We start from the raw sequence: 53,489 nt of genomic DNA, 5'->3' as shown, positions 1-53,489 counted from the left end.
TCTCCACCACGGCGGGCACGCCGCAGCCCGTAAAGGATAGGATATACCAGGGCATAGTGCAGGCGCTGGCCACGCAGGGCATGAAGGACGTGCTGGCCGGCATGTCGGCCGAGCCCGGCGGCATGCCGCCCGCGGAGTTCGACCGCTTCGTGCACGCCGAAGTCAAACGCTGGACCGATCTCATCAAGAACGGCGCCACCATCAAGGAATGAACCATGGGCCTTCGCTTGCCCGAAGGCCCTTTCTGCTCACCATGCTTACCTCCGACCTCTCCAGCTTTCTCTGCCCCACCCGGATTCACCTCGGTATCGGCTCCCACACGCAACTGGCGAACGTGCTCAAGTCGTTCCAGAGCGACCGTGTCTTCATCACCGTGGACCGTGCCCTGCTGGCCAGCGATTTCTATCGCCGCATCGAAGCCATCCTGGCCGCACAGAACATCCAGACCGCCTCGTTCAGCGACATCGAGGCCGACCCCAGCGACACCACCGTCGAGCGCGCCTTCGCCACTTGCCTGCAGCACCAGGCCACGGCCATCCTGGCCGTGGGGGGCGGCAGCACCATGGATGTGGCCAAGGCCGTGGGCATTCTGGCGACCAATGGAGGGCGCATCCACGACTACGAAGGCATAGAGAAATTCAAGCACCGCCCGCTGCCGCGCATCGCCATACCGACCACGGCGGGCACCGGCTCCGAGGTCTCGGGCTCCTGCGTGATCTCGGACACCACGCGGCAGCTGAAGATGTCCATCCGGCACGCATCGATGAACCCCGCCGACGTGGCCATCCTCGATCCGCTCGCCCTCACCACCATGCCGGCGCACGTGGCCGCGCATTCGGGCATGGATGCGTTCGTTCACGCCTTCGAGTCCTACATCTCGCGCCAGTCCAACCTGATGACCGACGCACTGAACCTGCATGCCATGGAACTCATCGCGGGCAATATCCGCAGCTTCGTGGCGGACCGCTCGCGTCTGGACGCCGGGCTGAAGATGCTGTGCGGCTCCGCGCTCGCAGGCATGGCATTCGGGCAGACCGGCCTTGGCAATGTGCACTGCATGGCGCGTTTCGTTGGGGCCTTCTTTCACCTGTCGCACGGCTTGTCCAATGCGCTGTGCCTGCCGCATGTTGCGGCCTTCAACATGAATGCCGCACTCGAGAAATATGGCCGCGTCGCTCGCGCCATGGAGTACCGGGTGGACGGGCTCTCGCGTCTGGATGCGGCACGCACTGCCGTCACGGCCATCTCGGAGCTGTGCGCCGATCTGGCCATTCCACCGCGGCTGCGCGATGCCGGTGTCACCGAAGATCGCTTCGAAGAGATGGCTGGGCTGTGCGCCGAGGCCAACTACAATCGCTGGAACCCTCGCCACACCACCTCGGCGGATTTCCTGGAACTGTTCCGGAAGGCCCACTAGGCCCTGGTCGGCAATGGAGCCGACGGTGGACTGTCATCCGCAACCCGTCGCGCTCCATGGACAACACGCCGCCAACCACTCCCCATCAACGCATCACCGTACATGACGTGGCGCGTGTTGCCGGGGTGTCGATCGGCACCGTCTCCCGTGTCGTCAACGGTGCCGCCACCGTCAAGCCGGCCGCGCGCGAGCGGGTGAACCAGGCCATTGCGGAGCTGGGCTGGGCACCCAGCGTGGCCGCGCAGGCCATGCGGGGGGCGTCCTCGCACATGGTCGGCTTCATCTTCTCCGACATTCGCAATCCGCTGTACTCGGCCATGGTGAAAGGCGCGGAGGATGTGCTCACACAGCATGGCTATCTGCTCATGATCGCCAGCAGCGACGGACTGGCGGAACGCGAGATCGCGCTGATCGATCTGTTCGCACGGCGCAAGGCCGACGGGCTGCTGTTCACCATCGAAGAAGAAAGCGACACGGCGGTGCGGCAGTCCCTGTCATCGGCACGCATCCCCACGGTCATGCTCGAGCGCGAACTCTCGCCCGCCGTGCCCACGGTCGGTGCCGACCACTATGGCGGCACACGGCAGGCCGCCGAATATCTGCTGAGCCTGGGCCACAGGCGCATCGCCCTCATCAGTGGCGGACGGTCCAACCGCGTGGGACGCGATCGTCTGCGCGGCTTCACGGACGCGCATGCCGCAGCCGGCGTGGAGCAGGATGAGCAGCTGATGCGTCTCGACGGATTTTCCGCAGACTACGCCTTTCGCCAGACGCAACTGCTGCTGGGGCTGGAGCGCCCGCCGACAGCCCTGATTGCGGCCGGCATGCACCTGCTCAACGGAATTCTTCCGGCGATCCGCATGAAGGGCCTGCGCATTCCGCACGACATTTCCCTCATCGCATCCAACGACAGCCCCCTGGCTCAATTGGCCACGCCCGCCATCAGCGTCATCCGTTACGACGGCTATGCCCTGGGCCGCGAAGCGGCGTTGTTGCTGCTCCAGCAACTGAAGGGCGATACACCCCCGCAGCCCGATGCGCGGGTGGAGCTTCCGACCGAGTTTGTCATGCGCGAATCCTGCGCCGCGCCCAAAGCAGGGACGTTGTAGACATCGCTCCCGGCGTCGCGGCAGGGCGTGCACAGGAAGACAGGGCCGCGCAGCGGGTCCTCAGGGTTGTCACCATTGTTGATATGTCAACACTGTTGAATCATGCGGCCATCGCAATCGCCGCTTCCCCGTTTTCCGCCCCATGCCCCGACCACGCAAACTCCCCGCACCGGACACGCAGGTCCATAGCCAGACGCTGGCGCTGGAGGACTTTCTGACCTTTCGCCTGGGTGCACTGTCCAATGCGCTGCAGACCCAGGTGACGCGCCACTACATCGCGCCGGCCTCGCCCGTGGGGCTGACCGAATGGCGACTCATGGGCCAGATCCAGCGCCATGGCGAGCTGCACGCCAGCGCGCTGTCGCGCCTGAGCCTGATGGACAAGGCCCAGATCAGCCGCGCGCTGCAGCCGCTGATCGACCGGGGCTGGGTGCTGCGCCGCGCCGACCCGCAACACGCGCGGCGCCACCTGCTGCAGCTGAGCGAAGCAGGGCAGGCGCTCTTCGACGAGGTGCTTTCCCGCGCACGCCCCTACCAGGCGGCCCTGCTCAATGCCCTGACGGCCGATGAACGCGCCATGCTGGACCGCATCCTGGACAAGCTCGGCCGTGCCTCCCAGGCGCTGGACCAGGGTCTGGATTCCTGATTTCCCCACGAGCCGCAACACGGCCCCCCCGACCCACCCCCCGACTCGCCCCCCGACCCACCCCACGAGCCACACCATGAATTGCTCCATGCACCCTGATGAGCGGGCCGCCCGCATCGAACTGGCCGCCTGCTACCGCGTCTTCGCCATGCTGGGCTGGGACGAACTGATCTACAACCACATCACGGTGCGCCTGCCTGACAGCGTGACGGGTGGTGAAAAGCAGTTCCTGATCAACCCCTTCGGCCTGCACTACGAAGAGGTCACGGCCAGCAACCTGGTGCGCATCAATGTGCGCGGCGAGGTGCTGGATGGTTCGCGGCATCCGGTGAATCCGGCCGGCTTCGTGGTGCATGCGGCCATCCACGACGGACTGCCGGGCGCGCACTGCGTGATGCACACGCACACCACCTCGGGCATGGGCGTGGCCTGCCTGGAGCAGGGCCTGTCGCAAAGCAACTTCTACAGCGCCCAGCTGCACGGCATGGTGGCCTACCACGACTTCGAGGGCATCACCATCCATGCCGACGAAGGGCCGCGCCTGCTGGCCAGCATAGGCAACCGCAAGGCCGTCATCCTGCGCAACCACGGCCTGCTGAGCTGGGGCAGCGACCTGCCCCAGGCCTTCGTGGTGCTGTGGACGCTGCAGCGCGCCTGCGACGTGCAGATGGCCACCCTGTCCATGGGGGCGCCGCGCATGGTCTCCGACGCCATGGCCCGGCGCTGCAACGAGGACTCGCTGACCTTCAACGACAGCCACGGCGGTGCCCGCGATGTGTTCGACCACCTGGTGCGCCGCGTCAACCGGCGCGACAGCAGCTATCTCGATCTTTGAACCCGGAGCTTCCCGCGCATGACCATGGAACAGACAAGCATTTCATTCGACAAGGCCTGCATCTTCGGCGCCGGTGCCATCGGCGGCTGGATGGGCGCGGCCCTGGCCCGCGCCGGCTGCCAGCTCAGCGCCGTGGCGCGCGGCGCCGCGCTGCAGGCGCTGCGCACCCAGGGCCTGACCCTCGTGCACGGCGAGCAGCGCGAGCACTTCGCGCTGCGTGCCGAGCAGGACCCTGCCGCCCTGGGCGTGCAAGACCTGGTCATCATCTCCGTCAAGGCGCCGGGCATGCCCGATGTGGCCGAGCGCATCGCCCCGCTGATCGGTCCGCAGACCGTGGTCCTCACGGCCATGAACGGCGTGCCCTGGTGGTTTCTGCAAGGCGGTGTCGATGCCAGCGTGCGCGGCCGCCAGCTGAAGACGGTGGATCCCGAAGGCCGCATTGCGCGCGCCATACCGCTGGATCAGGTGCTGGGCTCCGTGGTCCATGCCAGCTGCTCCAACGATGCGCCCGGCGTGGTGCGCCGCCACTTCGGCAACAGCCTGATCCTGGGCGAGCCCCTGGCGACCGGCCCCGGCCAGTCGCCCACGCCGCGCCTGGCGGCACTGGCCCAGCTGCTGCAGCGCGGCGGCATCGAGGCCAGGCTGTCCGACAACATCCAGCGCGACGCCTGGTACAAGCTCTGGGGCAACATGACCGTCAATCCCGTCAGCGCGCTGACGGGCGCTACCTCGGACCGCATCCTGGGCGACGAACTGGTGCGCGGCCTGATCACGCGCGTGATGCTGGAGGCCAAGGAAATCGGCGCGCGCATCGGCCTGCCCATCAACGAATCGCCCGAAGACCGCCATGCGGTTACGCTCAAGCTGGGCGCCTTCAAGACCTCCATGCTGCAGGACGTGGAAGCCGGCAAGCCCGTGGAACTCGACGCCCTGGTGGGCGCGGTGCGCGAGATGGGCCAGCTGTGCGGAGTGGACACGCCGTTCACCGATGCGCTGCTGGGCCTGGCGCGGCTGCAGGCGCGGCAGAAGGGGTTGATGGACTGAGGCCGCGGCCATCTGGCTTGTGTCGTGCCAATGCGTAAAATGAGAATAGTTCTCACTCATTGGCCTGGATGACGCTTCGGGCCGCCTCCCATGCCCGGCGCCGAATCCGCACTGCACCCGTCCATCCATCGGCTCTACAGCGACCACCATGGTTGGCTGCAGGGCTGGCTACAGCGCAAGCTGGGCAATGCCTTCGATGCCGCCGACCTGGCCCAGGACACCTTTGTTCGCGTGCTGACGGCGCCCGATGACCTGCCTGAAAAGCAGGCCGGCTGGAACCTGCGCGAGCCGCGCGCCTATCTGACCGTGATCGCCAGGCGGCTCATGGCCAACCTGCACCGCCGCCGTTCACTGGAGCAGGCCTATGCCGAGGCGCTGGCGCTGCTGCCCGAGCCGCACATGCCTTCGGCCGAGCAGCAGGCCATCATTCTGGAAACGCTGCAGGAAATCGACGCCATGCTCGACATCCTGCCCGCCGCCGTGCGCCGGGCCTTTTTGCTGGCCCAGCTCGATGGCCTGACCTATGCCGAGATCGCGCAGCAGATGGCGCTCAGCGAGCGCACGGTCAAGCGCTACATGGCTCAGGCCATGGCACGCTGCATTCTGCTCACGCCATGAGCGCCCGCGACCCGAGGCCTGCGCCGCTCAGCGAGGCCGTGGCACTGCAGGCGGCCCAGTGGTTTTTTCTGCTCCAGGGCGGTGATGCCAGCGAGCGCGATCACGCCCGCTGGAGGCAGTGGCACGAGGCCGACCCGCTGCATGCCCAGGCCTGGCAGCGTGCCCAGCGCGTGGGGCAGAAGTTCGCCATCGTGCCCAGGGACCTGGCCGGCCCTGCGCTGCAGCGTCCAGGCCGGGGCGAGCGCCGCCGCGCGGTCAAGGCGCTGGCCCTGCTGCTGATGGCCGCGCCTGCCGGCTGGCTGGTCTGGCAGCAGACGCCCGCACGCGACTGGCTGGCCGATGCGCGCACGGCCCGTGGCGAGCGCCGCAGCCTGGTACTGGCCGATGGCAGCCGCGTGGACCTGGATACGGCCAGTGCCATCGACCTGCGCTTCGATGGTGAGCAGCGGCTGCTGCAGCTGCGCGCAGGCGCCATCCATGTGCGCACGGCCGCCGATCCGCAGCCACGCCACCGTCCCTTCATCGTTGCCACGGCCGAAGGCCGGATGCAGGCGCTGGGCACGCGCTTCACGGTGCGCCAGGGGCCGGGCCACACGCAGGTGGCCGTGTTCGAGGGCGCCGTGCGCGTGCAGCCCGCTCAGGCTGCACGCGATGGCTCTGGCGCCCTCGTGCTGCAGGCCGGCCAGCAGGCCGTGTTCTCGCCAACGGAGGTCCAGGCCGTGCAGCCCCTTGCAGCCCATGCGGATGCCTGGGTGAACGGCGTGCTGCAGGTGCGCGAGATGCGCCTGCAGGACTTTGCCCAGGCGCTGGGCCGCTATCGCACCGGCCTGCTGCGCTGCGACCCCGCCGTGGCCGATCTGCGCATCTCGGGTGCCTTCCAGCTCGATGACACCGATGCCGTACTGCAAAGTCTGCCCCAGGCCCTGCCCGTGCAGGTGCTGTGGCGCACGCGCTATTGGGTCACGCTGCAGGCGGCGCAGCACTGAACCGACGCAGCGCCCGGCACGTATTTTTTCGCGGGGCGCGGTCCCCTGCTGTCACCTTTTCCGTTCTCGCGTGTGAAGTCTGGAGAAACAGCCATTTCACACATCCGAGGAGGAAGCTTTCCATGACCCATCCACCGTCATCCCATCTAGCTGCGGCCCTGTTGCTGGGCATGGCCTGCGCAGGCGGCGCGGCCACCGCGAACGCCGCGCCAGCAGTGTCGGAAGGGATTGCGCCGGCCGCCGCTGCAGCCTCCGAGCGCAGCTACCAGGTGCCCGCCGGCCCGCTGGACGAGGCGCTGGCCGGCTTTGCCGCCCAGGCCGGCGTGAGCGTGGTGATGGCGCCTGATCTGGTGCGCGGCCTGCGCTCTGCGGGCCTGCAGGGCCGGCACGGCGTGGCCGAAGGCTTTGCGCGGCTGCTGGCAGGCTCCAGCCTGCAGGCCGTGGCCAGTGGCGCGGGCAGCTATGTGCTGGGCCAGGTTCCCGAACTGCGCCCGGCCGCAGCCCCCGGTACGGCCATGCTGGGCGAGGTGCGCGTGACGGCCAGCGCCGAGACCGAGCAGGCCCTGGGCCCGGCCGGCGGCCATGTGGCGCGCCGCAGTTCCACCGGCAGCAAGACCGATGCGCTGCTGGTCGAGCTGCCGCAGTCCGTGTCGGTGATCACGCGCGAGCGCATGGATGACCTGGGCGTGCAGCACATGGGCGAAAGCATGCGCTACCTGGCCAATGTGCGGCCCGACAGCGGCGGCGCGCAGAACGCGGCCACCAATGTCTATATCCGCGGCTTCCAGTCGGCGGACTTCTATGTGGATGGCCTGCGCTACCGGCCGCTGGGATTTTTCGGAATGATGGCCGAGGAGCCTTATGGCTTCGAGCGCGTGGAAGTTTTCAAGGGGCCGGTGTCCGGCCTGTACGGGCAGTCCAACCCGGGCGGCATCGTGAACATGGTCTCCAAGCGGCCCACCGAGGTGGCGCGCGGCGATGTCGAATTCTCCACGGGGACGGGCGGGCGTGCCCAGGTGGCGGCCGATGTCAGCGGCCCTGTGAATGCCGACAAGACCCTGCTTTACCGCTTTGTGGCGCTGGGCCGCCAGGCCGATGCCTACATGGACCATCAGCAGGACGACCGTGTCTACCTCGCTCCCAGCCTGAGCTGGAAGCCCGACGCGCGCACGCGCCTGGACCTGCGTGCCGTCTACCAGAAGAACTGGGCGCTGGCGACCACCAATGTGCCCTGGGCGGCCGTCAACGGCAGCAGCCCGCACGGACGCATGCCCATGGATCGCTTTCTGGGCGAGCCGGGTTTCGACAGGGAATTCCAGGAACAGAAGTCGCTCGCCTATGACTTCTCGCACGACTTCGGTTCGGGCTGGAGCGTGCGGCAGAACCTGCGCTATGCCGACTTCAACAACCGGGAAAACTACCTGGCGCGTGCCAGCGGCCTGGTCAACGGCACGCAACTGATGCGCAACTACCAGCTGCGCCATGCCCACGGCAGCGTGCTGTCGCTGGACACCCATCTGCTGGGCCAGGTACGCACCGGCGCGCTGCGCCATGAGGTGCTGGCCGGCATCGACTACAACCGCAACCGCACGGTACGCGACGAGAAATGGGGCGTGGGACCGGTGCTGGGCAATGTCTTCGATCCGCGCTATGGGCAAAGCGTGGATACCTCGGTCCACACATCATGGGTCAACGACGGCAACGGCACGCGGCAGCTGGGCACCTATGTGCAGGATCGCATCCACTGGGACCGCTGGGTGTTCACGGCCGGCCTGCGCCATGACAGGGTCAGCACCGAGGTCACTGACCTCTGGACCGGCACGGTCAGCTCGGACCGCGACTGGTCGGCCACCACCGGCCGGGCGGGCGTCAACTATGTGTTCGACAACGGCCTGGCGCCCTATGCGGGCTATGCGCAGTCGTTCACGCCGGTCTCCGGGGCGACCTCGCCCGCGCGCGGCAGCAGGCCTTTCGAGCCCGAGACCGGGCGCCAGTTCGAGGTGGGCGTGAAGTACCAGCCTGAAGGCCGGCAGAGCTTTGTCTCGTTGGCATTGTTCGATCTGCGCCGCCAGAACGTGGCCACCACCGACCCCCAGGATGATCGCTACAGCGTGCAGACCGGCGAGACGCGCTCGCGCGGGCTGGAACTGGAAGCTTCGCTGCAGCTGCAGCGCAACCTGCGCCTGATTGGCGCCTACAGCTACAACGACATCCAGGTCACTCGAGACAACGCCAGCACCGATGGCTACACCGTGCTCGGCAAGGGCGTGTTCAAGGCGCCTGCGCACATGGCCTCGCTGTGGCTGGACCAGGCGTTCACGCAGGGCGCGCTGCAGGGCCTGAACGTGGGCATGGGCGTGCGCTACACGGGCTCGGCCTGGGGCGATGCGCTCAACACCTTCAAGGTGCCGGGCTACACGCTGCTGGACCTGGCGCTGCGCTATGACCTGGCCCAGGCATCGCCCGCCTGGCGCGGCTGGAGCGCCAGCCTGCATGTGCGCAATCTGACGGACCGCTACTACGTGGCCTCGTGCTTCTTCGCGCTGGCCTGCAACATGGGCGAGGGGCGCACGGCCGTGGCCAAGCTCAACTACCAGTGGTGAGTCGCCAAGGCTGAGGGGGGCGAGGCGCGCAACCGTAGACTACGCCCCCATGACATCCGCCAAGAACCCCGTGTCGTCCTGGTCCACGCTGTGCGTGGTGGCCACCACTGTCCCCAGTGCAGAGGAGGCAGGCCATCTGGCCCGCAGCCTGGTGCAGCAGCAGGCCGCGGCCTGCGTGCAGGTGGAGGCCATCATCTCGCACTATGTGTGGCAGGGCGAACTGCACGCCACGCCCGAATGGCGCCTGGTCTGCAAGACCCTGCCCGACGTGCTGGAGCGCCTGACCCGTCTGCTGCGCGCCGGCCACAGCTACAGCGTGCCGCAGATCACCATGCGCACCGAGCGCTGCATGGCCGACTATGCGCAGTGGCTGCGCTCCCAGGTCTCGACCAGGGACGTGGCTGACGCTGCAGAAAAGGCCGCCGCGCCGCGCGTCACTGCGGCGTGACGTTGGCGGCCTTGATCACGGGCACCCAGGTCGCTGTTTCCTTGCGGATCAGCTCGCCAAAGGCGTTGCCCGTGACCACCCAGGGCTCGATCCCCTGCAGGTCCAGCTGCTTGACCACGGCCGGCGTGCTGAAGATCTCCTGAATATCCTTTTCCAGCTGCCTGAGCACGGCCGGCGGCGTCTTGCTGGGCGCCATCACGCCGTACCAGGACGAGATGGCAATGCCCGGCACGCCAGCCTGTGCCAGCGTGGGCACGTCTGGCAGGTACTTGCTGCGCGCCGGATCGGTCACGGCCAGCGCGCGCAGCTTGCCCGACTGCACATGCGGCAGCAGGGCGGGCACATTGCCCACGATCATGGGCACGGTGCCGCCCAGCACATCGTTGAGGCCGGGCGCCGTTCCCTTGTAGGCCACATGCAGGATATCGGCACCGGTCTGCTGCTTGAACAGCTCGCCGGCCAGGTGCAGGCTGGAGCCCACGCCGGGCGAGGCATAGCTGATGGTGGCAGGCCTGGCCTTGGACAGGGCCACCAGCTCCTGAACCGTCTTTGCGGGCACGCCGGAGTGCACGGCAATCACATTGGCTGCCTTGGCCAGCGAGGCCACGGGCGCGAAGTCCGCCTCCACGCTGTAGCCGGGCCTGGCCAGCAGCGTGGGATTGATGGTCAGGTTGCCCTGGGGCACGACCAGCAGCGTATGGCCGTCAGCCGCGGCGCGTTTCACCATGTCGATGCCGATATTGCCGTTGGCCCCGGGCTTGTTCTCCACCACCGAGGTCTGCCTGTAGCGCTCGGCCAGGCCCGTGGACAGCAGGCGGGCCAGGGCATCGACCGGGCCGCCTGGAGGGAAGGGCGCGACGATGGTGAAGGGCTTGGCGGCCAGCTGCTGCTGCGCGGCGGCGTCCTGGGCCAGGGCAGTCTGGCATGCGGCTGCGGCCAGCAGGGCGGCGGTGCCGAGCAAGGAGGGGGCTTTCATGGGGTAACTCCGGGAACGAAGGCAAGGCAGGTACAAGCAAGAGAGATGCCTGTTGGCTATAGATTGTTTCTTTGATGAAACAATGTTCTTCTTATAAATCGACGCGAAGCATAAAACCTGCAGCTTGATCCGGATCAAGGGAAAACCCTTGGCTTGAGCCCCAGGGCCTGCCTGCGCCCTGCCGCCCATGAAAAAAGGAGCGCAGTGCGCTCCTTCGTGTGCTTTGCTCGCGGTGCTCAGGACAGCAGCGCCTGAGCGAACTCCCTGGCATTGAAGGTTTCCAGGTCCTCGACCTTTTCGCCCACGCCGATGAAATACACGGGAATCGGGCGTTCCTGCGCAATGGCAGCCAGCACGCCGCCCTTGGCCGTGCCGTCGAGCTTGGTGACGATCAGGCCCGTGAGCTGCAGCGCATCGTCGAAGGCGCGCACCTGGGCCAGCGCGTTCTGGCCGGTGTTGCCGTCGATGACCAGCAGCACCTCGTGCGGTGCCGTGGCGTCGGCCTTGGTGACCACGCGGCGGATCTTGCGCAGCTCCTCCATCAGGTGCAGCTGGGTGGGCAGGCGGCCTGCCGTGTCCACCAGCACCACATCCTTCTTGCGCGCGCGGCCGGCGGTGACGGCGTCAAAGCTCACCGCCGCAGGATCGCCGCCTTCCTGGCTGACGATCTCCACCGTGTTGCGGTTGGCCCAGACGCCGAGCTGCTCGCGCGCGGCGGCGCGGAAGGTGTCGGCCGCGGCCAGCAGCACGCTCTGGCCTTCGTCGGCCAGATGCTTGGTCAGCTTGCCGATCGATGTGGTCTTGCCTGCGCCGTTGACGCCGGCGACCATGACCACGGTGGGCTGGTGCTCGCCGATGATCAGCGGCTTTTCCAGCGGGCGCAGCAGGTCGGCCAGTGCATCGGCCAGCAGGGCCTTGACGGCGGCCGGGTCGGTGGCCTTGGCTTCCTTGACGCGGCGGCGCAGGTCGGCGAGCAGATGCTCGGTGGCCTTGACGCCGGTGTCGGCCATCAGCAGGGCATCTTCCAGCTCCTCGTACAGCGCGTCGTTGATCTGCGTGCCGGTGAAGACCGTGGCGATGCTGCTGCCGGTCTTGCGCAGTCCCGCCTTGAGGCGCTGCATCCAGTTCTGGCGGCTGGCGCCTTCGGCTTCGGGCTTGGCCGTGGGCTCGGGTGCGGCAATGAAGTCGGCAGGCGCGGTCGTGGAGGCGGGTGCAACGGGTGCAGTGGCTGCCGCGGGCGGGGCGGCATCGCCCTTGCCGCCGCCGAAGGGCTTGCGCCACCAGGCGCTGCCCGCGTCGGCTGCGGCCGGGAGGTCAGGTGTGCCGGGGGGCAGGGCTGGGGCGCTGTCCTGCGGCGGGGTTGCGGGAATGCCGGCCTCTTCGGGCGCGACGCTGCGGTCCGCCGGGGAAATCTCGGCGGAGGAGGGGGTGGGCTTTTTCTTGAAAAAACTGAACATCGGCAGGTTCTTAGAATCACAGCATTCTATGAAACATGCACTCACCCTCCTGGGCTTAATGGCCTGCATGGGCACCGGGGCTGCTTTGGCAGCCCCGGATGCATCCTCTTCCATCCCTTCGTCGCTGCTGCAGACGGTTGCCAGCCAGGCCGCAGGCGGCACGCGCACCGGCACTTCGGCGCAGCAATTCACCCTGAAGAACGGCATGCAGCTCATCGTGCAGCCGGACCGGCGCGCGCCCACGGCCGTGCACATGGTCTGGGTGCGGGTGGGCTCCGTGGACGAGGTCGATGGCACCTCGGGCGTGGCCCACGCGCTCGAACACATGATGTTCAAGGGCTCGCGCAAGGTGGCTCCCGGCGAGTTCTCGCGCCGCGTGGCTGCCTTGGGCGGCCAGGAAAACGCCTTCACCAGCCGCGACTACACGGGCTACTACCAGCAGATTCCGTCCAGCCGACTGGAGGATGTGATGAAGCTGGAGTCCGATCGCTTTGCCAACAACCACTGGCCCGACAGCGAGTTCAAGAAAGAGATCGAGGTCATCAAGGAAGAGCGCCGCATGCGCACCGAGGATCAGCCGCGCGCCGTGCTCATGGAGCAACTGATGGCGGCGACCTTCATGGCCTCGCCCTACCACCGCCCCGTGATCGGCTGGATGAGCGACCTGGACGCGCTGACGCCTGGCGACGTGCGCGACTTCCATGGCCGCTGGTACGTGCCCGGCAACGCCACCGTGGTCATTGCCGGTGACGTGGACGTGGCCAAGGTCCGCGCCTGGGCAGAGAAGTACTACGGCAGCATTCCCGCACGCGCCCTGCCGGTGCGCAAGCCGCGCACCGAGCCTGCGCAGATCGGCATCCGCCGTATCGAGGTCAAGCAGCCGGCCGAACAGGCCCTGGTGGCCCTGGCCTTCCGGGCGCCCTCGCTGACCCGGGTCAGCGACCTGCAGTCCGACGACCGCGATGCGCTGGCGCTGCTGGTTCTGTCGGCCGTGCTGGACGGCTATGACGGCGCCCGCCTGGAGCGCGCCCTGGTCCAGGGCGAAGGCCGCGTGGCCGACGGCGCGGGCAGCTCCATGTCGCTCATGGGCCGTGGCCCCGGCCTGTTCATGCTGACGGGCGTGCCTGCCACGGGCAAGACTGCGGCCGAGGTCGAGGCCGCGCTGCGTGCCGAAGTGGCCAAGGTCGCCAAGGACGGCGTGGAGCCCGCCGAGCTGGAGCGCGTGAAGACGCAGTGGATGGCCTCCAATGTCTACGAGCGCGATTCGGTCATGGGCCAGGCCCAGAGCCTGGGCAATTACTGGATACAGGGCATGCCGCTGGATGCGGAAGACCAGCTGCTGGCCCAGCTGCGCACCATCACGCCCGATGACGTCAAGCGTGTGGCTGCCAGGTACTTTGGCGATGACCAGCTCACGGTGGGCACCCTGGTGCCGCAACCCCTGCCCGAAGGTGGCAAGCCCCGTCGTCCCGATGCGGGTGCCGGCATCGGCGGACCCCTGCATTGATGGCCCCGAAGCACGCTGGAGTGAAGATGAAGAACATGAAGAAAATGGTGGCCAGCACGGTGCTGGCAGGCGTGGGCATGGGCTTTGGTGCCACGTCCGCATGGGCCCTGCTGCCCATCCAGCACTGGACCCAGCCCAGCGGGGCGCAGGTCTGGCTGGTGGACAGCCCGGGCATTCCCATGGTCGATGTGCAGATGGACTTCGATGCCGGCAGCCGGCGCGATCCCGCCAACCAGGTCGGCCTGGCCAGCGCCGTGGCGCTGATGGCCTCCAAGGGCGTGACCGCCCAGGGCGATGCGCCTGCGCTGGACGAGAACGGCCTGGGCCAGGCCTGGGCCGATCTGGGTGCCAGCTTTGGCGCGCAGGCGGGCCGCGACAGCTTCAGCTACGGGCTGCGCTCCCTGACCGAGCCTGCGCTGCTGCAGCGCGCCGTGGCGCTGGCGGCGCGCCAGATCGCCAACCCCAGCTGGCCGCAGGACGTGTGGCTGCGCGAGCGTGAGCGCTGGACTGCGGCCATCAAGGAATCGGACACGCGCCCCGGCACGGTGGCCGGCAAGGCCCTGAGCCAGGGCGTGTTCGGCACCCATCCCTACGGAGCGCGAGCCACGGGCGAGAGCCTCTCGCACATCGACCTGTCCGACATGCAGTCCTTCCACCGCCGCCTCATCGCGGCCTGCCGCGCCAAGGTCAGCATCGTCGGCGCCGTCAGCCGCGAGCAGGCCGACCAGCTGGTGCAGCAACTGCTGGCCCCGCTGCAGGCGGCGCAGGGCCAGGACGCCAGTGCCTGCGCGCCCCTGCCCGACGTGCCCAAGGTGCAGGCGCTCAAGGCGCCGGTCAAAGAGAACATCCCCTTCGCCTCGGCCCAGGCGCAGGTGCTGATCGCCCAGCCCGGCATTGCGCGCAACAGCCCGGACTTCATGGCCGTGCTCGTGGGCAACCACATCCTGGGTGGCGGAGGCTTCACCTCGCGGCTGACCGAGGAAGTGCGCGAAAAGCGCGGCCTGAGCTACAGCGTCTACAGCGACTTCTCGCCGGGCCTGGACGCGGGCGCCTTCACCATTGCCCTGCAGACGCGCCCCGACCAGGCGGCCGAGGCCCTGAAGGTCTCGCAGGACACGCTGCGCCGCTTCGTGGCCGAAGGCCCGACCGAGAAGGAGCTCAAGGCCGCCAAGGACAATCTGATCGGCGGCTTTGCGCTGCGCATCGACAGCAACCGCAAGCTGCTGGGCAATGTGTCCAACATCGCCTGGAACGGCTTGCCGCTGGACTACCTGGAGCACTGGACCGAGCGCGTGCAGGCGCTGACCGTGCGTGATGTGCGCGAGGCCATGCAGCGCATGCTGCAGCCCGAGCGCATGGTGACCGTCGTCGTGGGAGGCCAACAATGAGCCGCAACAGCATCAAAATCCATACCCCTGCCGGCAAGCGCTGGCTTGAAAAGGCCACGGCCGAAGCCGCCGCGCCCAAGGCGACCGCCGCAGCACCGGCCACAAAGGTAAAGGCGGGCAAGCCGGCACCCTCGGGTGCGGGCGAGGTCCGCATCATCGGTGGCCAGTGGCGCCGCACGCGCCTGCCCGTGGCGCAGCACCCCGGCCTGCGGCCCACGCCTGATCGCGTGCGCGAGACCCTGTTCAACTGGCTGGGCCAGGACCTGACGGGCTGGCACTGCCTGGATGCCTTCGCTGGCACGGGCGCGCTGGGCTTCGAGGCCGCATCGCGCGGCGCGACCAATGTACTGATGAACGAGCAGGACGCCACCCTGGTCCTGCAGTTGCAGCGCCTGCGCGAGCGCCTGGACGCCCAGTCCGTGCGCGTGCTGCGCGGCGATGGCATCGGCTGCCTGCGCCAGGTGGCGCCGGGCACGCTGGACCTGGTGCTGATCGATCCGCCCTTCGACCATGCCGATCTGTTCGAGCCGGCTCTGAAGGCTGCCGCGCAGGCGGTGTCCGCCACGGGCTATGTCTATCTGGAGGCGCCCCAGGCCTGGACCGAGGAGCAATTGGCCGAGGCCGGTGGCCTGCAGCTGTTCCGCCATCTGAAGGCGGGCGCCGTCCATGCCCACCTGCTGCGCAAGGCACCGCAGGACGAGTAAAGGGCGCTGCGGCGGCCGCGTTCCCTGGCAGGAGCGCGGCTGTCGCACAGCCGACCGGCCATGCTGCAGCGCAATGCATAATGCGCCATCCGTGCCGGACCAGGGCACGCGCAGCCAAGGAAAGTGAACGCCATGAGCCACGACGTGATTGCCGTCTACCCCGGAACCTTCGATCCGATCACGCTGGGCCACGAAGACGTGGTGCGTCGTGCGACCCAGCTGTTCAGCCACGTCATCGTGGCGGTGGCGGCGGGCCACCACAAGAAGACCATGTTCAATCTCGAGGAACGCATGGAGATGGTGCGCGAGGCCGTGTCCATCTACCCCCATGTCCAGGTCGAGAGCTTTCATGGCCTGCTGCGCGACTTCGTGGTCGAGCGCGGCGGCAAGGCCATGGTGCGCGGCCTGCGTGCGGTCACCGACTTCGACTACGAGTTCCAGCTCGCCGGCATGAATCGCACGCTGATGCCCGAGGTGGAGACGGTGTTCCTCACGCCCAGCGACCGCTACCAGTTCATCAGCAGCACCTTCGTGCGCGAGATCGCCACGCTGGACGGCGAGATCGACAAGTTCGTCTCTCCCAGCGTGCGTACCCGTCTTCTGCAGAAGGTGCAGGCCAATCGCGCTCCCTGATCGCGCTCCCCTATCGCGCGCCCCGAACGCGCTCCCCGAACGCGCGCCCAGATGCCCTGACCGCCTGGCTGTCTTGAGGCCCGCCAAGGGCCAGGCTCCTCTGGCGATTCCTTCCTAGAAGGAAGCCTGCCGCGCAGCGCTCGCATTCACGGCGGCGTGCACGAACTCCAGCTTGCGCCTGGCCCCGGCCGAAAGGGCGAACGGATAGGCATCGCCATGGCCCAGGCTGCGGTTGAGGCTGTTGGTCAGCAGCGTCAGCGGCACCCACTGGTCGAGCATGGTGCCGAAGTCCGGCCGTGCATGGACCGCGAAAGGGTCCTGCACGCACAGCGCGGGCTGCGTGACCGAGCCTGTACTTGTCCCTGAGCCTCCAGGCATGGTGATGCAGGTGCCATAGCTGGCCGCAGTCTCCAGCAGATCCACCATGTGCAGGTAATGGGCCCAGCTTTCGGCCCAGTCTTCCCACGGGTGGGAGGTAGCATAGGCGCTGACGAAGTTGTCGCGCCACTGCCCGTCCATCGGGTCGCGCGCATAGTAGTTCTGCAGTGCCTGGCCATAATCCTGGCGCTCGTCGCCGAACAGGCGGCGGAATTCCTCGATACGGCCCGCTCCCACCACCAGCCTGTCCCAGAAGAAATGGCCGGATTCATGGCGCAGATGGCCCACCAGCGTCCGGTAGGGCTCGTGCAGGGCCTGGCGGCGCCTGGCGCGCTCGGCATCATCGGCCTCCACCACGTTCAGCGTGATGGTGCCGTTGGCATGGCCGGTCATCACGGGCGCCTGCCCGGGCAGGTCGGCCAGCAGCTCGAAGCGCGGCCCGTCCTCTCCAGGCCGGGGACCCAGGCCCAGGCGGGCCAGCGTGTAGAACAACTGGCGCTTGGCGGCCTCGATCCGGGTCCAGCGCAGCGCATTGGCCGGGTCTGACAGATCGGGCAGCCAGCGTGTCTGGCGGCAGGACTCGCACAGCGCATGGGGATCGTCTGCGGGCAGGGCGAAGTTGCACTGTCCCACGGGACCCCGGTGGCTGCACATCTTGTAGAGACGGCCTGGCGGCTTGCCGCTCGTCAGCGAGGACAGGCTCTCCCACAGCACGCTGTCCCGCGCGCCGGAAACCGGGCGCAGGCAGGCCACATGCAGTCGTTCGGGCAGGAAGGCCAGGGTGGCGCCGCAGTGCACGCATTGAACGCTGTCGAAGAAGACCGGGTGGCCACAGGCATCGCAGTTGAAGACTCGCATGTCGGTCACTTTACGCCGTATGTCCGGCGCCCGGTGGAAAGGGGTCGCGTCTGCCTTAGCCTGCAACGGCCGGCCGGCCGTCCTTGCGCCGGGCCCTGCGGCAGTGGATCCCTGGATGAAAAAAGGCCGGAAGTCTCCGGCCTTGTACTTGGCTCAGCCCCCGCAGGGGCCTGCATCAGGGACGAACCACGATGCTGTTGCGCACCTCGCGCACGTTCTTGGTGGTGCGGGCGATCTCGGCGGCGCGGGCCTTTTCCGATTCGGACTTGGCAAAGCCCGACAGCTGCACCGTGCCGTTCAGGGTCTCGACGCTGATGGAGGTGGCCGAGACACTCTTGTCCTCTGCCATCTTGGCCTTCACAGCAGTGGTGATGCCGGCGTCATCCACATACGAACCCACGGTCTGCTGGTCGCGGGCGACGGAGCAGGCGGTGGTGCCGAGCACGGTGGCGCCGGCGACGAGAGCGAAAGCGATGGCACGGGTGTACTTTTGCATGATCAATTCTTTCTCGGGTAAGAAAAGTGGGGTAACTGGACTGATGGCACTCGGGGACTCAAGGAACTTGGCGACCGCTCACTTGCGCGAGCGTGAGCTCATGAAGAACGCGGTGGCAAGGGCTGCGCCCGTGGCCGCGGCCAGCAGGATGGAGCGGCCCGGTTGCTCGATGACGTAGCGCGTGGTGGCCTCGGTGGCAGATTGCAGCTGGCGGCGGGCGCGGTCGGAGCTGTCGGCACAGAAGTTGATGCCGCGCGTGGCCAGTTCCTGGGCACGTGCTGCGAGGTCATCGATGACGGGGTTCAGCTCACGCTCGATGGACTGGACGCCCTCCTCGGCCTTGTCCAGCGCATTCGCTGCGGTGCGGCGCGTGGTGTTGACGGCTTCCTTGGCGGCATCCGCGACATCCTGTGCAACGTCCTTGGCGGTATCGGCGGCTTTGTTCACGGCTTTCTCGGCTTGGCTCATTGGTTCTATCTCCTCAAAACTGGCATGAATGCGAAAGGCGGTCGGGCTGCCGGGCTGGCTGCCCGCGGGAGGCGGGCTTGGGCTGGCAGGGGGCTGAAGGCGGCGCCGCCGCTACTTCTTGATCAGGCTCATCACAAAGGTGACGACGGCCATGATCACGAAAATATAGAACAGGATCTTGGCGATGCCTACAGCACCTGCCGCAATACCGCCAAAACCGAATATGGCGGCTACCAGGGCGATGACGAAGAACACGATGGCGTAGTGCAGCATGTAAAACTCCTTGGGTTGTTCGTTTCCAAGAAACGGCACGGGGCGGATGGGCCAAGTGCTGTTTGCATGGGTTCGACTGTACTGAGCCGTCCGAGGTGTATCTGACGGTGGCCGGCGTGGCATGGCGTCAGGGTTAGGCGGGGGGGTGGTGTAGGAATGCTCTGGCTGCACAGGGCTGGCAAGCGCCGCCGGCTGCAGCCAGCCTGGTGCGGGCATGAAAAAAAGCCCCTGGCGCGTGGGCGCGCAGGGACTTTTGCATGGTGGATGCTGGCGCTTCAGGCGGCGGCGACCGTACCTGCGTTTTTGTCCGTGGAAATGGGCGCCAGCGGGATGACGGCGGAGATTGCCGTGCCCTTGCCCAGCTCGGACGACACGGTCAGGCGCCCGCCTGCGGCCTCCACGCGGTGGCGCATGCCGGCCAGCCCGTGGGAGTTGGGGCGCATGGCCGAGGTCTCGAAGCCTTCGCCGTCGTCCTGGATCTGCACCGTCACATAGGTCGGATAGTTGTGCACGGAGACCAGGACATGGCTGGCCTTGGCATATTTGCCGATGTTGGTCAGCGATTCCTGGACGATGCGGTAGACCGTGAGCTGGGTGGATTCAGGCAGTTCCACCTGCTCCAGGTTGGCCGTGACTTCGATGCCGCTGCGCTCGCCGAACTCGCGCGCCAGGATTTCCAGCGCCGTCGTCAGGCCCAGGTTGGACAGGGAGGAGGGGCGCAGGTCCTCGATGATGCGGCGCTTGAGGGCGATGCCGCTGTTGAGCGTCTCCACCAGATGGCTGACGCGTTCGCCCACGTCCGGCGCGCTGAGGTCGATCTTGGATTTGAGGCGCGCCACGTCGAGCTTGGCCGCCGTCAGCAGCGAGCCCAGCTCGTCGTGCAGTTCGCGCGCCAGGTGTCCGCGCTCGTCCTCGCGCACCTGCTGCAAGTGGTTGGCCAGCTCCGTCAGCGTGGCCGTGCGCTCGCGCACCAGGGCTTCGAGGCGGTTGCGCTCGTCGCGCTGGATCTCCTGCTCGCGATGGTGGGCCTGCTGCAGCGCGTGGGCCTGGCGCAGGTACATGAAAAAGCCCAGCACGCCCAGGGCCGTGACCGTGGCGATGCCTATGCGCGACAGCGAAAGCGTGTGCTCGATGTCCTGCAGGTTCTTGGCCGAGCGCTGGTCTATGCCCGACAGCAGCTTGCCCGTGTAGTCGCGGATGGCGTCCATGTTCTCCATGCCCACGTCGGTGAACATGACGAAACGCCAGGCTTCCTCGTTGCCCTGGCGGTACAGGCGCAGGCTGAGTTCCATCTCGCTCATCTTGCGTTCGACCTGGCGCGCCAGCGGCGTGAAGATCGCCAGCTCCTGCGGGTCGTAGATGAAGATCTGGCGCAGCTCGTCCATGTTGTAGTTGATGGCCGTGATCGCCTTGCTGTAGGGCTCCAGGTAGCGCTCCTCGCCCGTCAGCAGGTAGCCGCGCAGGCCCGTCTCCGCATCCAGCATCAGCCGCAGCAGCTGGCTGATCTCCGAGCGGGTGGCCTGGGTCTGGGTCATGGCCTCCAGCGCCTTGGTGGAGCGCTTGTAGCTGGCCTCGTTAATGCTGACCAGCAGCACGGCCGCGACGATGGCAAATGCCAGGCTGATCGCAATTCTTCGGAAATTTATCCAACGCATAAGCATCCTCTCACCTACAAGATCTTCGCCGATATTCTGCATAATTCGTGTTATCGGCTGCCGGGGCAGTTCCTGCGCCGGCCGTTACCATATATTGTTTGCACGACCAGCGATCCCGCTGGTCCCCCGAAAAAGAGGTATTCATGATCAGAATTGGCATTGTGGACGACCATGCAATTGTGCGCTCGGGCCTGCGTCAGTTTCTCTCGGAACACGTGGACCTGCGTGTAGTCGGTGAGGCCGCCAATGGCCGCGAGGCCATCGATCTGGTGCGCGCCCACGAGATCGACGTGCTGTTGATGGATCTGTCCATGCCGGGGCAAAGCGGTATCGACGCGCTGGCCATGCTGCGCGCCAAGGCGCCGGACATGGGCATCCTGATCCTGAGCGGCTATCCCGAGGAGCACTATGCGATCAACCTGATCCGCCAGGGCGCCAGCGGCTACCTGAACAAGGAGTGTGATCCCCAGGAGATTGCCGAGGCCATCCGCACCGTGGCCCTGGGCCGCCGCTATCTGACGCCCGCCGTGGCCGACTTGCTGGCCCAGCAGCTCAACCGCAAGGATGATGCGCCAGCCCATGAACAGCTGTCGGAGCGCGAGTTCCAGGTCTTTCTCAAGCTCGCGCGTGGGGAAACCGCGGGTGATATTGCAAAGTCGCTTTCGCTGAGCGTAAAGACGGTCAGCACCTATCGCACGCGTCTCATGGAGAAAATGGGGTTGTCGTCCAACAGCGACCTGACGTATTACGCACTGAAGAACAGGCTGATCGATTGATTTTCAGTCAATAGAAAATACGGGCTGCACGATTATCAAGTCGTGCAGCCTTTTTTGATGAAAAATCAAATGCAGTGCTTTGGGTTCAGGCTGTTTTAAGTTGGTTGAGTGACGCCGCATCGATATTCATGCAATAGTCCATGAGCGCGTCGATTTCATTGGACTTGTCGAAGACGGCATCCACGCCGAGCTGGGCGCAGCGGCTGCGGATGTCGGGGGTGGCGTAGTTGCTGAGCACCACGATCTTCTGGTGCGGCTGGCGCTCGCGGCAGGCAGTGAGCACACCCAGGCCGCTGCCCTGGCGCAGGAACAGGTCGACGATGGCGAGATCCCATGCGTCGGGGTTCTGCTGAAGCCAGTCCGTCCCCGCGCTTTCCGTCTCGGCGATGCCCACGGCCTCGACATCGGCCAGTTCTTCGAGCGTGGCGATCAGGTTCTCGCGGATCGTAGGGTTGTCTTCAACAAGATAGGTGCGCAATTTCACGGCTGTATCCAATAGGGACGCGGATGGCAATCGGAGTCCGGCGGAACCCGGCCTCCATTGTCCTGCGCGACAGCGGGCGATTGTGCCAGTGGGGGATCGGCGTGGAAGTCAGTCGATTCCTACGCCTTGTTACCGCAAACGGGGCAGTCCGGCACACGGGTAGTTTGCATGCTACTCCAATCGAGGCTGCGGCTGTCGAACATGGTCAGGCGGTTTGTTGCAGGCGTGCCAAATCCCGCGACCAGCTTGAGGGCTTCCGCCGCCTGCAGCGTGCCCATGACGCCCACCACCGGCGCGAAGACGCCCATGATCGAGCACTGCACTTCCTCGAACTGTGCCTCCGGCGGGAACACGCAGGCATAGCAGGCGCAGTTCTCGTCGCGCGGGTCCATGACCATGAGCTGGCCGTCCAGGCGGATGGCCGCCCCCGCCACCAGGGGTACCTTGTGGCGCACGCAGGCCGCGTTGATCATGTGGCGCGTGCGGTAGTTGTCCGTGCAGTCCAGCACCAGGCTGGCCTGGGGCACGAGCTCGTCGAGCAGGGCATCGTCGGCGCGCTGCTGGCGGCAGTCGATGCGGATGCCGGGGTTGATGGCATGCACGGCCGTGCGTATGGATTCCACCTTGGGCTGGCCCACGCGGTCCGTGGTGTGGGCGATCTGGCGCTGCAGGTTGGTCATGTCCACCGCATCGTCGTCCACCAGGGTGATGCGGCCTATGCCGGCCGAGCCCAGGTACAGCGCAGCGGGCGCGCCCAGGCCGCCTGCGCCGACGATGAGCACATGCGCTGCCAGGATGCGCTCCTGGCCTTCGATGCCGATTTCGTCGAGAAGGATGTGGCGCGAGTAGCGCAGCAGTTGATCGTCGTTCATTCGCGTCTCCAGACGTGAAAAAGCCGGGCGCGCGGCCCGGCTTGGTTGGGCGCGGACCCTGCCCGCGCCGCGCTGTCAGTTTTCCTTCTTCTCAGGCTCGCGCTCGGTCAGGGTCTTGCTGACCATGACGGGCTGGCCCTTGAGACGGTTGAGCGCCTGCTGCAGCTGGAAGTCCTTTTCGGTGCCGAACTCGGGCAGGCGGCGCTCGGCCGGCGGCTTCTTTGCTTCCTCTTCCAGGCGCTTGCGGGCTTCCTCGCGGGCCTTCTCGCGCACCTCGTCCTTGACCTCGGCGCCCTGTCCGCTGGACAGGTGCTTTTCCAGGTCGGCCTCGCGCATGCGCAGGGCGGCGAACAGGTCGCCTTCGGGTGTCTCGTCCACCATCACGTCGGGCACGATGCCCTTGGCCTGGATGGACTTGCCGCTGGGCGTGTAGTAGCGCGCCGTGGTCAGCTTCAGGCCCGTATCGGGGCCCAGGGGGCGCACGGTCTGCACCGAGCCCTTGCCGAAGGTCTGGCTGCCCATGATGATGGCGCGCTTGTGGTCCTGCAGTGCGCCGGCCACGATCTCGCTGGCCGAGGCCGAGCCTTCGTTGACCAGCACCACCAGCGGCAGCTTCTTGAGCGAGGCCGGCAGGCGCTGCAGCGGGTCGCCCATGCCGCGGCGGGCATAGAAGCTGGGCGATGCCTTGTAGGTTTCCTTGCTCTCGGCCAGTTGGCCATTGGTGGAGACCACGGTCACATCCGGCGGCAGGAAGGCGGCCGAGATGGCGACGGCAGCGTCCAGCAGGCCGCCCGGGTCGTTGCGCAGGTCCAGCACCAGGCCCTTCATGTTGGGGTCCTGCTTGTACAGCTCCTCGACCTTGCGCACGAAGTCGTCCACCGTGCGTTCCTGGAACTGGCTCAGGCGGATCCAGCCGTAGCCGGGCTCGATCACCTTGCCCTTGACGGACTGCGTCTTGATTTCCTCGCGCGTGATGGTCACGGGGAAGCTGCGGCTTTCATCCTTGCGCAGGATGGTCAGCTGCACCTTGGTGTTGGGCTCGCCGCGCATGCGCTTGACGGCGTCGTTGAGCGACAGGCCCTTGACGGCCGTGTCGTCGATCTTGGTGATCAGGTCGCCGGTCTTGAGGCCGGCGCGGAACGCGGGGGAGCCTTCGATGGGCGAGACGACCTTGATCAGGCCGTCTTCCTGCGTGATCTCGATGCCCACGCCGACGAAGCGGCCCGAGGTGCCCTCGCGGAATTCCTTGTAGGACTTCTTGTCGAAGTACTGCGAATGCGGATCGAGGCTGGACACCATGCCGGAGATGGCATCGGTGATCAGCTTCTTGTCATCGACCGACTCGACATAGTCGGTCTTGATCAGGCCGAAGACGGCGGACAGCTGCTGGATTTCCTCCAGCGGCAGCGGGGTCATGGCACCGCGGGCCACGGTCTGCAAGGAAACCGTGGTCAGTGCTCCGGCGATTACGCCTACGGAAACCCAGCCGGCAATTTTGATTTTCTGGCCCATATCACCCCTTTAACCGCGTCAATATACACCCGCTTGGAAAGGCAGGCGCCCGCGTGGTTCCCTAAAAACGGCGCAGCAAGCGCAATTTCCGCAGCAGGCGCTCACCTCAAGCGGGTCCGGCTCAGGCCTTGCCCTGCGCGGCCACGGCGGCTGCAGCCTTGGCCGCAGCTTCTGCATCGCCCAGGTAATAGTGGCGAATGGGCTTGAGATCGGCATCCAGCTCATAGACCAGAGGAATGCCATTGGGCACGTTGACGCCGACGATGGCGTCATCCGAGATGCCGTCCAGGTATTTGATCAGCGCGCGGATGGAGTTGCCGTGGGCCGCGACCACGACGCGCTTGCCCGACAGGATGGCGGGCGCGATGGACTCGTTCCAGAACGGCAGAACGCGGGCCACCGTGTCCTTCAGGCATTCGGTCAGCGGCACCTGGCTGGGGTCCAGCTGGGCGTAGCGCACGTCGCTGCGCTCGCTGCGCGGGTCTTGCGGCTCCAGGGCCGGCGGGGGCGTGTCGTAGCTGCGGCGCCACACCAGCACCTGGGCGTCGCCGTATTGCTTGGCCATGTCCGCCTTGTTCAGGCCCTGCAGGCCGCCGTAGTGGCGCTCGTTCAGGCGCCAGCTGTGCTGAACGGGCAGCCAGGTGCGGTCCATTTCGTCCAGCGTGTGCCACAGCGTGCGCGTGGCGCGCTTGAGCACGCTGGTGTAGGCCAGGTCGAAGTCATAGCCTTCGGCCTTGAGCAGGCGGCCTGCGTTCTTGGCCTGTTCGACGCCGGTGGCGGTCAGGTCCACATCGGTCCAGCCGGTGAAGCGGTTTTCGAGGTTCCAGGTGGATTCACCGTGGCGGATCAGCACGAGCTTGTACATGGCGGCTTTCTAAGTCTCTCGATGCGACAAAGCTGGGCTGTCGCGGGGGCAAAAGCCAGCATTCTAGAATTGACAGGTTTGCCAACCCAAGGAATGACGTGAAATTCATCATCGATAACTGGTATTTGATCCTGATCGCGCTGGCTTCCGGCGTGATGCTGCTGCTGCCCCTGGTGCGCGGCGCAGGCGGCGGCTCGCTGACGGCGGCGCAGGCCGTGCAACTGATCAACCGCCAAAAGGCCGTGGTCATCGATGTCTGCGAGCCCGAAGAGTACGCGGCCGCCCATGCCAACGGCGCCAAGAATGTGCCGCTGAGCCAGTTCGAGGAAAAGCTGCCCACCACCGTGAAGAACAAGGCCCTGCCGCTGGTGCTGATCTGCACCAAGGGCAATCGCGCTTCGCGGGCCGAAGGCATTGCGAAGAAGCTGGGCTACGAAAAGGCCCAGGCCCTGGCCGGCGGCCTGAAGGCCTGGCGCGATGCCGGCATGCCGGTTGAAAAGGCCTGAGACGCCCCCATCTGACGGCGATGGAAGCCGCTGCTCCGCGCCCCGGGCGCCAGCCGGCGGAACGCCGCAAACTCGAAGAAAGTCGCACATGCAAGCCGTGAAGATGTACACCACCGCTGTCTGCCCCTATTGCATCCGGGCCAAGCAGATCCTCAAGTCCAAGGGCGTGGAGCAGATCGAAGAGATCCGCATCGACACCGATCCGGCCGCGCGCGACGTGATGATGCAGAGCACGGGCCGCCGCACGGTGCCCCAGATCTTCATCGGCGAGCGCCATGTGGGCGGCTGCGACGACCTGATGGCGCTGGACGCCGACGGCGGCCTGGTACCCCTGCTGCAAAGCTGAAACACGGGCACTGCATAATGCTGGCCCAGGTGCCCGCTGCGCAAGCTCTTGGCAGCGGGCATTTTGTTGGTGATTTTTTTGATGCCCTGGTCACCGCACCAGGGTTTTTTGCCCAGAAAGACTGATTCCATGGCCGAACAGGACACTCCCGTCTTCCAGATCCAGCGCGTCTACCTCAAGGACCTGTCGCTGGAGCAGCCCAATTCGCCCGCCATCCTGCTGGAGCAGGAGCAGCCCAGCGTGGACATCCAGCTTGGCGTCGAGGCGACTCCCGTGGCCGAAGGCATCTACGAAGTGGCCGTGACCGCCACCGTGCAGACCAAGATCCAGGACAAGACCGTGTTCCTGGTCGAGGCCAAGCAGGCGGGCATCTTCGAGATCCGCAACGTGCCCGAAGACCAGATGGGTGGCGTGATCGGCATTGCCTGCCCCCAGATCATCTATCCCTACCTGCGCGGCAACGTGGCCGACGTGGTCACGCGCGCCGGCTTCCCGCCCGTGCACCTGGCCGAGATCAACTTCCAGGCCATGTACGAGCAGCAGCAGGCAGCCGCCCAGGCGGACGGCAACTCGCTGCCGCAGTAAGCCGGTCCATTCCCGGCCGATGTGATTTGCGCCCAGGCGCGTCGCATCGCTGTGGTACAAGAAAAGAGGCCCGAGGGCCTCTTTTTTTCATCAACGTCGCTTCTTCAACGTCGAGCAGATATGAACATTGTGGTGATTGGCGCAGGCGCCTGGGGCACGGCGCTGGCGATGAGCGCGGCCTCGCGCGGTGACGGGCATGTCGTGACCCTTTGGGCGCGTGACGCAGCCCAGGCGCAGGCCATGCGGGACAGCGGCGAGAACGCACGCTACCTGCCGGGCGTGGCGCTGCCTGCCGCGCTGCAGGTGGTGCATGGCGAGATCGACGGCCATCTGGCGGCCGCCGACCTGATCGTGATCGGCACGCCCATGGCTGCCCTGCGCGAATGGCTGGGCCGGCTGCAGCATGTGCCCGCACCCGTGGCCTGGCTGTGCAAGGGCTTCGAGGCCGTGCCCGCAGGCGCTTCGGCCGCCGCCCATGGACTGATGGCGCACGAGGTCTGCGCCGAGGTGGCGCCCGATCTGCTGTGCGGCGTGCTCAGCGGCCCCAGCTTCGCGGCCGAGGTGGCACGCCACCAGCCCACGGCCCTGGTGGCGGCCAGCCGCCATGCCCAGGTCAATGACGCCCTGGTGGCCGCCTTCCACGGCGGCGCCATGCGCGTCTATGCCAATGCCGACATCGTGGGCGTGGAAGTGGGCGGCGCCGTGAAGAACGTGCTGGCCATTGCCACCGGCCTGTGCGACGGCCTGCAGCTGGGCCTGAACGCCCGCGCCGCACTGATCACGCGTGGCCTGGCCGAGATGACGCGACTGGGCCTGGCCCTGGGCGCGCGCACCGAGACCTTCATGGGCCTGTCGGGCCTGGGCGACCTGGTGCTGACGGCCACGGGCGATCTGTCGCGCAACCGCAAGGTGGGATTGCTGCTGGCCCAGGGCCGCACGCTGGAGCAGGCCGTGGCCTCGCTGGGCCATGTGGCCGAGGGCGTGTACAGCGCGCGCACCGTGCTGGCGCGCGCGCGGCTGCTGAATGTGGAGATGCCGATCACCGAAACCGTGGTCGAGCTGCTGGACGGCCGGCTGCAGGCGGCCGAGGCCGTGCAGCACCTGATGGCGCGCGATCCGCGCGGCGAGTGATGCCTCGGTGCCCATAAGTGCCCATGAAAAAGCCCCGGAGCTGGAAGGCCCCGGGGCTTTTTTTGCGTCAGTGACCCGTCCTGACCTGGGTTGACACCTTTTCCTCTCAGAAAAGGCAAGTCAATGGAATCAAGGGTCAAACGCACGCAGCGGGACTACACGCTGGCTTTTAAGCTGTCGGTGGTCGATCAGGTGGAAAAAGGCGATCTCACGTACAAACAGGCCCAGGAGCGCTACGGCATCCAGGGCCGTTCGACCGTGTTGGTGTGGCTGCGCAAGCATGGTCGCCAAAACTGGAGTTCGGCATCATCCGGGCTTGCCATGCCAGTACCGATCAAGAAGCCCTCATCTGCACCTGCTGCACCGCTGACTCCCGAGCAGAAGATCAAGGCCCTCGAAGTCCAGCTTCGCGAAGCCAACGAGAAGGCCCAACTGTTCGAGGCGGTGATCGATGTCCTGAAGAAGGACTACGGGGTGCGCATCGTAAAAAAGCCTTTGGGCAAGTCCTCTCGCAAAAGCTCCTCCCGGGGCTGAGCGTGGCGAGGGCTTGCCGCCATTGGGGCGTCAGCCGCCAAGCCTACTACCAGCAGTTGCAGCATCAGCAGCAACGCTGTGCGCGTGCCGACACCGTGATCGAGCTCGTTCGCGACGTGCGCCTGCGTCAGCCCCGGTTGGGCGCGCGCAAGCTGCACCATCTGCTCGCGCAGCCGCTGCAGCACGCCGGCGCGAGCCTGGGGCGCGATGCGTTGCTGGACGTGCTGCGCGAGGCGCGCATGCTGGTGGCGCCGAAGCGGGCGTATCACAAAACCACCGACAGCCATCATCGGTTTCGACGCCATCCCAACTTGCTCAAGGAGGGGCCGCATCAAGTCCGAGCGACTGCCAGCGAGCAGGTGTGGGTGGCCGACATCACGTACTTGCCCACCGACCAGGGGTTCGTCTATCTCAGCCTGGTCACTGATGCGTGGTCGCGCAAGATCGTGGGCCATCATGTGCACGACAGCCTGCACACCGGGCAGGTCAGCCGGGCGCTGAAGGTGGCGCTCAACGGCCGCCAGACGCAGCAAATGCTGGTGCATCACTCGGACAGGGGCATCCAGTACTGCTCGAATGACTATCAGGAGATTCATCGGCGCCACGGCATTGCCTGTTCGATGACTGACGGCTACGACTGCTATCAGAACGCGCTGGCCGAGCGCGTCAACGGGATCTTGAAGATGGAGTTCCTGCTGCATCGGCCTGCCGATCTGGCCCAGGCCAGCCGGATGGTCCAGCAGGCCGTGCAGATCTACAACCAGGAAAGACCGCACCTGTCCCTAAAATTGAAAACGCCCGATGAGGTTCATCGGGCGTCTCTGGCCGGCTGGATTACGCCGGATCGGTGTCCTTCATAGGTGTCAACCTATGGCAGGACGGGTCACAGAAATCCTGGCGCCTGGCGCGCTACAGGCCCAGTTACAGGCCCAGCTCCAGGCCCAGCAATTCCTCCACCATCTGGCGGCGGCGGATCAGGCGGGTGCTGTCACCATCGACCAGCACCTCGGCGGCCAGCGGGCGCGTGTTGTAGTTGCTGGACATGGAGCTGCCATAGGCGCCCGTGTCATGGATGACCAGCAGGTCGCCCACCGAGGCGCCGGCCAGCGCGCGCGGCAGCACCACGCCGCCGTCGCCCTGGGTGAACACGTCGCCCGATTCGCACAGCGGGCCGGCGACCACGGCATCGCGCAGGGGCATGGCCTGGCCGTCGCGGCGCAGCACTTCCATGCCGTGCCAGCTGCCGTACATGGAGGGGCGCATCAGCTCGTTGAAGCCCGTATCGACCAGCACGAAATGGTTGCTGCCCGCATTCTTGGTGGCACGCACCTGGCCCAGCAGCACGCCCGACTCGGCCACCAGGAAGCGGCCGGGCTCGATCTCCAGGCCCAGCGCGTGGCCCACGATGGCCTCGGCGTCCTTGCGCGCCGCATCCCACAGGCCGTGGTAGTGGGCCGTGTCGATGGTGGCGTCGCCATCGCGGTAGGGAATGGACAGGCCGCCGCCGGCCGAGATGGCCTGCAGGTCATGGCCTGCCTGGCGGGTGGCGCGCACCAGCTCGACCATGGCGCCGCAGACCTGCTGCAGGTGGCCGTAGTCCACGCCCGAGCCGATGTGCATGTGCAGGCCGGCCAGCCTCAGGCCGCCGTCGCGGATGGCCTGCAGCGCCGCCAGCAGGTCGCTGTGCCAGATGCCGTGCTTGCTGTGCTCGCCGCCCGTGTTGGTCTTGTTGCTGTGGCCGTGGCCGAAGCCGGGGTTGATGCGCAGCCACACGGGATGGCCGGGCGAGGCCTGGGCCAGCTGGTGCAGCATGTCGATGGAGCCCGCGTTCACGGGCACCTTGTGCTCGGCCACGCAGGCCAGCGTGGCCTCGTCCATCACGTCGGCGGTGAACACGATGTCGCTGTGCAGGTCGTCGCCATGGCCGGCCGCGTAGCCGGCGGCCAGGGCGCGCAGGATTTCGCCGCGCGATACCGCATCCACCTTCACGCCCTGCTCGCGCATCAGCCGCAGGATGTGGATGTTGGAGCAGGCCTTCTGTGCAAAGCGGATGGTGTCGAAGGCCTTGAGCTGGGCAATGCGCGCGCGAATGGTGGCGGCGTCATAGACCCACAGCGGCGTGCCGTGCCGGTCGGCCAGGGCCCAGAGCTGGGCGGGCGGGAAGGGATTGGACATGGTGTCTCTTTCAGGGGAACTGCCACGCATCATGGTGGATGGCGGTCATTCAGTCCAATGCTTGTTCTTATGGTGTCTATTTGATTTGGATATGCTCTTGCCATGCAAGACCCCGAGCTGCCGCACACGTCTGCCGAGCCCCGCATCTCCCACCGCCACCTGGAGGTGTTTCGAGCGCTCATGCTCAGCGGCAGCGCCACGGGCGCGGCGCAGATGCTGTTCAGCTCCCAGCCCACCGTCAGCCGCGAACTGGCACGCCTGGAAAGCCTGCTGGGCTACGCCCTGTTCGAGCGTGCCCAGGGCCGGCTGAGGCCCACGGCGCGCGCCCTGTCGCTGTGGACCGAGGTGCAGCGCAGCTGGCAGGGCCTGGACCGGGTGGTGGAGCACGCGCTGGCCCTGGGGCGGCCGCACCAGGCGCGCATCAACGTGCTGTGCCTGCCTGCGCTCAGCCATGCGCTGCTGCCCGCAGCGCTGGCGCGCCTGCACGCGGAGCATGGCCCCGTGGCCGTCAGCGTGGCCACGCAGGAGGCGCCGCTGCTGCAGGAATGGATGGCCGCCCAGCGCTACGACCTGGGCCTGGCCGAACTGGCCGAGGCGCCGCCCGGCACGCGTGTTCTCGCGCTGCCCGCCATGGACGAGGTGGCCGTGCTGCCGGCAGGGCATGTGCTGGCGGCGCGCCCGTTGCTGGAGGCGGGCGACTTTGCGGGGGAGGGCTTCATCAGCCTGGCGCGCGACGACCCCTATCGCCAGCAGATCGATGCCGTGTTCGAGCAGGCCGGCGTGCAGCGCCAGCTGCACCTGGAGACCCACAGCGCCGTGGCCGTCTGCGCCATGGTCCAGCATGGTCTGGGCGTGGCCATCGTCAATCCGCTGACGGCGCGTGCCTGCGCCGGGCCGCAACTGGTGGTGCGGCCGCTGGCGTTTTCCATTCCCTTCCAGGTCCATGCGCTGCTGCCGCTGCACCGGCCGGCCGTGGCCGAGGTGCAGTGGCTGGTCGATGCGCTGGCACGCGAGGTGGCGGCGGTCGCCTGAAGGCAGAGGGCGGGGTGCGGGCTCAGCGCGCCGCGCTGTCCGGGCCAGGTCCCTTGTCTGCAGCGGGCTCGGGCGGCGGGCCCCACTCCATCCAGTCGTCGCCAAAGATCTCCACCGGGTGCTGGGTGCGGTCCGATCCATTGCCGCAGGCCAGCTCGTCGCGGGCGCAGTAGCGGTCGCAACCCCAGCAGGTGCGCTCGGGATGGGCGGGGTGGATGGGGAATTTCCTGGCCATGGCATCCAGCTTGGACCGCCATGGCCGCCAGGGTTTTGCGCTGGATCAGAACTCCAGGTTGTCGATCAGGCGCGTCTTGCCCAGGCGCGCGGCGCCCAGGGCCACCAGCGGCGCACCGGCCAGTTGCGCGCCCTCGGCCGGCGGCTGCAGGTCGCGGCGCAGGCGCACGGTCAGGTAGTCGGGCTCCCAGCCCTGGGCGGCCAGGGACTGCATGGCCCAGGCCTCCAGTTCGGCCAGCGGAGCCTGGCCTGCGCGCGTGGCGTCGGCCAGTTGCTTGAGTGCCTGCGACAGCGCCATGGCCTGCTGGCGTTCATCGGGGCTCAGGTAGCCGTTGCGCGAGCTCAGCGCCAGGCCGTCATCGGCGCGCGCCGTGTCGCCGGCCACGATGTTCACGGGCAGGGCGAACTGCTCGACCATGCGGCGGATCACCAGCAACTGCTGGTAGTCCTTCTTGCCGAACACGGCCGTGCCGCCGCCGCTGGCGAAGAACACGGCCGAGAACAGCTTCATCACCACGGTGCACACGCCCGTGAAGAAGCCGGGGCGGAAATGGCCTTCGAGGATGTCGGCCAGCTGCGCGTCGGGCTGGATCCTGAAGGTCTGCGGCTCGGGGTAGAGATCGGCTTCGCGCGGGGCGAACAGCAGGTCGCAGCCTTCGCCCTCCAGCCTGGCGCAGTCCTGGGCCCAGGTGCGCGGATAGCTGTCGAAATCCTCGTGCGGCAGGAACTGCAGGCGGTTCACGAAGATGCTGGCCACGACGATGTCGCCGTGCTGGCGCGCGGCACGCACCAGGGAAAGATGGCCGTCGTGCAGGTTGCCCATGGTGGGCACGAAGGCCGGGCGGCCCTTGCTGGCCAGGATGGCACGCAGGTCGGCGATGGAGTGGACGATTTGCATGGGAAAACGGGGGAACGGGAAGCGGGAAAACGGATCGTGCAGCCTGCCGGACTACCAGGCGTGCTTGCTGTCGTCGGGGAAGCTGCCGTTCTTGACGGCATGCACATAGGCCTCGAAGGCGCCCTTGACGCTGCCCGCATCGGCCATGAAGTTGTGCACGAAGCGGGCCATCTTGCCCAGGTTCACGCCCAGCATGTCGTGCAGCACCAGGACCTGGCCGGCCGTGCCGCTGCCCGCGCCGATGCCGATGGTGTGGCAGTGCGGCAGCTCGGCGGTGAGTTCGCGCGACAGTTGTGCCGGCACCATCTCCAGCACCAGCATGGAGGCGCCTGCATCCTGCAGCTCCAGTGCATGGCGGCGCAGCGTGGCTGCGCCCTCGTCGCTCTTGCCCTGGACGCGGTAGCCGCCCAGCGCATGCACGGTCTGCGGCGTCAGGCCCAGGTGGGCGCAGACGGGCACGCCGCGCTCGACCAGGAACTGCACGGTGGGCGCGGTCCAGCCGCCGCCTTCGAGCTTGACCATGTGGGCGCCGGCCTGCATCAGCTCGCAGGCGCTGCGCATGGCCTGCTCGCGGCTTTCGGCGTAGCTGCCATAGGGCATGTCGGCGATCAGCCAGGCCGTGCCCTGCACGCGGTGCAGGCCGCGCGCCACGCTGGCGGTGTGGTAGCACATGTCCTGCAGCGACACGCCCACGGTGCTGTGCAGGCCCTGGCAGACCATGCCCAGCGAATCACCGACCAGGATGCACTCCACGCCGGCCGCATCGGCCACGGCCGCGAAGGTGGCGTCATAGGCGGTGACCATGGTGATCTTCTCGCCAGCCTCGCGCATCTGCGCCAGGCGCGGAAGGCTCACGGGGCGGCGCTGGGGCAGCGGCGAGGCGGGAGGGATGGTGCCGTAGGGCGTGCCGGCGGTGACGGGTGCTTGGGTCATGGGGCGCTCGGAGGGGGATGGAATTGCCGCGAGTCTATGCGATGCGCGCGGGGGGCACCTGTCCCTGAGCTGTCCTTTGCTGTTCCGTCACCTTTCGGGCAGGCCACGCCATCGGCGCCACAGCGGAGACAGCAGGGCCACGAGCATGGCCGTGCTGGCTGCCACGGCAGGCGCGCCCATCAGCAGGTCCAGCCAGTGCTGGGTATCCGTCCAAGGGTCTGCGCTGCCGGCGGGTTGGGGCAACAGCAGTGCGGACCACTTGGACCAGGCGGCGGCGAGCCATATCAGGGCCAGCGACATGCCCAGGGCCAGCAGCACCGCGCCGGCCCAGGGGCGCTTGAGCACACGGATGCGCAGCCAGGCGACCGATATCAGCGCGGCTGGAAACAGCCCCAGCACATAGAGGTTGGTGATTCCCAGCATCCCGGCCAGAACGCTGCCAAGCAAGGTCAGGACCAGGCATGCGCCCCAGGCCACCAGCTGCATGGCAGGCATCAGGCGCACCAGCACCAGGGCCAAGGCGAGGAAAAAGCCAGCGCTGGCGGTCGCCAGCAACTGGGACATCCTTGGCCATTCGTCGTCGCGGGACCTGTCAGCGCGCCGCAGATGGCTTTCCTGGTAGGCCGGCAGGGCCAAGCCGTAGCGCGCGTGCTTCCATTGCACATGCTGCAGCGGGCTCCACCGGCTGTCGAACATCTCCAGCAGCATGAGCCACTCACGGTTGCTCTGAGCCAGATAGGTACCGAAGCATTTGCGCGGATCCGGCTCCAGATCCAAAGGCCTGCTGCGCCACAGGGTTGGTTTGCAGTTGGAGTTCTGCGCTCTGGATACCTTCTCGCCAGTCTCTGATGGTGGGCTGGCGGCCAGGTAGGCGCGCCATTCCTCGGCCAGGGGGGATTGCAGCGCGCTGCGGTAGCTGGCCAGCAGGTGCTCCGCCTCGTCCCGGGCGGAGCTGGCAGACTGGCGCACATAGCCTCTGGCCTGCAATGGCTGGCCGTAGCGCTCGAGTGTCTGGGCAATCGCGGCCTGGTCTCCGCGCATCAACCAGACCAGGGCCTGGATGCCCGGGTACTTCGCCGGATCGACCTCTTCCTCGCGCAGCACACGTATCCATTCCACGAGCATGGCCGCCTGGCGTGGCGCGACAAGCGCCTCCAGGGCTGCGACTTGCTTCACAGTCTGGATCTGTGCACTGACATCCGTGTCCGACCATTGGCGCTGCATCCGGATTTCATAGATGGGCGAAAAGGCGATCGCAGGCGCGAACAATAGCGAAAGGAACAAGGCTCCCCACAGGTACTCCCACCACAGGCCCCAGCGGCCCACGGGGGCGTGTTCGCGCCAGCGGTTGTGGATGCGCACGCGCAGCAACCACCACAGCGCCAGGCCGATCGCCACGATCCAGGCCACGACGGAGCCGATGTCCAGTGCCAATTGCTCGGGTGTTTGCCGGGCTGTGGACGCAACGCCGGGCAGGGCGCCCATCCAGCGCGCCGGCTCGGCCATCCATTGCATCCAGATGCCCAGCACCAGCACGCACCACAGCAGCGCCAGCGGCAGATACCAGTGCAGGCGCAGCTGCCACAGCAGGGGGCAGCGCATCAGCACCCATTGGTCCCAGCGGTTCGTCATATCGGAAAAACGTGGCATGGCTCAGTCCCTCACGAACAGGCGGCGGGTGGATGCGGTGATGTCGCGGAAATAGCGCACGGGCATCTGTGCCTGCACGGCCTGCGCCAGGAACTGCGCTGCCGTGAACGGCACGTGAAAGCTCACGATGTGGGTCTGGCCGCTGAGCTGGTGCGTATGGGATGGCAGTTGGTCCAGCCAGGGTTTCAGTTGCGCCATGGCCCAGCCGGTCTCGAACTCGATGGCGCAGCCTTCCATGGCGGCAAAGCTCTGCTGAACGCTGCGCGGCTGGCCTTGCTCCAGGAACAGCACCTGGTCGGCCACCTTTTCCACCTCGTACAGCTGCTGTGAGCTCAGCACCAGGGCCATGGGTTGCCAGGGCGAGCGCGCCAGCGATTGCAGATCGGTCAGCAGGGTCTGCTGGGCGTTGATGTCCAGATTGGCCAGGGGCTCGTCCAGCAGCAGCACACGCGGCCGGCACAGCAGGGCGCGCGCCAGCTCGAAGCGCATCTTGTAGCCCGAGGACAGCTGCTTCCACTGGTGACTTCGGAATGCGCGCAGTCCCAGCTGCGCGATGACCAGTTGCACCAGGCAGACGTTGCGGCTGCCCACGGCGCCATGGCTGCGTGCGGCGAATTGCAGATGGTCCATCAGGCGCCCGCCCCAGACGGCCGGGCGCTGGGGGATATAGGCGAGCTGGGTGCGCAGCAGGTAGGCATCGGCGGCAGGAACGCCCCAGTCCAGTTGCCCTGCGTCGGGCGCCAGATCGGCGGCCAGCAGGCGCAGCAAGGTGGTCTTGCCGTTGCCGTTCTCGCCCACCAGTCCCAGGATGGTGCCGGGCTCCACGGTCACATCCACCGGCCCCAGCGCAAAGCCGCCGCGCCGGTAGCGCTTGACCAGTTGCCGTCCCTGTACGCGGTACGCACGGTGCGCGCGGGAAGGTGCGGAATCGGCCTGCAGCGCCTGGCCCGGGGCATGGGCGGCATGCAGGGCATCGAAGGCCTGCTGCACCAGCGCACGACGGGGTTCTGCGCCGCCATCGGCCGCGAGGCCATCCCAGGCGTCCAGCGCGTCCAGCAGGCGCTGCTGGACAGCGGTTTCGGCTGGCAGGGCTGCGTCGATGAGTGCGCGCCACGCGCCATGCCATTGCTGGCTGGCGACCGCCTGTTCCACGGATTGCGCCCAGGCCACCACGGCGGACTGTGGCGGCGCAGGTGGTCGTACCGATTCAATGCTCGATTCCATGAACCCCTCCCTTTTTTATGTGCTGCGCGGTGCGGCCATCCGAGGGGCCGGACGGTGCGATTCCCGGCGTGCGACGAGTCTATGCGATCCCGCTATGCTGTACTTCCCGCGACGGACGACAGGGCCCGCACAGGCCCTGCGGATGCGCTTCAACGGTGTTGCCCCATGTCCGGTTCCTTACAGACATCTCCGCTCCTTCCCGCCGTGGCCTGGCAGGGCCTGCGCCAGGTCCATGTGCTGCAAAGCCTGCCCGACGAGCGCCTGGCCGAGCTGGCGGCGCAGTGCCGCTGGCAGCATCTGGCGCTGCACCAGACGCTGGAGGGCGCATACACCGATCAGCGTCTCTACATGCTCGTGCAGGGCGGCCTGCGCGTCAGCAGCTATGCCCCCAACGGGCGTGGGCTCACGCTGGGCGAGATTGCCCAGGGCGTGTTCTTCGGCGGCCTGCCGCAGCAGCAGGTGGGCTGCACGGCCATGCCCCTGGTGGTCGAGGCAGGCGTCCCCAGCCTGATTGCCTCGCTGGCCCATGAGGATGTGGAAGCCCTGCTCATGAATGAGCCCCAGGTCCTGCGCGCCTTCATCGGCCGGCTCAGCGACCTGGCCGTGGCGCTGGCGCGCCGCATGGTGGATCTGGGAACGCTGTCGGTGCGCAGCCGTCTGCATGCCCAGCTGCTGGAACGTGCCGAGCGCGCGGGCATCGACCAGGGCCAGGCCCTGCTCGCTCCCGCACCCCGGCAGAGCGACCTGGCCCTGATGCTGGGCTCCAGCCGCGAGGAAGTGGCGCGCGAGATGTCGCGCCTGGTGCGCCTGGGCCTGCTGCGGCGCGAAGGCCGCAACCTGCGCATCTGCCATGTCGAAGGCCTGCGCGTGCTGCTTGAGGAAGCACGCTGAGCCTTTGCCTGCCGCGGCTGTTTCAAGCCGCGAAAAACACTGTTTCAGGAACGCGTGAATTCGCCTTCTGTCGAGGGGAGCACGGGTGAAAAGGCAGCGGGCCGCCCGGGCCGGATGCGAAAACACGTGAGAAAACGCACAGACGAGGAATGCTGCAGCGCCGCATAGTACGTCCATGCCGTGAGGAAATGAATGCCGAGCGGCCTTTTGAAAGGATCTGACATGCGTACCCTCTCCGCTGCACTGGCCGCCCTGACCCTGGGCTTTGCCGGCACTGCAATGGCCCAAGAAGCCGTTTCCCCCTCGTCCTCCGCCACCGCAGGCCTGAGCCGCGCCGAAGTGCTGGCCGACCTCGAAATGTGGCACCAGGCGGGCATGACCTACCTGCCCTCGCCTTCGGCAGACCGCGACATCAGCTACAACTCGGCCGAATACCAGCGCGGCCTGGCCCGTTACCAGCAACTGCGCAGCGGTCCCGCCTACCGCGAGGCCGTCGCCCGCCTGGAAGGCCAGCACACCGTCACGCAGAAGTGATGTGAATGGATATGGGTCCGGCATGGTGCCGGGCCTGTTGGTGGAAAGCGTCCTTTCGGGACGCTTGGTTTGGCGCCCTTCGGGGCGCTTTTTTGTTATGTACGTTCTACACTGGGCGGCCCCGTGCCGGTGGATGCTATCAATAGCGGAGCTGCTGGCGAAAGTACAGCATGCTTTGACGGCCGTTTTGTGAATTTTCTGATCGATTTTCCCAACCCCCATGACGGCTCGGCTGCCCGGCTGCGCCATGGCTTCGGTGTGCCGCTGCGCAGCCTGGCCGCCCATGCGCCCGATCAGGTGCGTGGCGTGCTCGACGCCGTGCAGCAGGCCGCCCAGGCCGGCCTGTGGTGCCTGGGCTGGGTGCGCTACGAGGCGGCGGCGGCGTTTGACGCGGCCTATGCCGGTGCCTTGCATCCCACGCCGGCCGGCGAGCCGCTGGCCTGGTTCGGCGTCTTTGAAGGCCCGCAACCCTGGCCCGAGCATTTGGACGAGGCGCCGGCCGTGCCCGTCCCCCTGGTGCAGTGGCAGCCCGGGCTGGAGCGTGCCGATTTCGATGCCGCCATTGCGCGCATCCATGAGGCGATTGCGGCCGGGGACTGCTACCAGATCAACTACACGGCCCAGTTCAAGGGGCGTCTGCTGGGCGACATTCCATCGCTGTTCGCCGCGCTGCGCCGTGCCCAGCCAGGCGGCTATGTGGCCTGCATGGACAGCGGCGACGAGCAGGTGCTGTCCGTCTCGCCCGAGCTTTTCTTCGACTGGGATGGCGAGCGCATCCTCACGCGCCCCATGAAGGGCACGGCGCCCCGTGGCGCCACGCCTGCACAGGACGAGGCGAATGTCCAGGCCATGCGGTCCTCGCCCAAGGAGCGGGCCGAGAACGTGATGATCGTGGACCTGCTGCGCAACGATGTCTCGCGCATTGCCGAGCCTTTCAGCGTCCAGGTGCCGCGCCTGTTCCATGCAGAGCCCCTGCCCACCGTGTGGCAGATGACGTCCGACGTGCAGGCGCGCACGCGGCCCGACATTGGCCTGGCCGACGTGTTTGCGGCGCTGTTTCCCTGCGGCTCCATCACGGGCGCGCCCAAGCGGCAGGCCATGCGGCTCATCCACGCGCTGGAGCCCGGCCCGCGCGGCGTGTACTGCGGCGCCGTGGGCGTGGTGCGGCCCGGCAGCACGCCGGGGCGTGTGCATGCCACCTTCAACGTGCCCATACGCACGGTGGTCGCGCAGGGAGACACGCTGCACTGCGGCATTGGCAGCGGCATCACCTCGGGTGCCGAGGCCACGGCCGAATGGCAGGAGTGGCGGCACAAACGGGCTTTTCTGGACAAGGTGTGAAAGGGCGCTTGCCATGGCAGATACGGACTTCGATTTCGACATTCTGGAAACCCTGGCCCTGCGGGACGGCTGCCTTGTGAACCTGCCGCGCCACTTGGCGCGCATGCAGGATGCGGCGCGGCATTTCGGCCGGCCCTGCACGGATGCCGTGCTGGAGCAGGCCCTGCAGCCGCTGCGCATGGCGCACCCCGGAGGCGACTGGCGCGTGCGCCTGGCGCTGGATGCCGCCGGGCAGATCCAGACCCAGGCCGTGCCGCTGCCGCCTTCGGCCACGCCCGTGCGGCTGGCGCTGGCCGGCCGGCCGCTGCCCAATGCGGAGGCGCATGGCGACTGGGTGCGCTTCAAGACCTCTCGCCGCGCGCACTACGACAGCCTGCAGCCCACCGATGCCTCGGTGTTCGATACCGTGCTCTACAACGAAGACGGCGAGATCACCGAAGGCACGCGCGGCAATCTGGCCATGCTGCTGGACGGGCGCTGGGTCACGCCGCCGCTGTCCAGCGGACTGCTGCCCGGCGTGGGCCGTGCAGTGGCGCTGGACGAGGGCCGCGTGGCGGAGCACCCGGTGCGGCTGGACGATCTGCCGCGCGTGCAGGGCTGGGCCTTTGTCAACAGCCTGCGTGGCTGGCTGGACGCGGTGCTGCGCTGAACCGCACGCTGGGGCCGTGCCTGGGACTCATGGTTTTCAGGGATGGATTGCGCGCGGTAATGTCTGACAATTCATAAATATTGTTGAGCAATATTGTTTTGATTGTTGGCTTATGCCGGCCTCCCCTTGAGATCGTTCCATGCGTGAATTCCGTTTTTCCCGCCGCGCGCTGGTCAGCGCTGCGGCCGTTGTGGCTACCGGCCTGATCGCCAACCTGTCGTACGCCCAGTCGCCCTATCCCAACAAGCCCATCCGCGTGGTGGTCGGCTATGCCGCTGGCGGCTCGGTCGATCTGGTGGGGCGCGTGGTGGCCGACATCCTGGCCAAGCACCTCAATGCCACCGTGGTGGTGGAGAACGTGCCCGGTGCCGCCGGCGTGGTGGCCGCGCAGCGCGTGGTCGGTGCCAAGGCCGACGGCTATACCCTGCTCGCAGGCTCCAGCAACGAATTGGCGGGCACGAAGTTCGTCAACGCCGCGCAGAAGTACGACCCGGCCACGGACCTGACCGGCATCGCGCTGACCGGCGTGCTGCCCAACCTGTGGGTGGCCGGCACCAAGATGCCGGCCAGGACCATCGACGAGTTCATCGCCCTGGCCAAGGCCCATCCCGGCAAGTACAGCTATGGCAGCCCGGGCATCGGCTCCACGCCGCATTTCTCGGGCGAGCTGATCAAGAAGATTGCCGGGGTGGACATCGTCCATGTGCCCTACAAGGGATCGGCCGCGATGACCAGCGACCTGGCGGGCGGCAACCTTGATTTCGCCGTCGTCTCTCCTTCGGTGGCGGCTCCGTTCATCCAGAGCGGCAAGATCAAGGCCCTGGGCGTGACCACGGCCCACCGCATCGCGGTGATGAAGGATGTTCCTGCCCTGGGCGAGAACGCGGCGCTCAAGGGCTACGCGCTGAGCGGCTGGTTCGGGCTGGCGGGACCCAAGGACCTGCCTGCCGATGTGGTGGCCAGCCTGCAGAAGGCCTTGAAGGCGGGCCTGGCCGATCCGGCGATGCGCGCGCGCCTGGAAGGGGCGGGCATCATTGCCGCCACGGGCGACGAAAACCTGGCCCAGATCATCCGCACCGACATGGGCAAGTACGCCGAACTGGTCAAGTTCGCGAATATTTCGGCAGACAACTGAAGCAGGGCCGGGAACGGAAAAAACGCCTCGTCGTCGGGGCGTTTTCTCATTCGGGCCTGTGCAGTGCATGCAGGGCCAGCAATCCCTCGAACGCATCGCGCAGCGGCTGCAGCGAGGGGCCGGCAGGCGCCAGCCGCTCCATGGCACAGGCCGTGGCCTCCAGCGTGGACAGCTGGCCCGGCGCATGCGCCTTGCGCAGGCGGCTATAGCGCGAGGCAGGCAGTTCGCCGCGCAACTCCAGGCGCGGCAGAACCTGCAGGCCGGGGTTGAGGTAGAGCATCTTGCGGCTCTTGCGCCAGGTGGCGTCCAGCACCACCAGGCGCAGGCCTTCGGGGGGCGGGCCCGGGTGGGGCCAGGGCGCCGGCGTGGCCAGGCCCAGTTGGTCCCCATGGGGTGTTTCGGGATAGAGCAGCACGGGCTGGCGCATTGCATCGCCGGGCTGCCAGGGCGCGTGCAGCAGTGCCTGCAACGGCGAGGGCTCGAAGGCCTCGCCCACCGCCAGGCGGCTGGCGGGCAGGCACAGGTGCAGCAGCCGGCCCGTGCCCTTGGCCTGCAGTTCTTCCTCGGGATGCTGGAGCACCAGCAGCTGCACCGCATGCGGCACCGGCTGCACCAGGGGGCACAGGCAGGTGCGCTCAGGGCGCAGGCATCGCGCGCAGCGTGCGCGGGTGCTCACGGCGGACAAGGCCCGGCGCCTGCCTTACAGGCGACCCTTGTAGTAGCTGGGCTTGTCCATGTCGGCGATTTCCACGCTGAGCTGGACCATCATGCCGGCCGGCTGGGGCGTGAGGCGGCGCAGCACGGCGGCAATGCCTTCGGACAGTTCCTTCTTGGCCGTGTCGGTACGGCCCGCCAGCAGGCGCAGCTGCACGTGGACGAAGCCGCGGTTGGCCGGTGCCGAGCCGATCTCGAACTGGCCGACCGGCAGCAGGCGGGCCTTCACGTCGGCCTCGTCCAGGATGCTGGGGTGGCCGCAGACGAAGGCATTGAGTTCGGTCAGCAGCTGCTGGCCGGGCAGGCCGGCAAGGTTGTCGGTGTATTCGACGTAGAGATGGGGCATGGATGTCTCCGTTCCGGTGGTGAAGAGGAATTCAGGGCAGGGGTGGGGCCAGGCGCGAGACCTCGTCCAGCGCCGTCAGCAGCAGCTGCACGTCGATGCGCGTGTGGGAGGCCGACAGCGCGATGCGCAGCCGCGCCGTGCCTTCGGGCACGGTGGGCGGGCGGATGGCGGGCACCCACAGGCCGCGCTCGCGCAGGCCTTCCATCACGGCCAGGGCCGTGGCGTTGGAGCCTATGACCAGGGCCTGCACGGCGGTGCGCGAAGGCAGCAGCTGCCAGCCCGTGCGCGCCAGCAGCGGCGCCAGGCCGGCGCGCAGCTCGGCAATGCGTTCGGCCAGGGCCTCGCGGCGCTCGTCCTCGGCCTCGATCAGGGCCACGCTGGCCTGCAGCGCGCTGGCCAGCATGGGCGGCGCGGCCGTGGCGAAGATGTAGCTGCGCGTCTTTTGCAGCAGCCATTCGATGAGCATGTCGCTGCCCGCGACAAAGGCACCGGCCACGCCAGCGGCCTTGCCCAGGGTGGCCATGTAGAGCACGCGCGGCGAGGCGTTTGCGCCCGTGAGGCCCGCCTCGGCCAGGCTGCCCCGGCCTTGTGGGCCGAGCACGCCGAAGCCATGCGCGTCGTCGAGCAGCAGCAGCGCGTCGTACTGCTCGCACAGCGCCAGCAGGCCGCGGATGTCGGCCACGTTGCCGTCCATGCTGAACACGGCATCGCTGATGACCAGCTTGCGGCGGGCCGTGCTGGCGGCCAGTTGCGCGGCCAGGTCGCCCAGGTCGGCATGGGCATAGCGGTGGACCTGGGCGCGCGACAGGCGGGCGCCGTCGATCAGGCAGGCGTGGTTGAGCGCATCGGAGAACAGCGCGTCGCCCACGCCCACCAGGGCCGGCACGATGCCGGCATTGGTGGCGTAGCCCGCATAGAAGTAGAGCGCGCGCGGCAGTTGCACGAAGTGCGCCAGCTGTTCCTCCAGCGCGGCGTTGGCCGTGCTGTGGCCGCTGACCAGGGGCGAGCCGCCCGAGCCCACGCCAAAGGCCTGGGCGCCCGCGCAGGCGGCGCGCACCAGGGTGGGGTGGCCGGCCAGGCCCAGGTAGTCGTTGCTGCAAAAGGCCAGCATGGGGTGGCCGTCCACCTCCATGTGGGCGCCGCTGGCGGCGCCCTGCAGCGGCGCCGTGGCGCGGCGGCGGCGGCGCAGGTGGGCGGCGTCGAGTTCGGCGATGCGCGCGGGAATGTCGTCCAGCCAGGAGCCGCTCATTGCCATTGCTCCGGCAGGGTATAGGTGGTGGCGCGCGGGTCGGGGTGCTGCTGGAAGGGGATGTCGGCCAGCAGCGGCGCCTGCAGTTGCCGGTCCAGGTGCTGGCGCAGCCAGGCCATGTTTTCCTCGGGCACCAGCATGGTGGGGTCCACGCGGCTGGCGATCCAGCCGGCCAGGCGCAGGCCGCGCGCGCGGATGGCTTCGGCCGTGAGGGCAGCGTGGTTCAGGCAGCCCAGCCGCAGGCCCACGACCATGACCACGGGCAGGTCCAGCGCGCAGGCCAGGTCGGCGCCCGAGAGCTGGTCGGACAACGGCACGAGAAAGCCGCCAGCGCCTTCCACCACAACAGCATCGGCCTGTTGGGCCAGGCGCCGGTAGCTGTCCACGATGTGCGCGATCTCTATGGAGCGGCGCGCCCGCTGCGCGGCAATGTGCGGCGACATGGGATCGGGCAGCAGCACGGGGTTGTCCAGTTCGGGCGGCACGGCCACGGTGGAGGCGGCGCGCAGCGCAAGCGTGTCCTCATTGGCCCAGCCGCCCTGGCCGTCGGGCTCGGCGCCTGCGGCCACGGCCTTCATGCCCACCACGCGGGCATGGTGGCGGGCCAGCGCATGCAGCAGCCCGCAGGAGGCCAGGGTCTTGCCCACGCCCGTGTCGGTGCCGGTGACAAAGCAGCCAATGGTGCGGTGGGCGTTCACGAATGGTTCTCCTGGGCCAGGGTGTCTTCAAGGGCGGCCAGCGCGCTGGCGGCCAGGTGCTGCACGGCTTCTTCGTCCAGCAAATAGGGAGGCATGGCGTAGAGGGAGTTGCTGATCGGGCGCAGCAGCAGTCCGCGCTCCAGCGCCGCCGCGCTGTAGCGGCGCGAGAAGTCGGGCAGCGAGGTCTGCACATCCCAGGCCCAGATCATTCCCTGGCGCCGTGCGTGGCGCACGCGGGCGTGCTGGTTCAAAGGGGTGAAGGCACCGTCAAGCCTTTGCGCAAGCGCGAGGTTGGCGTTGATGGCATCGGTCTGCTCGAACAGCTCCAGCGTGGCCAGGGCCGCACGGCAGGCCAGCGGGTTGCCGGTGTACGAGTGCGAGTGCAGAAAGCCGCGCGCCACGGAATCGTCGTAGAAGGCGGCGTAGACGGTCTCGGTGGTCAGCACGGCCGACAGGGCCAGCGTGCCGCCCGTCAGGCCCTTGGACAGGCAGATGAAATCCGGCCGTATGCCGGCCTGCTGGTGGGCGAACATGCTGCCCGTGCGGCCGAAGCCCACGGCGATCTCGTCCACCACCAGGTGCACCTCGTAGCGGTCGCACAGGGCGCGCGCCAGGCGCAGGTATTCGGGATCGTGCATGGCCATGCCGGCCGCGCACTGCACCAGCGGCTCGACGATGAGGGCGGCCGTGGTCTCGTGGTGCTGCTCCAGCCATTGGCGCAGGCCCTCGGCAGCGTGCCGTGCCACATCGGCCGGGCTTTCGCCGCCTTGCGCCCCGCGTGCATCGGGGCTGGGCACGGTGTCGGCCAGGCGCACCAGGGGCGCATAGGCTTCGCGAAAGAGGGGGATGTCGGTCACGGCCAGCGCGCCCACGGTCTCGCCGTGGTATCCGCCGGCCAGGCCGGCAAAGCGGCTCTTGGCGGGGCGGCCCAGGTTGCGCCAGTAATGGGCGCTCATCTTGAGGGCGATCTCGGTGGCCGAGGCGCCGTCGCTGCCGTAGAAGGCATGGCCCAGGCCGGTGAGCGTGGCCAGCCGTTCGGACAGCTCGACCACGGGCGCATGCGTGAAGCCGGCCAGCATCACATGGTCAAGCCTGGCGAGCTGGTCGGTGAGCGCGGCCTGGATGTGCGGATGGCTGTGGCCGAAGAGGTTGACCCACCAGGAGCTGACGCCATCCAGGTAACGGCGTCCCTCGGTGTCATGAAGCCAGGGGCCCTGGGCGCGCGCGATGGCGATGGGGGGCGCGGCCTCGTGCCGCTTCATCTGGGTGCAGGGGTGCCACACAGCCGCAAGGCTGCGGGCGGCAAGCGATTGAGTCATCGCGCGATTGTCACACCGCAGCGCAGCTCACAGCTGCTGCGTGGGTACGTGGTGGCGCAGTTCCACCTGGCGGTTGGCATCGTCCACGAAGACCAGCTGCGGCCGGTGCTCCGCCACATCGGTTTCATGCACCTGGGCGAAGGAGGCAATGATCAGCAGATCACCCACGGCAGCGCGGCGCGCGGCCGAGCCGTTGACCGAAATCATGCCGCTGCCGCGCTGGCCCTTGATGGCATAGGTGACGAAACGCTCGCCGTTGTCGATGTTCCAGATGTGGACCTGCTCGTTCTCGACGATGTTGGCGGCGTCCAGCAGGTCCTCGTCGATCGCGCAGGAGCCTTCATAGTGCAGCTCGCATTGCGTGGTCTTGACGCGGTGGATCTTGGATTTGAGCAGGGTGCGGAACATGTTTTGTCTCTCGAGGGGCGCTTGGGCGCGATCTTGACGGTGGCGGGAACTGGCAAAAAAAGCCATCAAGTCTATCTGCGAACCGCCAAACCCATGATGGACGTGGAGTTGATGGGCGAAGCTGGAGTTCTCGCCCGGCCGGGCGTTCAGGTTCCGAAACGCGTTTGGGCCCCGAATCTGTCAATGCGCATAAATAAACCTCGATGAAATCGTTGTGTTGGTGCAAAAGAAAGGGTTGTAACTGATGTTTCATTTTCATTTTGTTTAATGAATTCCGTCCCCGGCAGAGGTGTGGCATCAGTCCAGGCCACCATCGCTGCAGGGGCTTTCTCTTTCATAAACACAGTGAACAGCATGAAACGACACCTCCTCGCCCTTGCCTCCCTGACCGTCTGCGCAGGCGCCATGGCCCAAAGTTCCAGCGTGACCATTTTCGGCGTGGCAGACGTCTCGGTCGCCCATATTTCGACGTCCGGGAAAAATGTCTCCGGCCTGGCCAACGGCGGCAATTCCAGCAGCCGCCTGGGTTTTCGGGGTGAAGAGGATCTGGGTGGCGGCCTGAAGGCCGGCTTCTGGCTCGAAGGCAGCCTGAGCATGGACGACGGCACGGCCGGCGGCTTCAAGTTCGACCGCCGCTCCACCGTCAGCCTCGTGGGCAACTTTGGTGAGCTGCGCCTGGGCCGCGACAAGACTCCGGCCTACCAGAACCTGGAAACCTTCCATGCGTTCGGCGACACGGGCATGGGCGCCATCAATGGTCACAGCCTGATCAGCGGCTCGGCTGCAGGCACGCCCGAAGGCTCCAACCCCAAGCGCTTCTCCAACAGCATCAGCTACCTGCTGCCCAAGCTCGGCGGCGTGTACGGCCAGCTGACCCACAGCTTTGGCGAGCAGGCCGGTGACAGCAGCCTGTCGAGCAGCACTGGCGTGCGACTGGGCTATGCCGCTGGCCCCTTGAATGTGGCAGCGGCCTACGGCATCGTGCGTGGCGGCACGGGCGCGGCCGGCATGGACTACAAGACCATGAACCTGGGCGCTTCCTACCAGCTGGGCGCGTTCACGCCCATGCTGTTGATTGCTTCGGATCGCGGCAACAACAAGCGCGTGGACCTGTACAGCATGGGCGTCAAGATGGCCCTGGGCCCGGGTGAACTGCGCGCCGCCTACACCATGTACAAGGACAAGAAGCAGGGCGATGCGGACTCCCAGCGCCTGGCACTGGGCTATGGCTACAAGCTGTCCAAGCGCACGGAAATCTATGTGGCTCTGGCCCATATGGGCAATGACGACAAGGCCTCGCGCAAGCTGGGCTCGGCCTTGAGCCCCACGCCTGCCGTGGGCAATAACCTGACGGGCTACGAGATCGGCCTGCGCCACAACTTCTAAGTGGCTGCGCAGGATGTGTGGCACCTGCCGTCCATCCTCGCTGATATTGAGCTTGCCAGGTCCAGCCTCCGGGTGGGGAAGCTTCCAGGCCTTGCAAGCCCGCCCCGCAGATGCGGGGCTTTTTTTGCCTGGCCTCAGCCCAGATCCAGCACGCAGCCATCGCCGATGCTGTCGCGCCATACGCGGATGCGGCTGGGGGCGGGCTGCAGGTCGGCCAGGGAATCGGCAATGAACAGGCACAGGTTTTCCAGCGTGGGCTTGCCCAGGCCGGGGATTTCGTCGAGGAAGCGGTGGTCCAGCGCGTCGCCCAGGGTCTTCAGGCGCGAGCGCAGGTAGCCCAGGTCGATCACCATGCCGTTGTCCGGATTGCGCGGGCCGGTGACGCTGACTTCTGCATAGTAGGTGTGGCCGTGGATGCGGCGGCTGCTCTCGGTCTCGATGGCGCGCTCCAGCGTGTGGGCGGCATCGAAGAAAAAGCGCTGGTGTACGGTGAACTGCATGGCGTGGATCAGCGGATGCCGGTGAGCTTGTGGGTCTGCAGGCTCAGGCGCCAGGCCGGGCGCTGCAGGCATTGCGCTATGCAGGCGGCCGTGTTGTCGGCCTGCAGGACGTTGTCCATGGGCTGCAGGAAATAGCGGTCGAAACGGGTGCCGGCCTCGATGGCCTGCAGATCGAAGCCGGGCTGCGGCCAGACCAGCTTGAGCTCCTGGCCGCTGCGCTGCACCCATTCGGCGCCCGCCTTGGGGCTGATGCACAGCCAGTCGATGCCCTCGGGCGCGGCCACCGTGCCGTTGCTTTCCACGGAAATGCGAAAGCCGCGCGCATGCAGGGCGGCGATCAGGGGCTCGTCCACCTGCAGCAGGGGCTCTCCCCCGGTCAGCACCACCATGCGGTGCTGGCTGTCGGCGGCCGGCCATTGGGACAGGATGCGTTCGGCCAGTGCGTCGGCCGTGGCGAACTTGCCACCCAGCGTGCCGTCGGTGCCCACGAAGTCGGTGTCGCAGAACTGGCAGATGGCGCTGGCGCGGTCCTGCTCGCGGCCGGTCCAGAGGTTGCAGCCTGCAAAGCGGCAGAAGATGGCCGGCGTGCCGGCCTGGCCGCCCTCGCCCTGCAGGGTGTAGAAGATTTCTTTGACGCTGTAAGTCATGGTGCATGGAGGCCGGTGGAGCCGGCCTGTCGGTGTGCGCGTGCCTGTGTCCGTGGCCGCTAGACGGGCGTATAGGCCAGGCGCACGTAGATGGGCGCAAAGGCTTCGGCCTGGGTGATCTCGATCAGCGTTTCCTTGGCCAGCTCCAGCAGGGCGATGAAGGTCACGACCAGCACGGTCGATCCCTTCTCTGGCTGGAACAGCGTCTCGAACTCGACAAAGCGCCGGCCCTGCAGGGCCTTGAGCACCTGGCTCATGTACTCGCGCACCGAGAGTTCCTCGCGCGTGATCTTGTGGCTTTGCACAAGCCTGGCGCGCTTGAGAATGTCGCGCCAGGCCGATTGCAGCTCGGCCACGTCCACATCGGGAAAGCGCGGCTGCAGGTTCTGCTCGATGTGGATCTGGGCGCGCAGAAAGTCACGCCCGTAGTGCGGCACCTGGCCAAGCTGGTGGGCGGCCAGCTTGATCTGCTCGTACTCGAGCAGCCGGCGCACCAGCTCGGCGCGCGGGTCCTCGGCCTCTTCGCCGCCTTCCTGCTTCTTGGGCGGCAGCAGCATGCGCGACTTGATCTCGATGAGCATGGCCGCCATCAGCAGGTACTCGGCCGCCAGTTCGAGATTGCGGCTGCGCACCTCCTCGACATAGGTCATGTACTGGCGCGTGACGTCCAGCATGGGAATGTCGAGGATGTTGAAGTTCTGCTTGCGGATCAGATACAGCAGCAGGTCCAGCGGCCCTTCGAAGGCTTCGAGGAAGACCTCCAGCGCATCGGGCGGGATGTACAGGTCCTGCGGCAGGGCGAACAGCGGCTCGCCGTACAGGCGCGCCAAAGCCACCTGGTCGATCACGACCGGTGAATCGTCGCCAGGAGCGGGGGATGCGGCGCCGGCGCCCGCAGGCGCCAGTGCGGACTCAGCCTCGGCCATGCCTTGCTGCGCAGGCATCAGCTGCATGCGCACGGTGCCACAGCGAAACAGGCTGATGTGTCATCGCAGCCGAAATCAGGAGTTCGTCTGGTAGACGTAGGGCTTCTGGTCCACGCGGCCGGCGCGCAGGTCTTCCCAGACTTCGTGGTTGACGTCCTTGTCCCACAGCAGCGAGCGGCCGGCCACCTGCTGGCTGGGCAACTCGGGCTTTTGCTTCTTCAGCTCGTTGATGAAGTTCGTGGCGTCGGAGCGATAGTCGGGGCGGCGAAAGAATGACATAGTCTGATAACCTCTTGAATCGCGTGATTTTACCGGGACACCGCCGATGAACCTAGTTTCCCGTCTTCTGGGCGTCGCCGTGGCCGCGATGGGCATGCTTGCGCTGCCCGGCTGCGATCCCCAAAACATCAAGGAACTCGAAGAAGGCCTGTCCACCGAGGCCGACGTCCGCGCCCGCTTTGGCGAGCCCGAACGCATCTGGACCGAGCCCGACGGCTCGCGCACCTTCGAGTACAACCGCCAGCCCGCCGGCAGCCGCAACTACATGATCACCATCGGCACCGATGGCCGCATGAGCGCGCTGCGCCAGGTGCTGGCGCCGCACAACTTCGAGAAAATCCGCCCCGGCATGGACGAGGAACAGGTGCGCCGCATGCTGGGCAAGCCTGCCAAGATCACGCCCTACCAGCTCAAGCAGGAAACCGACTGGGACTGGAACTACACCGATCCCCCCACGCGCGACATGGAGTTCACCGTGACCTTCGGGCCCGACGGCCGCGTGCTGCGCAGCGTCGGCCGCGAGAAACTGCACGGCGGAGCCTGAGAGCAGGCCCCTGCAAGCATCCTGCGATGCGCTGTACCCTGCACGCCACAGCGAGCCGGGGCAACAGTCTCTAGAATCCGGGTTTGTACCTATGACACCCCATGGGTACGGCGAAGGCTCCGATCCGGGGTCTTCGCGACGATAGATCTGTCATCACCCCGACAATGTCCACGCCTTCCCTACCCGCTGCCGCGCCTGCTGCGCCTGTCCCGGCCACCGCTTCGCTGCGTCATGGCCTCTTCGAGGATGTCCAGGCCCTCTTCACCGGAACCCTGTTCGTGGGCATCGCCATGATGATGTTCGCCCAGGCGGGGCTTTTGACGGGCAGCACGGCGGGCCTGGCCTTCGTGCTGCACTACGCCACGGGCTGGCCGTTCGGCCTGGTCTTCTTCGCGATCAATATCCCGTTCTACTGGTTTGCCTGGACGCGCGTGGGCCGCACCTTCACGGTCAAGACCTTCATCTGCGTGGGCGCGCTGTCGCTGATCACCGAAATGGGGCCGCGCCTCATCCACATCGACTACCTGCACCCGGCCTTTGCCGCCATTGCGGGCGGCCTGCTCATGGGCTCGGGCCTGCTGTTCCTGGCGCGCCACCGCTCCAGCCTGGGCGGCGCTACCATCGCATCGCTCTACCTGCAGGACCGCTACGGCATCCGCGCCGGCAAGGTGCAGATGGCCATCGACTGCTGCGTGGTGCTGCTGGCGCTGTGGGTCGTGCCCTTCGAGCGCGTGGCCTGGTCGGTGCTGGCGGCCGTGATCATGGGCGTGTTCCTGGCCGTGAGCCACCGGCCCGGGCGCTACGCCGGGCAGTAGCCTCAGGGCGTCAGAGGCTGCCCATCGGGCGTGCGGTAGCGGACCGTGATGCCGCTGTTGTCTGCGGCTGCCCCGTCATCGCTCATCGCATCGACGGCCTTGCCCACTCCCTTGCCGACGATTTTTACCGTGCCCACGGCCGCATCCGCGGCCAGCCCCACGGCCGAGGCCGTGACGCTGACCGCCGTGGCCGTCACGGCCACCACGGTGCAGCCGGACAGCAGGGCTCCGGTGCACAGGCAAAGAAAAGCCCCCAGGGCCGGGGACCGTGAGGGCTTGCGGGACTTTGCCGACTTCATGATTGTCGTCCAACACACTGTGCGCAATCTTTGAAACCGGCAGAGCCTAAGTCAGGGACGCCGAGGAAGGGCCGCCCCGCACCGAGGGTGTCGTCCCCCTTCAGGGGGAAGGCGCGAAGCGACTCAGGGGGCATTTCAATGTATGCGCATGCCGGGTGTGGCGCCTGGGAAAGGCTCCAGCACATAGATGCCGGGATTGCTTTTCTCATCGGCGTGGCTGGCGGCCAGCACCATGCCTTCGGAGATGCCGAACTTCATCTTGCGCGGCGCCAGGTTGGCCACCATCACGGTGAGCTTGCCCTGCAGCTGCTCGGGCTGGTACATGCTGGAGATGCCGGAGAACACGTTGCGTGTCTTTCCCTCGCCCACGTCCAGCGTGAGCTGAAGCAGCTTGGTCGAGCCTTCCACGGGCTTGCATTCCACGATCTTGGCGATGCGCAGGTCCACCTTGGCGAAGTCGTCGATGCCGATGGTTTCGGCAATCTCCTCGCCGCCGGGCAGGACCTTCTCGACCACGGGCTCGGGAGCCTCGAACAGGGCGTCCAGCTGCTTGACGTCCACGCGCTGCATCAGGTGCTTGTACAGGCCGATGGCATGGCCGGCGCCCAGCAGGTTCTGCGCATCGGCGAACTGCAGCGGCGCCACGTTCAGGAAGCCTTCCACCTGTTCGGCCACGGCCGGCAGGATGGGCTTCAGGTAGATGGTCAGCAGGCGGAAGGCCTCGATGCAGGTGGTGCAGACGTCCTGCAGGCGCTCATCCCGGTTCGCCATGCCTTCTTGCGGCTTGGCCAGCTCCCAGGGCTTGTTGGCGTCCACGTATTCGTTGACGCGGTCGCACAGCTGCATGATTTCGCGCACGGCGCGGGCCGTGTCGCGGTTCTCGAAGGCCTGGACGACGGCCTCGCTCTGGCCGCGCAGCTGGGCCAGCAGGGCCTGGCCGTCTTCGCTGACCGTGCCCAGCTTGCCGTCGAAGCGCTTGGCGATGAAGCCGGCCGCGCGCGAGGCGATGTTCACGTACTTGCCGATCAGGTCGGAATTGACGCGGGCCATGAAGTCGTCGGGGTTGAAGTCGATGTCCTCATTCTTGCCGTTGAGCTTGGCGCCCAGGTAGTAGCGCAGCCACTCGGGGTTCATCTGCAGGCCCAGGTACTTGAGCGGGTCCAGGCCGGTGCCGCGGCTCTTGCTCATCTTCTCGCCGTTGTTCACGGTCATGAAGCCGTGCACGCAGATCTTGGTGGGCGTCTTGCGGCCGCTGAACTTGAGCATGGCGGGCCAGAACAGCGTGTGGAAGGTGATGATGTCCTTGCCGATGAAGTGGTACTGCTCCAGCGCCGGGTCGGCTATGTAGGCCTCGTAGTCCTCGCCACGGCGGTCCAGCAGGTTCTTGAGCGAGGCCAGGTAGCCCACGGGCGCGTCCAGCCAGACGTAGAAGTACTTGCCCGGCGCATCGGGGATCTCGATGCCGAAGTAGGGGGCGTCGCGCGAGATGTCCCAGTCGCCCAGGCCTTCGCTGGTCGTGCCGTCCGGGTTGGTGCGCACGCTGAACCATTCCTTGATCTTGTTGGCCACCTCGGGCTGCACATGCTGGCCGTCCTGGGTCCATTCGGTCAGGAATTCCACGCAGCGCGGGTCCGAGAGCTTGAAGAAGAAATGCTCCGAGCTCTTGAGCACGGGCTTGGCGCCGGACAGCGCCGAGTAGGGGTTGATCAGGTCGGTGGGCGCGTAGACGGCGCTGCAGACCTCGCAGTTGTCGCCGTACTGGTCCTTGGCGTGGCAGCGCGGGCACTCGCCCTTGATGAAGCGGTCGGGCAGGAACATGTTCTTCTCGGGGTCGAAGAACTGCTCGATGGTGCGCGTCTCGATGAAGCCGGCCTTCTTCAGATCCAGGTAGATCTGCTGGGCCAGGGCGTGGTTCTCCGGCGCATCGGTGTTGTGCCAGTTGTCGAAGGCGATGTGGAAGCCGTCCAGGTACTGCTTGCGGCCTGCGGCGATGTCGGCCACGAACTGCTGGGGCGTCTTGCCGGCCTTCTCGGCCGCGATCATGATGGGCGCGCCGTGGGCATCATCGGCGCCCACGAAGTTGACCGTGTTGCCCTGCATTCGCTGCGCACGCACCCAGGTGTCGGCCTGGATGTATTCCATGATGTGGCCGATGTGGAAGTTGCCGTTGGCGTACGGCAGGGCGGTGGTGACGAAGAGTTTGCGTGCGGTCATGACTGGCTGCTTTCTCGAGGGAACCTGACATTCTAGAAGGGCTGGGCGGCCGACGCGCGCTGGCGGCCTTTTCTTTCAGGCAGTGCCGGGTACGCGCTGCCACCCCAGGAACTGCTCTATGTCGCTGCGCCGCGCCAGCGCGTCGCGCCGGCCCAGGGCCATGAGTTCGCGGGTGAAGCTGCGCTCGAACAGCAGGTAGCTGGCCAGGGCGGCGCCGCGCGGGTCGCTGGCGTTCTGGCGCACGCCCAGGGCGCCCAGCAGGGTGCGCATGGGCAGGGGCAACTGGCCCACATGCCGCGCGGCGATGGCGTCTATGCGCTCGGAGGGCGAGATGACCAG

The 53,489-nt window shown here is 67.1% G+C and carries 60 protein-coding genes (2 of these 60 cut by a window edge); 29 read left to right on the top strand and 31 right to left on the bottom strand.

The window, feature by feature from the left end; all coding sequences use genetic code 11:
- The 10 genes from ACFPFG_RS12250 to cutA all read left to right on the top strand — a co-directional run.
- On the top strand, positions 1-212 hold the 3' portion of the coding sequence (locus tag ACFPFG_RS12250; protein WP_099752293.1) for a tripartite tricarboxylate transporter substrate binding protein. The gene continues 784 nt to the left of window position 1, outside the view; the window shows 212 of its 996 coding nt (coding positions 785-996); its start codon lies off the left edge, out of view; its stop codon occupies positions 210-212.
- A 41-nt stretch (positions 213-253) separates the two neighbouring features.
- Complete coding sequence (locus ACFPFG_RS12245) at positions 254-1,417, top strand: iron-containing alcohol dehydrogenase (RefSeq protein WP_380106756.1); 1,164 nt, start codon at positions 254-256, stop codon at positions 1,415-1,417.
- A 56-nt stretch (positions 1,418-1,473) separates the two neighbouring features.
- Positions 1,474-2,526: a LacI family DNA-binding transcriptional regulator gene (locus ACFPFG_RS12240; RefSeq protein ID WP_380106754.1), complete on the top strand. Its 1,053-nt coding sequence runs from the start codon at positions 1,474-1,476 to the stop codon at positions 2,524-2,526.
- A gap of 142 nt (positions 2,527-2,668) precedes the next feature.
- Positions 2,669-3,172: a MarR family winged helix-turn-helix transcriptional regulator gene (locus ACFPFG_RS12235; protein WP_183019152.1), complete on the top strand. Its 504-nt coding sequence runs from the start codon at positions 2,669-2,671 to the stop codon at positions 3,170-3,172.
- A gap of 76 nt (positions 3,173-3,248) precedes the next feature.
- The gene (locus ACFPFG_RS12230) at positions 3,249-4,007 is read left to right on the top strand and encodes a class II aldolase/adducin family protein (protein WP_088166235.1); all 759 of its coding nucleotides are present in this window, start codon (positions 3,249-3,251) and stop codon (positions 4,005-4,007) included.
- Between the two features lie 18 nt (positions 4,008-4,025).
- Positions 4,026-5,051: a 2-dehydropantoate 2-reductase gene (locus ACFPFG_RS12225; RefSeq protein WP_197957266.1), complete on the top strand. Its 1,026-nt coding sequence runs from the start codon at positions 4,026-4,028 to the stop codon at positions 5,049-5,051.
- A gap of 90 nt (positions 5,052-5,141) precedes the next feature.
- Positions 5,142-5,669, top strand: coding sequence for a sigma-70 family RNA polymerase sigma factor (locus ACFPFG_RS12220; protein WP_197957265.1), 528 nt, complete (start codon positions 5,142-5,144; stop codon positions 5,667-5,669).
- The gene (locus ACFPFG_RS12215) at positions 5,666-6,655 is read left to right on the top strand and encodes a FecR domain-containing protein (protein ID WP_183017424.1); all 990 of its coding nucleotides are present in this window, start codon (positions 5,666-5,668) and stop codon (positions 6,653-6,655) included. Before ACFPFG_RS12220 ends, ACFPFG_RS12215 begins: the two co-directional genes overlap by 4 nt.
- Before the next feature lie 122 nt (positions 6,656-6,777).
- A complete protein-coding gene (locus ACFPFG_RS12210; RefSeq protein ID WP_380106751.1) occupies positions 6,778-9,258 on the top strand; it encodes a TonB-dependent siderophore receptor in 2,481 nt (826 codons plus the stop codon).
- Positions 9,259-9,307: 49 nt separating this feature from the next.
- Positions 9,308-9,706, top strand: coding sequence for a divalent-cation tolerance protein CutA (gene cutA / locus ACFPFG_RS12205; RefSeq protein ID WP_380106749.1), 399 nt, complete (start codon positions 9,308-9,310; stop codon positions 9,704-9,706).
- Here the strand turns inward: cutA and ACFPFG_RS12200 are convergent.
- Together ACFPFG_RS12200 and ftsY are read right to left on the bottom strand one after the other, a co-directional pair.
- Complete coding sequence (locus ACFPFG_RS12200; RefSeq protein WP_197957263.1) at positions 9,693-10,682, bottom strand: Bug family tripartite tricarboxylate transporter substrate binding protein; 990 nt, start codon at positions 10,680-10,682, stop codon at positions 9,693-9,695. The two genes, cutA and ACFPFG_RS12200, sit on opposite strands and share 14 nt — an antisense overlap.
- 236 nt (positions 10,683-10,918) lie before the next feature.
- On the bottom strand, positions 10,919-12,139 hold the full coding sequence (gene ftsY, locus ACFPFG_RS12195; RefSeq protein WP_380106747.1) for a signal recognition particle-docking protein FtsY: 1,221 nt from the start codon (positions 12,137-12,139) through the stop codon (positions 10,919-10,921).
- Between the two features lie 28 nt (positions 12,140-12,167).
- On the opposite strand from ftsY, the gene ACFPFG_RS12190 reads away from it, so the two are divergent.
- The 4 genes from ACFPFG_RS12190 (at position 12,168) to coaD (ending at position 16,371) form a co-directional block, all read left to right on the top strand.
- Positions 12,168-13,646 carry a M16 family metallopeptidase gene (locus ACFPFG_RS12190; RefSeq protein WP_312377369.1) on the top strand — a complete coding sequence of 493 codons (1,479 nt, stop codon included), beginning with the start codon at positions 12,168-12,170 and terminating at the stop codon, positions 13,644-13,646.
- A gap of 26 nt (positions 13,647-13,672) precedes the next feature.
- Complete coding sequence (locus ACFPFG_RS12185; RefSeq protein ID WP_380106744.1) at positions 13,673-15,034, top strand: M16 family metallopeptidase; 1,362 nt, start codon at positions 13,673-13,675, stop codon at positions 15,032-15,034.
- Positions 15,031-15,738 (top strand): 16S rRNA (guanine(966)-N(2))-methyltransferase RsmD, encoded by a 708-nt coding sequence (gene rsmD, locus ACFPFG_RS12180; protein WP_312377372.1) that lies wholly within the window; start codon positions 15,031-15,033, stop codon positions 15,736-15,738. The genes ACFPFG_RS12185 and rsmD overlap by 4 nt, the downstream gene beginning before the upstream one ends.
- A 132-nt stretch (positions 15,739-15,870) precedes the next feature.
- Positions 15,871-16,371, top strand: coding sequence for a pantetheine-phosphate adenylyltransferase (gene coaD / locus ACFPFG_RS12175; RefSeq protein WP_183017432.1), 501 nt, complete (start codon positions 15,871-15,873; stop codon positions 16,369-16,371).
- Between the two features lie 114 nt (positions 16,372-16,485).
- On the opposite strand, the gene ACFPFG_RS12170 is transcribed toward coaD, so the two are convergent.
- From ACFPFG_RS12170 to ACFPFG_RS12150, 5 genes are all read right to left on the bottom strand, one after another.
- Entirely contained in the window at positions 16,486-17,607 is a 1,122-nt protein-coding gene (locus ACFPFG_RS12170) for a zinc-binding metallopeptidase family protein (RefSeq protein WP_183017433.1), read from the bottom strand.
- A 175-nt stretch (positions 17,608-17,782) separates the two neighbouring features.
- Positions 17,783-18,103 carry a BON domain-containing protein gene (locus ACFPFG_RS12165; RefSeq protein WP_012203732.1) on the bottom strand — a complete coding sequence of 107 codons (321 nt, stop codon included), beginning with the start codon at positions 18,101-18,103 and terminating at the stop codon, positions 17,783-17,785.
- Positions 18,104-18,181: 78 nt separating this feature from the next.
- On the bottom strand, positions 18,182-18,571 hold the full coding sequence (locus ACFPFG_RS12160; protein ID WP_013803931.1) for a hypothetical protein: 390 nt from the start codon (positions 18,569-18,571) through the stop codon (positions 18,182-18,184).
- A 111-nt stretch (positions 18,572-18,682) separates the two neighbouring features.
- Positions 18,683-18,844, bottom strand: a complete 162-nt coding sequence (locus ACFPFG_RS12155; RefSeq protein WP_013803930.1) for a DUF1328 domain-containing protein — start codon at positions 18,842-18,844, stop codon at positions 18,683-18,685.
- A gap of 275 nt (positions 18,845-19,119) precedes the next feature.
- Positions 19,120-20,499, bottom strand: coding sequence for a sensor histidine kinase (locus tag ACFPFG_RS12150; protein WP_380106741.1), 1,380 nt, complete (start codon positions 20,497-20,499; stop codon positions 19,120-19,122).
- Between the two features lie 143 nt (positions 20,500-20,642).
- Here ACFPFG_RS12150 and ACFPFG_RS12145 point away from each other — a divergent pair, with 143 nt between their 5' ends.
- Positions 20,643-21,275 carry a response regulator gene (locus ACFPFG_RS12145; protein ID WP_012203736.1) on the top strand — a complete coding sequence of 211 codons (633 nt, stop codon included), beginning with the start codon at positions 20,643-20,645 and terminating at the stop codon, positions 21,273-21,275.
- 85 nt (positions 21,276-21,360) lie between these two features.
- On the opposite strand, the gene ACFPFG_RS12140 is transcribed toward ACFPFG_RS12145, so the two are convergent.
- The 4 genes from ACFPFG_RS12140 to gpmA all read right to left on the bottom strand — a co-directional run bounded on the left by ACFPFG_RS12140 (position 21,361) and on the right by gpmA (position 25,008).
- The gene (locus tag ACFPFG_RS12140) at positions 21,361-21,759 is read right to left on the bottom strand and encodes a response regulator (protein ID WP_013803928.1); all 399 of its coding nucleotides are present in this window, start codon (positions 21,757-21,759) and stop codon (positions 21,361-21,363) included.
- A gap of 119 nt (positions 21,760-21,878) precedes the next feature.
- A complete protein-coding gene (locus ACFPFG_RS12135) occupies positions 21,879-22,631 on the bottom strand; it encodes a HesA/MoeB/ThiF family protein (RefSeq protein ID WP_380106738.1) in 753 nt (250 codons plus the stop codon).
- 75 nt (positions 22,632-22,706) lie between these two features.
- The gene (locus ACFPFG_RS12130) at positions 22,707-24,143 is read right to left on the bottom strand and encodes a S41 family peptidase (protein ID WP_013803927.1); all 1,437 of its coding nucleotides are present in this window, start codon (positions 24,141-24,143) and stop codon (positions 22,707-22,709) included.
- Positions 24,144-24,264: 121 nt separating this feature from the next.
- Positions 24,265-25,008: a 2,3-diphosphoglycerate-dependent phosphoglycerate mutase gene (gpmA, locus tag ACFPFG_RS12125; RefSeq protein WP_034390756.1), complete on the bottom strand. Its 744-nt coding sequence runs from the start codon at positions 25,006-25,008 to the stop codon at positions 24,265-24,267.
- A gap of 98 nt (positions 25,009-25,106) precedes the next feature.
- Here gpmA and ACFPFG_RS12120 point away from each other — a divergent pair, with 98 nt between their 5' ends.
- The 5 genes from ACFPFG_RS12120 (at position 25,107) to ACFPFG_RS12100 (ending at position 28,970) form a co-directional block, all read left to right on the top strand.
- Positions 25,107-25,514, top strand: coding sequence for a rhodanese-like domain-containing protein (locus tag ACFPFG_RS12120; protein WP_013803926.1), 408 nt, complete (start codon positions 25,107-25,109; stop codon positions 25,512-25,514).
- An 88-nt stretch (positions 25,515-25,602) separates the two neighbouring features.
- Positions 25,603-25,860: a glutaredoxin 3 gene (gene grxC / locus ACFPFG_RS12115; protein ID WP_088166240.1), complete on the top strand. Its 258-nt coding sequence runs from the start codon at positions 25,603-25,605 to the stop codon at positions 25,858-25,860.
- Between the two features lie 129 nt (positions 25,861-25,989).
- Positions 25,990-26,445, top strand: a complete 456-nt coding sequence (gene secB / locus ACFPFG_RS12110; RefSeq protein WP_013803924.1) for a protein-export chaperone SecB — start codon at positions 25,990-25,992, stop codon at positions 26,443-26,445.
- Positions 26,446-26,565: 120 nt separating this feature from the next.
- Complete coding sequence (locus ACFPFG_RS12105; RefSeq protein WP_312377379.1) at positions 26,566-27,576, top strand: NAD(P)H-dependent glycerol-3-phosphate dehydrogenase; 1,011 nt, start codon at positions 26,566-26,568, stop codon at positions 27,574-27,576.
- Between the two features lie 123 nt (positions 27,577-27,699).
- Positions 27,700-28,970 (top strand): IS3 family transposase gene (locus ACFPFG_RS12100; RefSeq protein WP_380106692.1). Its coding sequence is split into 2 segments (ribosomal slippage): positions 27,700-28,059 and positions 28,062-28,970, totalling 1,269 coding nucleotides; the frame shifts between segments, so codons are not numbered across the junction.
- Between the two features lie 61 nt (positions 28,971-29,031).
- On the opposite strand, the gene lysA is transcribed toward ACFPFG_RS12100, so the two are convergent.
- Positions 29,032-30,285, bottom strand: a complete 1,254-nt coding sequence (gene lysA, locus ACFPFG_RS12095; RefSeq protein ID WP_380106734.1) for a diaminopimelate decarboxylase — start codon at positions 30,283-30,285, stop codon at positions 29,032-29,034.
- Positions 30,286-30,387: 102 nt separating this feature from the next.
- Between lysA and ACFPFG_RS12090 the strand changes: the two genes are divergently transcribed.
- On the top strand, positions 30,388-31,317 hold the full coding sequence (locus ACFPFG_RS12090; RefSeq protein WP_197957257.1) for a LysR family transcriptional regulator: 930 nt from the start codon (positions 30,388-30,390) through the stop codon (positions 31,315-31,317).
- 22 nt (positions 31,318-31,339) lie between these two features.
- Here ACFPFG_RS12090 and ACFPFG_RS12085 read toward each other — a convergent pair whose 3' ends face one another.
- The 5 genes from ACFPFG_RS12085 to ACFPFG_RS12065 form a co-directional block, all read right to left on the bottom strand.
- Positions 31,340-31,552: a DUF3079 domain-containing protein gene (locus tag ACFPFG_RS12085; RefSeq protein WP_380106732.1), complete on the bottom strand. Its 213-nt coding sequence runs from the start codon at positions 31,550-31,552 to the stop codon at positions 31,340-31,342.
- A 45-nt stretch (positions 31,553-31,597) separates the two neighbouring features.
- Positions 31,598-32,449, bottom strand: a complete 852-nt coding sequence (panC, locus tag ACFPFG_RS12080) for a pantoate--beta-alanine ligase (RefSeq protein ID WP_183017440.1) — start codon at positions 32,447-32,449, stop codon at positions 31,598-31,600.
- A gap of 51 nt (positions 32,450-32,500) precedes the next feature.
- Positions 32,501-33,382 carry a 3-methyl-2-oxobutanoate hydroxymethyltransferase gene (panB, locus tag ACFPFG_RS12075; protein ID WP_012203749.1) on the bottom strand — a complete coding sequence of 294 codons (882 nt, stop codon included), beginning with the start codon at positions 33,380-33,382 and terminating at the stop codon, positions 32,501-32,503.
- Positions 33,383-33,469: 87 nt separating this feature from the next.
- Complete coding sequence (locus ACFPFG_RS12070) at positions 33,470-35,032, bottom strand: hypothetical protein (protein ID WP_380106729.1); 1,563 nt, start codon at positions 35,030-35,032, stop codon at positions 33,470-33,472.
- A gap of 3 nt (positions 35,033-35,035) precedes the next feature.
- Complete coding sequence (locus ACFPFG_RS12065) at positions 35,036-36,256, bottom strand: ATP-binding cassette domain-containing protein (protein ID WP_380106727.1); 1,221 nt, start codon at positions 36,254-36,256, stop codon at positions 35,036-35,038.
- 165 nt (positions 36,257-36,421) lie between these two features.
- Here ACFPFG_RS12065 and ACFPFG_RS12060 point away from each other — a divergent pair, with 165 nt between their 5' ends.
- From ACFPFG_RS12060 to ACFPFG_RS12040, 5 genes are all read left to right on the top strand, one after another.
- Positions 36,422-37,147, top strand: coding sequence for a Crp/Fnr family transcriptional regulator (locus ACFPFG_RS12060; protein WP_183017443.1), 726 nt, complete (start codon positions 36,422-36,424; stop codon positions 37,145-37,147).
- 222 nt (positions 37,148-37,369) lie between these two features.
- Positions 37,370-37,681 (top strand): DUF4148 domain-containing protein, encoded by a 312-nt coding sequence (locus ACFPFG_RS12055; RefSeq protein WP_312377385.1) that lies wholly within the window; start codon positions 37,370-37,372, stop codon positions 37,679-37,681.
- A gap of 189 nt (positions 37,682-37,870) precedes the next feature.
- Entirely contained in the window at positions 37,871-39,022 is a 1,152-nt protein-coding gene (gene pabB, locus ACFPFG_RS12050) for an aminodeoxychorismate synthase component I (RefSeq protein ID WP_380106724.1), read from the top strand.
- Positions 39,023-39,035: 13 nt separating this feature from the next.
- Positions 39,036-39,671, top strand: coding sequence for an aminotransferase class IV (locus ACFPFG_RS12045; RefSeq protein WP_197957254.1), 636 nt, complete (start codon positions 39,036-39,038; stop codon positions 39,669-39,671).
- 139 nt (positions 39,672-39,810) lie between these two features.
- Entirely contained in the window at positions 39,811-40,806 is a 996-nt protein-coding gene (locus ACFPFG_RS12040) for a Bug family tripartite tricarboxylate transporter substrate binding protein (RefSeq protein WP_374620259.1), read from the top strand.
- A gap of 46 nt (positions 40,807-40,852) precedes the next feature.
- On the opposite strand, the gene ACFPFG_RS12035 is transcribed toward ACFPFG_RS12040, so the two are convergent.
- From ACFPFG_RS12035 to ACFPFG_RS12005, 7 genes are all read right to left on the bottom strand, one after another.
- The gene (locus ACFPFG_RS12035) at positions 40,853-41,491 is read right to left on the bottom strand and encodes a tRNA-uridine aminocarboxypropyltransferase (RefSeq protein ID WP_380106721.1); all 639 of its coding nucleotides are present in this window, start codon (positions 41,489-41,491) and stop codon (positions 40,853-40,855) included.
- A 15-nt stretch (positions 41,492-41,506) separates the two neighbouring features.
- On the bottom strand, positions 41,507-41,866 hold the full coding sequence (locus tag ACFPFG_RS12030; RefSeq protein WP_380106719.1) for a 5-carboxymethyl-2-hydroxymuconate Delta-isomerase: 360 nt from the start codon (positions 41,864-41,866) through the stop codon (positions 41,507-41,509).
- 31 nt (positions 41,867-41,897) lie between these two features.
- On the bottom strand, positions 41,898-43,115 hold the full coding sequence (bioF, locus tag ACFPFG_RS12025) for an 8-amino-7-oxononanoate synthase (protein WP_380106717.1): 1,218 nt from the start codon (positions 43,113-43,115) through the stop codon (positions 41,898-41,900).
- Complete coding sequence (bioD, locus tag ACFPFG_RS12020; RefSeq protein WP_380106715.1) at positions 43,112-43,813, bottom strand: dethiobiotin synthase; 702 nt, start codon at positions 43,811-43,813, stop codon at positions 43,112-43,114. The genes bioF and bioD overlap by 4 nt, the downstream gene beginning before the upstream one ends.
- Positions 43,810-45,132, bottom strand: a complete 1,323-nt coding sequence (bioA, locus tag ACFPFG_RS12015; protein WP_380106713.1) for an adenosylmethionine--8-amino-7-oxononanoate transaminase — start codon at positions 45,130-45,132, stop codon at positions 43,810-43,812. The genes bioD and bioA overlap by 4 nt, the downstream gene beginning before the upstream one ends.
- A 27-nt stretch (positions 45,133-45,159) precedes the next feature.
- Entirely contained in the window at positions 45,160-45,540 is a 381-nt protein-coding gene (gene panD, locus ACFPFG_RS12010; RefSeq protein WP_016449047.1) for an aspartate 1-decarboxylase, read from the bottom strand.
- 146 nt (positions 45,541-45,686) lie between these two features.
- Entirely contained in the window at positions 45,687-45,896 is a 210-nt protein-coding gene (locus ACFPFG_RS12005) for a hypothetical protein (RefSeq protein WP_380106711.1), read from the bottom strand.
- Here ACFPFG_RS12005 and ACFPFG_RS12000 point away from each other — a divergent pair.
- Positions 45,895-46,926 carry a porin gene (locus tag ACFPFG_RS12000; RefSeq protein WP_183017452.1) on the top strand — a complete coding sequence of 344 codons (1,032 nt, stop codon included), beginning with the start codon at positions 45,895-45,897 and terminating at the stop codon, positions 46,924-46,926. The two genes, ACFPFG_RS12005 and ACFPFG_RS12000, sit on opposite strands and share 2 nt — an antisense overlap.
- A gap of 134 nt (positions 46,927-47,060) precedes the next feature.
- On the opposite strand, the gene ACFPFG_RS11995 is transcribed toward ACFPFG_RS12000, so the two are convergent.
- The 4 genes from ACFPFG_RS11995 to ACFPFG_RS11980 all read right to left on the bottom strand — a co-directional run bounded on the left by ACFPFG_RS11995 (position 47,061) and on the right by ACFPFG_RS11980 (position 49,278).
- Complete coding sequence (locus ACFPFG_RS11995; protein ID WP_016449046.1) at positions 47,061-47,426, bottom strand: 6-pyruvoyl trahydropterin synthase family protein; 366 nt, start codon at positions 47,424-47,426, stop codon at positions 47,061-47,063.
- A gap of 8 nt (positions 47,427-47,434) precedes the next feature.
- On the bottom strand, positions 47,435-48,073 hold the full coding sequence (queE, locus tag ACFPFG_RS11990) for a 7-carboxy-7-deazaguanine synthase (protein WP_063327091.1): 639 nt from the start codon (positions 48,071-48,073) through the stop codon (positions 47,435-47,437).
- A gap of 59 nt (positions 48,074-48,132) precedes the next feature.
- Positions 48,133-48,999 carry a segregation and condensation protein A gene (locus ACFPFG_RS11985; protein ID WP_374620449.1) on the bottom strand — a complete coding sequence of 289 codons (867 nt, stop codon included), beginning with the start codon at positions 48,997-48,999 and terminating at the stop codon, positions 48,133-48,135.
- Positions 49,000-49,074: 75 nt separating this feature from the next.
- Positions 49,075-49,278, bottom strand: a complete 204-nt coding sequence (locus ACFPFG_RS11980) for a DUF3460 family protein (RefSeq protein WP_183017454.1) — start codon at positions 49,276-49,278, stop codon at positions 49,075-49,077.
- Positions 49,279-49,324: 46 nt separating this feature from the next.
- Between ACFPFG_RS11980 and ACFPFG_RS11975 the strand changes: the two genes are divergently transcribed.
- The gene (locus ACFPFG_RS11975) at positions 49,325-49,822 is read left to right on the top strand and encodes an outer membrane protein assembly factor BamE domain-containing protein (protein WP_380106708.1); all 498 of its coding nucleotides are present in this window, start codon (positions 49,325-49,327) and stop codon (positions 49,820-49,822) included.
- Positions 49,823-49,986: 164 nt separating this feature from the next.
- Positions 49,987-50,637, top strand: coding sequence for a YitT family protein (locus ACFPFG_RS11970; RefSeq protein WP_063327090.1), 651 nt, complete (start codon positions 49,987-49,989; stop codon positions 50,635-50,637).
- A gap of 2 nt (positions 50,638-50,639) precedes the next feature.
- On the opposite strand, the gene ACFPFG_RS11965 is transcribed toward ACFPFG_RS11970, so the two are convergent.
- The 3 genes from ACFPFG_RS11965 to ACFPFG_RS11955 all read right to left on the bottom strand — a co-directional run.
- The gene (locus ACFPFG_RS11965; RefSeq protein WP_183017461.1) at positions 50,640-50,936 is read right to left on the bottom strand and encodes a hypothetical protein; all 297 of its coding nucleotides are present in this window, start codon (positions 50,934-50,936) and stop codon (positions 50,640-50,642) included.
- Positions 50,937-51,071: 135 nt separating this feature from the next.
- Positions 51,072-53,150 (bottom strand): methionine--tRNA ligase, encoded by a 2,079-nt coding sequence (metG, locus tag ACFPFG_RS11960; RefSeq protein ID WP_380106705.1) that lies wholly within the window; start codon positions 53,148-53,150, stop codon positions 51,072-51,074.
- Positions 53,151-53,225: 75 nt separating this feature from the next.
- Positions 53,226-53,489, bottom strand: partial view of a patatin-like phospholipase family protein gene (locus ACFPFG_RS11955; RefSeq protein ID WP_197957246.1) — the 3' end only. Its footprint extends 975 nt past the window's final position; only the last 264 of its 1,239 coding nucleotides appear in the window; the start codon falls outside the window, past its right edge — the gene reads right to left on this strand; the stop codon is at positions 53,226-53,228.

Source organism: Delftia deserti, assembly GCF_042653485.1.
Taxonomy (GTDB): Bacteria; Pseudomonadota; Gammaproteobacteria; order Burkholderiales; family Burkholderiaceae_C; genus Comamonas; species Comamonas acidovorans.
Note: the sequence above shows the minus strand (reverse complement) of the source record. Positions and strands in the feature narration are given on the sequence as shown.

What these genes read in the sequence shown, in the direction of transcription:
- ACFPFG_RS12245 (WP_380106756.1), top strand. Translation starts at nt 254, where the DNA reads ATGCTTACCTCCGACCTCTCCAGCTTTCTCTGCCCCACCCGGATTCAC.
- ACFPFG_RS12240 (WP_380106754.1), top strand. Translation starts at nt 1,474, where the DNA reads ATGGACAACACGCCGCCAACCACTCCCCATCAACGCATCACCGTACAT.
- ACFPFG_RS12235 (WP_183019152.1), top strand. Translation starts at nt 2,669, where the DNA reads ATGCCCCGACCACGCAAACTCCCCGCACCGGACACGCAGGTCCATAGC.
- ACFPFG_RS12230 (WP_088166235.1), top strand. Translation starts at nt 3,249, where the DNA reads ATGAATTGCTCCATGCACCCTGATGAGCGGGCCGCCCGCATCGAACTG.
- ACFPFG_RS12225 (WP_197957266.1), top strand. Translation starts at nt 4,026, where the DNA reads ATGACCATGGAACAGACAAGCATTTCATTCGACAAGGCCTGCATCTTC.
- ACFPFG_RS12220 (WP_197957265.1), top strand. Translation starts at nt 5,142, where the DNA reads ATGCCCGGCGCCGAATCCGCACTGCACCCGTCCATCCATCGGCTCTAC.
- ACFPFG_RS12215 (WP_183017424.1), top strand. Translation starts at nt 5,666, where the DNA reads ATGAGCGCCCGCGACCCGAGGCCTGCGCCGCTCAGCGAGGCCGTGGCA.
- ACFPFG_RS12210 (WP_380106751.1), top strand. Translation starts at nt 6,778, where the DNA reads ATGACCCATCCACCGTCATCCCATCTAGCTGCGGCCCTGTTGCTGGGC.
- cutA (WP_380106749.1), top strand. Translation starts at nt 9,308, where the DNA reads ATGACATCCGCCAAGAACCCCGTGTCGTCCTGGTCCACGCTGTGCGTG.
- ACFPFG_RS12200 (WP_197957263.1), bottom strand. Translation starts at nt 10,682, where the DNA reads ATGAAAGCCCCCTCCTTGCTCGGCACCGCCGCCCTGCTGGCCGCAGCC.
- ftsY (WP_380106747.1), bottom strand. Translation starts at nt 12,139, where the DNA reads ATGTTCAGTTTTTTCAAGAAAAAGCCCACCCCCTCCTCCGCCGAGATT.
- ACFPFG_RS12190 (WP_312377369.1), top strand. Translation starts at nt 12,168, where the DNA reads ATGAAACATGCACTCACCCTCCTGGGCTTAATGGCCTGCATGGGCACC.
- ACFPFG_RS12185 (WP_380106744.1), top strand. Translation starts at nt 13,673, where the DNA reads ATGAAGAACATGAAGAAAATGGTGGCCAGCACGGTGCTGGCAGGCGTG.
- rsmD (WP_312377372.1), top strand. Translation starts at nt 15,031, where the DNA reads ATGAGCCGCAACAGCATCAAAATCCATACCCCTGCCGGCAAGCGCTGG.
- coaD (WP_183017432.1), top strand. Translation starts at nt 15,871, where the DNA reads ATGAGCCACGACGTGATTGCCGTCTACCCCGGAACCTTCGATCCGATC.
- ACFPFG_RS12170 (WP_183017433.1), bottom strand. Translation starts at nt 17,607, where the DNA reads ATGCGAGTCTTCAACTGCGATGCCTGTGGCCACCCGGTCTTCTTCGAC.
- ACFPFG_RS12165 (WP_012203732.1), bottom strand. Translation starts at nt 18,103, where the DNA reads ATGCAAAAGTACACCCGTGCCATCGCTTTCGCTCTCGTCGCCGGCGCC.
- ACFPFG_RS12160 (WP_013803931.1), bottom strand. Translation starts at nt 18,571, where the DNA reads ATGAGCCAAGCCGAGAAAGCCGTGAACAAAGCCGCCGATACCGCCAAG.
- ACFPFG_RS12155 (WP_013803930.1), bottom strand. Translation starts at nt 18,844, where the DNA reads ATGCTGCACTACGCCATCGTGTTCTTCGTCATCGCCCTGGTAGCCGCC.
- ACFPFG_RS12150 (WP_380106741.1), bottom strand. Translation starts at nt 20,499, where the DNA reads ATGCGTTGGATAAATTTCCGAAGAATTGCGATCAGCCTGGCATTTGCC.
- ACFPFG_RS12145 (WP_012203736.1), top strand. Translation starts at nt 20,643, where the DNA reads ATGATCAGAATTGGCATTGTGGACGACCATGCAATTGTGCGCTCGGGC.
- ACFPFG_RS12135 (WP_380106738.1), bottom strand. Translation starts at nt 22,631, where the DNA reads ATGAACGACGATCAACTGCTGCGCTACTCGCGCCACATCCTTCTCGAC.
- ACFPFG_RS12130 (WP_013803927.1), bottom strand. Translation starts at nt 24,143, where the DNA reads ATGGGCCAGAAAATCAAAATTGCCGGCTGGGTTTCCGTAGGCGTAATC.
- gpmA (WP_034390756.1), bottom strand. Translation starts at nt 25,008, where the DNA reads ATGTACAAGCTCGTGCTGATCCGCCACGGTGAATCCACCTGGAACCTC.
- grxC (WP_088166240.1), top strand. Translation starts at nt 25,603, where the DNA reads ATGCAAGCCGTGAAGATGTACACCACCGCTGTCTGCCCCTATTGCATC.
- secB (WP_013803924.1), top strand. Translation starts at nt 25,990, where the DNA reads ATGGCCGAACAGGACACTCCCGTCTTCCAGATCCAGCGCGTCTACCTC.
- ACFPFG_RS12105 (WP_312377379.1), top strand. Translation starts at nt 26,566, where the DNA reads ATGAACATTGTGGTGATTGGCGCAGGCGCCTGGGGCACGGCGCTGGCG.
- lysA (WP_380106734.1), bottom strand. Translation starts at nt 30,285, where the DNA reads ATGTCCAATCCCTTCCCGCCCGCCCAGCTCTGGGCCCTGGCCGACCGG.
- ACFPFG_RS12090 (WP_197957257.1), top strand. Translation starts at nt 30,388, where the DNA reads ATGCAAGACCCCGAGCTGCCGCACACGTCTGCCGAGCCCCGCATCTCC.
- ACFPFG_RS12085 (WP_380106732.1), bottom strand. Translation starts at nt 31,552, where the DNA reads ATGGCCAGGAAATTCCCCATCCACCCCGCCCATCCCGAGCGCACCTGC.
- panC (WP_183017440.1), bottom strand. Translation starts at nt 32,449, where the DNA reads ATGCAAATCGTCCACTCCATCGCCGACCTGCGTGCCATCCTGGCCAGC.
- panB (WP_012203749.1), bottom strand. Translation starts at nt 33,382, where the DNA reads ATGACCCAAGCACCCGTCACCGCCGGCACGCCCTACGGCACCATCCCT.
- ACFPFG_RS12070 (WP_380106729.1), bottom strand. Translation starts at nt 35,032, where the DNA reads ATGCCACGTTTTTCCGATATGACGAACCGCTGGGACCAATGGGTGCTG.
- ACFPFG_RS12065 (WP_380106727.1), bottom strand. Translation starts at nt 36,256, where the DNA reads ATGGAATCGAGCATTGAATCGGTACGACCACCTGCGCCGCCACAGTCC.
- ACFPFG_RS12060 (WP_183017443.1), top strand. Translation starts at nt 36,422, where the DNA reads ATGTCCGGTTCCTTACAGACATCTCCGCTCCTTCCCGCCGTGGCCTGG.
- ACFPFG_RS12055 (WP_312377385.1), top strand. Translation starts at nt 37,370, where the DNA reads ATGCGTACCCTCTCCGCTGCACTGGCCGCCCTGACCCTGGGCTTTGCC.
- ACFPFG_RS12045 (WP_197957254.1), top strand. Translation starts at nt 39,036, where the DNA reads ATGGCAGATACGGACTTCGATTTCGACATTCTGGAAACCCTGGCCCTG.
- ACFPFG_RS12040 (WP_374620259.1), top strand. Translation starts at nt 39,811, where the DNA reads ATGCGTGAATTCCGTTTTTCCCGCCGCGCGCTGGTCAGCGCTGCGGCC.
- ACFPFG_RS12030 (WP_380106719.1), bottom strand. Translation starts at nt 41,866, where the DNA reads ATGCCCCATCTCTACGTCGAATACACCGACAACCTTGCCGGCCTGCCC.
- bioF (WP_380106717.1), bottom strand. Translation starts at nt 43,115, where the DNA reads ATGAGCGGCTCCTGGCTGGACGACATTCCCGCGCGCATCGCCGAACTC.
- bioA (WP_380106713.1), bottom strand. Translation starts at nt 45,132, where the DNA reads ATGACTCAATCGCTTGCCGCCCGCAGCCTTGCGGCTGTGTGGCACCCC.
- panD (WP_016449047.1), bottom strand. Translation starts at nt 45,540, where the DNA reads ATGTTCCGCACCCTGCTCAAATCCAAGATCCACCGCGTCAAGACCACG.
- ACFPFG_RS12000 (WP_183017452.1), top strand. Translation starts at nt 45,895, where the DNA reads ATGAAACGACACCTCCTCGCCCTTGCCTCCCTGACCGTCTGCGCAGGC.
- ACFPFG_RS12005 (WP_380106711.1), bottom strand. Translation starts at nt 45,896, where the DNA reads ATGCTGTTCACTGTGTTTATGAAAGAGAAAGCCCCTGCAGCGATGGTG.
- ACFPFG_RS11995 (WP_016449046.1), bottom strand. Translation starts at nt 47,426, where the DNA reads ATGCAGTTCACCGTACACCAGCGCTTTTTCTTCGATGCCGCCCACACG.
- queE (WP_063327091.1), bottom strand. Translation starts at nt 48,073, where the DNA reads ATGACTTACAGCGTCAAAGAAATCTTCTACACCCTGCAGGGCGAGGGC.
- ACFPFG_RS11985 (WP_374620449.1), bottom strand. Translation starts at nt 48,999, where the DNA reads ATGGCCGAGGCTGAGTCCGCACTGGCGCCTGCGGGCGCCGGCGCCGCA.
- ACFPFG_RS11980 (WP_183017454.1), bottom strand. Translation starts at nt 49,278, where the DNA reads ATGTCATTCTTTCGCCGCCCCGACTATCGCTCCGACGCCACGAACTTC.
- ACFPFG_RS11975 (WP_380106708.1), top strand. Translation starts at nt 49,325, where the DNA reads ATGAACCTAGTTTCCCGTCTTCTGGGCGTCGCCGTGGCCGCGATGGGC.
- ACFPFG_RS11970 (WP_063327090.1), top strand. Translation starts at nt 49,987, where the DNA reads ATGTCCACGCCTTCCCTACCCGCTGCCGCGCCTGCTGCGCCTGTCCCG.
- ACFPFG_RS11965 (WP_183017461.1), bottom strand. Translation starts at nt 50,936, where the DNA reads ATGAAGTCGGCAAAGTCCCGCAAGCCCTCACGGTCCCCGGCCCTGGGG.
- metG (WP_380106705.1), bottom strand. Translation starts at nt 53,150, where the DNA reads ATGACCGCACGCAAACTCTTCGTCACCACCGCCCTGCCGTACGCCAAC.